The sequence below is a fragment of the Pedobacter psychrotolerans genome, assembly GCF_004340665.1.
In the GTDB taxonomy this organism is placed as follows: Bacteria; Bacteroidota; Bacteroidia; order Sphingobacteriales; family Sphingobacteriaceae; genus Pedobacter; species Pedobacter psychrotolerans.
Map to the genome: position 1 here is coordinate 831,939 of NZ_SLWO01000002.1, position 48,419 is coordinate 880,357.

Consider the following 48,419-nt stretch of genomic DNA (forward strand, 5'->3'; position numbering starts at 1 on the left):
TTAGACTACCTGAAAAACCACAAGTGGATTGTGGCTTTAGCGTTATTGCTGGCGGGTTTCAATATTGGCTTTTCACTTTTAGATCCATATATTACCGGAAGAATTTTAGACCGCTTCATCAATCAAAAAGATAAATTAACCTATAGCCAATATCTGTGGGGATCGTTAGGTTTAATTGGCCTGGCCATTGGAGCAGCTATGGTTTCGCGTATTGCCAAAAACTTTCAGGATTATTTCACCAGCGTAATTGTGCAAAAAGTTGGCGCAAAAATGTATGCTGATGGTTTGCAACACTCTTTAAAATTACCGTATCAGGTTTTTGAAGATCAGCGCAGTGGAGAAACACTGGGCATTTTACAGAAAGTCCGCTTAGATTCTGAAAAGTTTATCACCTCTTTTATCAGCATCTTATTTGTAAGCTTAATCGGGATGATCTTCGTAATCGTTTATTCCGTTTCTATAAGTTATAAGGTTACTTTGGTTTACTTTACAGCCATTCCAATTATTAGTTTTGTAAGCTGGTATTTAAGTCGGAAAATTAAAACCATTCAACGTTCTATTGTTGGTGAAACCACAGCGCTTGCAGGTTCTACTACAGAATCTTTAAGAAATATCGAGCTGGTAAAAAGTTTAGGTTTAGCCGATCAGGAAATTGAAAGATTAAACAAAACCACATACAAAATTTTAGGCCTGGAACTTAAAAAAGTAAAATATGTGCGGAGCATGAGTTTCGTACAAGGTACCACAGTAAACTTAGTAAGAAGCACCATGATATTGGTTTTGTTGTTGCTTATCTTCGATAATGCCATTACTGCCGGACAATATTTAACTTTCTTATTTTACTCTTTCTTCCTTTTCGGTCCGTTGCAGGAATTGGGAAATGTGATTTTAGCCTGGCGTGAAGCTGAAGTTTCTTTAGGGAATTTTAAAAAGATTTTGAGTACACCCATTGATAAAAAACCTGAAAATCCCATTTCTATCCATAAAATTAAAGATTTAACCTTCAGTAATGTTGGTTTCAAACATCAAACGGCTAACAGAAATGCTTTAGAAAATATTTCATTCAAAACTTTTAACGGACAAACCATTGCTTTTGTTGGGCCATCAGGTTCTGGCAAAACAACTTTAGTTAAATTGTTGGTAGGCCTCTATCAGCCAAAAGATGGAGAAATTTTATATAATGGCACACCAAGCAATAACATTGATTTGGATGCCCTGCGGGAAAAAATTGGTTTTGTAACGCAAGACACACAACTATTCTCAGGCACCATCAGAGAGAATTTGCTTTTTGTTAACCCAACGGCAACTGATGAAGAATGTTATACAGTGCTTAATCAGGCGGCTTGCCAAACTTTATTGGCTAGAGCAGATAAAGGTTTGGATTCATTAATTGGTGAAGGTGGCGTGAAGGTTTCCGGTGGCGAAAAACAGCGCCTATCAATAGCCAGAGCATTATTGCGTCAGCCTGATATTTTGGTTTTTGATGAAGCCACCTCTTCTTTAGATTCAATTACAGAAGAAGAAATTACCAAAACGATTCGTTCAGTTTCAAATTTAACAGATCACATTACCATTCTAATTGCCCATCGTTTATCAACCATTAAACATGCTGATGTGATTTACGTTTTAGAGAAAGGCCATATCATTGAACAAGGCAAACATGAAGAACTAATTGCACAAAATGGTTTATACCAAGCCATGTGGCGCCAACAAATTGGCGAAAGGATTGTTGAAGTTTAATAAATCTTCATTACATGTTATTAGCACAAATAGAAAGCAATCAGATTGCAATCATTATTATTATTGCCGCAATACTGTGGTTGGCATTTATAATCATAACCTTATATCACTTATCAAGAAATACCAATATGCTTTTTCCTGTTAAAGTACTTTGGTTTATTATTATCCTGTTCGCTCCTTTCATAGGATCAATCGCTTACTTAGTTTGGGGCAAGAACAGGAAGTTTTAATTTTTTTTGCGATTGATTTCAAGAGGCTGTATTATTAATTTGAAATGTTATACTGAGCCTGTTGAAGGACTTATGAAAAACGTCTTTAACAGTGTTTCGACAAGCTACCATTGCCGTAATTGCTGAAATAAATTATCCCTCAACATAGCGAGAAGTCATAGCAATTGCCTTAGTCTTCCTACAAGGCCAAACCACTGTTTCCTCGTTCTGCTCTTAGACCGGCATGGTCAATTTTTCGGGATGGCACTGATCAAGCCCACCTACTGACTTCCACAGAAAAATTGCGAGCCGGCACTTTTGTTTCTTTTGGTGCCAAAAGAAAATGAGCCCGTCCGGCCAGGACAAAATAAAATTGAAATTTTAGAAACCTCGGATATGATGTCATTCGATAATTGATCGTTCAAAATTTTATAGCTTGCAGATACTTCGTGCCTCAGCATGGTATCAGTTGTCTATAGCGATAGCATTAAGATTGCTTCGTACCTCGCAATGACGGAAATGGTTCAAAATACCCTAATATAATTATTGCATTTCATTAAATATGGCATGAATTAGTTAAGGTAACTACCATTGGCGTAATTACCTAAACAGCCAAAAATCAATTAATTATAAAAACATAACTTACATTGATTTTTATGAAATAAATTATCCCTCAACATTACAAGTCTTGATATAATACAGTCTTTCAAAAACTAAACCGCATTTGCGGTTTGTTCGTTAATATCCTGCAAACTCAACTTGGTTAATGATTTCGTTTTTAACCAGGTGATAAATGCAATTCCAATCGTCATACTGCCACCAAAAACTACCGCAGGAACCAGCGTTAATAATTTCGCTGATAAACCAGACTCAAATTCGCCGATTTCATTAGACGAACCAATAAACATACTGTTTACCGCAGAAACTCTTCCCCGCATCTCATCAGGCGTAAGCAATTGCATAATGGTTTGGCGGATGATTACGCTTACGCTATCAAATGAGCCTTCTAAAAACAAGAAAAAAAGCGTTAAGTAAAAATTTCTTGAAAGTCCGTAACAAATAATGCTGAGGCCAAATCCAGTAACGGCAATTAATAAATTGCGCCAGGGTTTTCCCATCGGCGAAAACCTAGTCATCACAAGCATTGTAATCACCGCCCCAGAAGATGCTGCACCGCGCATCATCCCCAAGCCAAATGATCCCAAATGAAATACATCTTTAGCAAATATGGGTAACAGCGCTACAGCACCGCCAAAAAACACAGAGAAAAGATCAAGGCTCATTGCCCAAACCATCATCTTGGTTTTAAATACAAATTGGATTCCTTCTTTTAAACTATGAAAAATATTTTCCTTTGGAACATAACTCGAAGGGTGCTTTTTAAATGTGAAAATGCAGATTAATGAGATAGAAACCAAAATAACAATCACACTGTATGCAGCAGTAATCCCCCATAGCCAGTTGACCAAACCTCCTGTTAAAGGACCGATAATGGTAGCTAACTGCCATGTGCTACTGCTCCATGTACTTGAATTGGGATATAATTTTTTAGGTACAATTTCTGCCATGAGCGAGAATGTTGCCGGGCCAAAAAAACCTCGTGCAATACCAATGCAGAATACAAGACCATACATAATCAGCACAATCAAATCCTCTTTAAGGTGAAGGTATTGGCTGGTAATGATCAACATTAAAACCGAAGCCAGCCAAACGCCAGAGAATATTTTAATTAGTAAGCCACGCTTTTCACTTTTATCAGCTATATAACCGCCATAAAGTGCGATTCCGATAGCAGGAATGGCTTCACAAAGTCCTACCAACCCCAACTTTAGCGGATCGTGAGTTAAATCATAAATGTGATAGCCAATAACTACTGCCTGCATTTGATAAGCAAGGGTAAAGAAAAACCTCATACCTAAAAAGGAACGAAATTCTTTATACCGCAACGCTGCGAATGGATCTTGTTTAACTATTACGGAGTTGGAATCTGAATCTGACACGGAAAAGAGTTTATCTGCAAAATTAAGCTTTGAAAATTAATAATAGGAATAGATAAATGCTTAAGATAGATTATTTGGTAAGGCGAAGAGTTGGTGAGTTGTTGGATAAATTTAGATGGGTAAGGTAAATATGCCGTGAGGCTGGCGCTAAAAATCTCTAATTGAGTATGTTCAAATAACGGTATTAATCACTAATTTGATACAGATCGCTACTTTCCCAACTCAATAACTCTCCCCCTAAACCTAAACGCATAATCCTCTAAACTCCTAACCATTTCACCTTCCCAAATCCCTACCTCACCAACTTACCACCATATTCAAACAAAAAACCCGATGAATAGCATTACACTATCCATCGGGTCGGTTTATATCGCTCTCCTAGTAACCTGGATTTTGCTCAAGTAAATTATTTTTATTTATTTCATCGCGACTAAATGGTCTGAAATAAAGTTTATTGTCCCAACTGCGGTTTTCCTGTGCATTTTCAATAACCGGTGTATAAGTATAATCGTATACTGAAGCATCATAATGATAAGGAGCAGACATGGTTTTACCAGCTTTAAATTTTCCCGTAACTTTAATATAGGTAACTTTTCTGCCTAAGGTTTCTTCAGCAATTAACCAACGGCGGGCATCATGATAACGTTGTTCTTCATAAGCCATTTCAATGCGGCGCTCATGGCGGTAAGCTGTTCTTAAATCTGCCTGACTCGTTGCAGTTACAGCAGGCATGCCAGCTCTGAAACGGATTCTATTTAACCACATAGTAGCATTTGTTAACTCACCAAGCTCAATACTGGCTTCAATATAATTGAATACAGCTTCCGTGTATCTGAAAAATGGCCATGGAATGGTTTGAGGTGCCGATGCATCTACAATATTAGGATCCGGATCGATGAATTTATGATAATAATAACCTGTCCAGCTTCCGTTCCAGTTTTCAATTGAACTTGCTCTGGTATCTAAACCTTTAAAATCAGTAACACTGCCATTACTCAATAAATCATATACGCCGGTTTGAATCTGATTTGCAGGGTCTACATTACCTGATGCTTTATCACGTGGCTTCCAGCTTGCTCCATCATACAAGATAGTGGCATAAAAGCGTGGATCTCTGTTTTGATATGGGTTTGCTTTTTGCGCAGCATTATTCCAGCTGAATTTGCTTCCATCGCTCATTTCATAATCATCAACCAACAAACCAATAGGGGTATTACCAGCCCAGTTGTGGTAACCATTTGGTCCATTTTGCTGTGCATGCCTGTTATTGCTTAGCGTAATAAAATACCGTCCAAAAATTAATTCAGAAGCTGCAGCTGCATCTATACCCGGTGCTTTACTACCACCGCCCATGGCAATACTTTTAAAATTTAACTGGCCATCAGTAGCCGGAGCAGAAAGTGTTAGTTTGTAGCCAGTACCCGCATCCAACACAGCTTTGGCAGCTGTTTGTGCCAGGCGGTAACGCTCCGTTTGATTACCTGACGCATAAGATAGAAAATCTAATTTCTGCGCAGCTATTCCCGAAATTTTAGCACTAATTTTTGTGCGGTCATGAAGGTCGCTTGCAGCATAAATTAATACCCTCGATTTTAAAGCCAGCGCTGCTAAAGCATTTGTACGGCCTTTATCTAATGTTTTTCCAGTTAGTAATTTACTGGCTTCATCACAATCTTTAACGATGAAGTTAACACACTCCTCATACGTATTACGTTTAACATTAAAGTCATCACTCAAACCATAGGTTTTTGTAATAATGGCTACTGAACCATAATAACGTAAAAGTTGCTGGTAAAAATAAGCCCTTAAAAAATAAGCTTCACCTAATAACTGATCTTTTAAACTTTGGCTGCTAAGGCCATTATCGCCGCCGCTAATTCTTTCAATGGTGGTATTGCAAGCCCTTATTCTATTATACATTTGTTTATAACCCCAGGTATCATCTACCCATCCTAATGTAGACGGGTTAATGGTTGCATTATTTACCAGATCGATGCCACGGGTAGGGTGTGTAAACAGCGCTTCATCTGATACCGATGCGAGCATTTGCTCAGAAAAGCCACCATTACTTAAACCATTGTAAATATCATTAACAAAAGCCTGCGCAAGAGCCGGATCTTTCCAAACCAGATCGGCAGATATTTTATCTGGCGGAGTTACATCCATAAAATCTTTTTTACAAGACATTGCAAAAAAGGTGATCAAAACTAATATATATAATGTTCTATGTTGAATTATTGCTTTCATATTTTTCATAATTATTGATAAACAGTATAGCTAAAAAGAGGCTTTAATACCCATATTAATTACCCTTGCCTGAGGATAATACTGTCCACTTGAGTTAGTTGATTCAGGATCCCAGACTTTAACCTTATCAAGGGTAAACAAGTTAAGTCCGTTTGCATACACCCTTACTGCATTTAGGCCTATTTTTTCTACCAACTTGTTTGGTAAAGTATAACCTAGTTCTACATTTTTAAGCCTGATGTAATTATTGCTTCTTAACCAATAGGTATTATTTAAGGCATTATTACTATCCGTATAATAGCTAGATCCTCTGTTTGATAAGCGTGGATCTACTGAACTTGGGTTATCAATACTCCAACGGTTCTGGTATGACCATTCCAGGAAATTACCAATATCACCCGATTCTGTTACACCTACAATTTGCATCCCACCAGTAGCTCCCTGAATAAGCATAGATAAGTCGAAACCCTTATACTGCAGGTTTAAATTAAAACCACCGGTAAACGTTGGCGTTCCGTTTTTATCTAAACGAATTTTGTCATCAGCATTAATTTTTCCATCGCCATTGATGTCTTTAAATTTCATATCGCCCGGACGCAGATTATTGGTTAATGCACTATAATTTAATGTATTGGCACTAATTTCAGCCTGATCCCTAAATACGCCATCATAATCATACACCAGCCATGCATTGGTTACCCTACCCGTAGTGCGTTGCCATTCCGGAGCACCTGGTGTTTCATCCCAAAAAATGATCTTGTTTTTGGCATAACCCCCGTTTACACTTACACCAAAATTTAAATCACCAACCTGATCATTATAACTTAATTTAAATTCGAAACCTTTATTATTTACCTTTCCTAAATTAACCGGAGGCAATTGATCGGTGATCCCAGAACTTTCTGGAACGGAGCTACCACGACTAATTAAAATGTTTGTTCTTTTGTTGTAGAAATAATCAAACTCCAGCGCCAATTTATTATCTAAGAAAGACGCATCTAAACCAATATTGCTGTTATTCGCAACCTCCCATCCAAAATTTAGATTTGGAACTTTGCCTTCATAAATGGATTTGGTAACGGCATCATTTAAAATATAACTACCAAAGTTCATTAAACTTAAATACTGGTACTCTTGAAGTGCATCACCGAAATAAGCCTCGGCCCCCATTTGCCCATACGAAGCCCTTATTTTTAAGTTGTTAATGAAGCCAACATTATTTTTGAAAAAATCTTCTTCTGATAAACGCCACCCCACTGATACACCCGGAAAGAAACCAAATCGTCTGTTGGTGGGAAAAATATAAGAACCATCAACACGCCATAGAAATTCAGCAAGGTATTTTTCTTTATAGTTGTAACCCGCTCTTCCAAAATAACTCAAACGTGCCCTGTTGTATAAATTATTCGGATCGCCGGGATTATTCCCCAATGACTGCTCCCTCTCATCACCACCCAATAACTGCTCAATAGCTGATGAAAGGAAATATCTCCTGAAGGCTGTAAAACCATCATTCGCAACTTGTTCTCTCGTTGTACCTGCCATTAAACCAATGGTATGCTCTCCTATTTTCTTATCATAGTTAATCATTCCGGTTAAGTTCGTAGCCAGCTGCCCACCTGCAGTTTCCCTAAGTCTCGGGTCAGTATACTGAGAACGAACCGATCCGGTTAAAACAGGTGTTACCCCATCAGCCTCAAATGTTTTCTTGTCCCAATCGTAAAGCGTCCATGGTAATTGCCAGTTTTTCTGCCGTCCTGAGTATTTATCAATGGCAGCAGTTCCGCTTACTTTTAAACCTTCTACTCCAGGTATTTTGATTTCTATCTTACCCGTAGTTTGAAAATAATCCCTAACATCTTTGTTGTAACCTGTTAAATCTGTAGTAGACACCACCGGATTATAACCATACTCAATATCTCTGCCAGGCAAGCCATTAGGCCATACAGCAATTTCAGTTGGCCTTCCACGCATTAAAAACCTAAAGATATCTCCAGCACCAACCGTTGGGTAGTTCCGGTTTTCCTCTCTTGCGGTTACACCTAACGTGGTGGTGATGTATTTACTTAATTTTGCTTCAAGATTAAAACGCATATCATATTGCTTATAACCTGTGGCAGAATTTTTATAGTAGCCATCCTGATTAAGATAGCCTAAGGAAACGAGGTATTTAACATTTTCACTTCCTCCGTTAATCTGAACATTATGCCGTTGCTGGGGAGACCACTTCTGAAAAGTGGTATCAAACCAATCCGTATTAGGGTAACGTAAAGGGTCTGAACCATCACCAAATTTTCGAATTTCATCAGGCTTGTAAGTTGCATTGATGGTCTTCCCTGAAGTAGATTGATAGGTACCGGTTGATTTAAAACTGTTCCAGGCAGCTGACCACTCATTGGGATTAAGATCCGAGCCAAAAATATTAAGCTCATTTAGTATTTCGGCATATTGTGTAGAATTGGCCATTTTTGGGATTCTAGTTGGCTGTTGCAAGCCATAGCTGAAATCATAAGAAAACTGTGGCTTCCCTGATTTCCCCAGCCGTGTAGTGATCAGAATTACCCCATTCGCAGCCTGTGAGCCATAAATAGCAGCAGATGCATCCTTCAAAACAGATACGCTTTCAATATCATTTGGGTTGATCCGCTCAATTCCACCGGCACGGTTAGGAATCCCATCAATGACGATAAGGGCATTGTTATTTCCTAAGGAATTAATACCCCGGATACGGATGGTAGAGCCGTCATAACCTGGTTCACCACTGCCTTGTAAAGCAGTTACGCCTGGTAAACGCCCGGCCAATGAATTGGATAAGTTTACAGATGAAGATTTGGCTAGCTCCGTACCTTTTACTGATGCCACCGCTCCAGAAACAACGGCTTTCTTTTGTGTTCCGTATCCTACCACAATCACCTCTGATAAGTTTTGATTGTTTTCTAATAAACGAACAGTAATACTGGTTTGATTTTTAACCTGTACCTCCTGATCCGTGTAACCTACATAACTAAAGATTAATGTGGCATCCTCAGGAACCTTGATACTAAATTTACCGGCACCGTCTGTTACCGTAGCTGCTGTTCCGCCTTTTAGTTTAACACTTACACCAGGAATAGGCCCTTTGGCATCATTAACCTGCCCTTTTACAACAATATCCTGAAGTAAAGGATTAAAAAGGTAGAGACGTTTCTTCTCGGGTAAAGTTTCAGAAGAAAAAGTCATAAATGGTAAAAAAACGAAAGAGCTACCATACGCAAGAAACATGCTTTTTCTGGCAAAATTCTTCCATAGATTTTTTTTCATGGGATTTGATTTATTTGGTTAGGGATTAGTTATAATGCAATCTATTATGAATGACTTGTTATTGAGCAATTGCTATTTATGACTAACTGATGTAATTACTTACATCACACTACCAAAAAAAGAAGGCTCCTATTGAATTACTTCAATAATCATTCAACCATATGATTTATTTGTAGACAACTTTACGCTGTATTTAGGTAGGAAAAATGATCAATACGGTAGTATTCACATCCAATTACCGACTAATAGTTCATATTTGGTTTAAGGCAAGATAAACATATTATATAGGAAACTGGAAAGGAAAACGTAACTATTTTATTAAAAAATAAGAAAGGAAAATTATTGATAAAAAACCATCAAACTAATCATACACAGACACTTATTTCTGTTTAAACCGCATTAAAGACCTAAATAGTTCGTGGTAATTTATTAACTAATCTTATCAAAGGAAATGCCCCGCTCTAACTTTTGAAGATGAGTTTTCAGCATAGCATTTTCCGGCTTTTCTAATTTTGGATCAGCTTCAAAAAGTTCGATGACGGTATTTCTGGCTTCAGCTAAAATAGCCTGATCTGTTGCCAAATCTGCTAGTTTTAAATCAAGTACCCCGCTCTGCTGCGTTCCCGTAATATCACCAGGTCCGCGAAGTTGTAAATCAATTTCTGAAATTTCGAAACCGTTATTGGTTCTTACCATGGTTTCTAACCGAACCTTACCTTCCTTGCTTAATTTGTTTCCACTCATTAAAATACAGAAAGATTGTTCTGCTCCACGACCTACACGACCACGTAACTGATGCAGTTGAGAAAGTCCGAAGCGCTCTGCATTTTCAATAACCATTACTGAAGCATTGGGAACATTCACCCCAACTTCAATAACTGTTGTAGCAACCATGATCTGGCTTTTACCATCGATAAATTGCTGCATCTCAAATTGCTTGTCGGCATTAGGCATTTGCCCATGCACAATGCTGATCTGATAATCTGGCCGAGGAAACTGATAACTGAGCTGTTCCACTCCAGCCTCAAGATGTAATAAATCAAGCTTCTCACTTTCTTTAATCAGCGGATAAACAATATAAACCTGGCGGCCTTTTGCAATTTCCTGCTTCATAAAGCCAAACATGCGTAGCCGTTGCCCTTCAAAAAGGTGACGTGTTTCAATGGGCTTTCTTCCTGCAGGAAGTTCATCAATCACAGAAACATCCAGATCTCCATATAATGTCATGGCCAACGTACGTGGTATGGGTGTAGCAGTCATCACTAAAATATGTGGTGGAATAATATTTTTTCGCCACAGCTTGGCCCGTTGCTCCACCCCAAAACGATGCTGCTCATCTATGACCACCAAGCCTAAATTATTAAATTTAACCTTATCCTCAATTAAAGCATGCGTACCAATTAAGATATCGATTTCGCCATTTTCTAATTGCTCATGTAAAATAATCCGCTCTTTCTTTTTTGTATTTCCGGTGAGGATAGCAACTCTAACTAAATCATCCGTAACCAATTCGGTTATAGATGCATAATGTTGGCGGGCCAAAATTTCTGTTGGTGCCATCATACACGCTTGATAACCATTATCATTTGCCAGGAGCATACTCATTAATGCAACTGCAGTTTTTCCACTGCCCACATCGCCTTGAACCAACCGGTTCATTTGAACAGCTCTTTGCGTATCTATTCGAATTTCTTTAATTACTCTTTTTTGAGCATTGGTAAGTTCGAATGGAAGAAACTCCTTGTAAAACCGGTTTACCTTTTCTCCCACTTTTTCGAAACTGGCACCTTTAAATTTCAACTGGCGAAGTTGCTTATTGTGCAATAACTGAAGCTGAATAAAAAACAATTCTTCAAATTTCAGCCTTCTTTCCGCATCATTTAATTCCTGCTGATTTTTAGGAAAATGAATATTCAGCAATGCCCTTCTTTTATCAGTTAGTTGATATTTATCGATAATATAGGCTGGTAAGTTTTCTTGAACCTGTGGAATCACCTGATCCAGTAATCCGGCAATAAGTCTTTGGATGCCTTTAGAATCAAGTGTAAATTTTTTAAGCTTCTCTGTAGAATGATAAACGGGTTGTAAAGTCAGATTACCCCTACCAACAGTTTTATGTTGATACAGTTCCATTTCAGGATGCGAAATGCTGAATGTTCCATTAAAGAGTGTTGGCTTGCCAAAGGCTACATAAGCTGTCCCTACAACGATGTTCTCATCTACCCATTTTAAACTCTGAAACCAAACCAGTTCCATGATTCCGGTTTCGTCTTTAAAAGCCGCCACAATCCGTTTGGTTCGTTTATCGCCAATTACCTTTTTATTAATCACCCGTCCAATAATTTGAATATAGGAGGAATCAGGATTAATCTGGTTGATTTTAAAGTACTTTGTACGGTCAATATAGCGAAAGGGATAGTGCGACAGCATATCCTGAAAAGTAAACAGACCAAGGTCTTTTTTCAAAACATCTGCCCGACTCGGCCCTACGCCTTTTATAAACTCAATAGGTGTATTTAAGATCGGATTCGACAAAACTTATACTTTTTTAGCCATCATGCCTTTTAACAAATGTGCATTAAAAATAACAATCGACAAAAGTAAAAGCAAATATGCGAAAAGCTGATGGACATCAATATTCTCCTTGAAATAGAAAAATGCCACAGCAAACGCAACGATGGGATTGAGATAAATTAAAATACCCAAGGCTGATGAGGGCATACCTACCAGTGCATAGGCATTTAAAAAAAGCGGAATAATGGTAAAAACTATCGAAATAAGGAAAATATGTAACCAAAAGGATGTTACTACCGGAAATGGCTGCGAACTGATTAGATATACTGGTAAAATGATCACACCAGATAAAATCAGCTGAATCCCTAATAAGTTAAATTTATCTACATCCTTAATGACCTTCAGTAAGATAATATATACCGCATAAAATGAAGCGATCAATATTGCCCACAAAACTTCATATAAAGAACCTGTTGCCAGCAAAATGATGCTGATTAATGCGATAGCAAGTGCTATGATTTTAATTTTTGTAAGCTGTTCTTTTAGCAGGACAAAACCGCAAAGCGCTGTAATAAGCGGACAAACCATATAAGCAAATGCCGCAGCTTTCAAACTCACGCTATTTACCGCATAGATATAAGTAAACCAATTTCCCGTAATTAAAAATGCAGATAGAATGGTTAAGAGTAAAAGTTTAGTTTTCTTTCCAGAAGGTAGCGCTTTGAAATGCACATAATCTTTTTGCAGGTTCTCTTTTCTAAACAGCAATATACTCGCCCATACCACAATGATGGAAGCAAATATTCTATAGTATAAGATTTCTTGCGGAGGGAACCCTTTAAGGTCTCGAAGAGGGATAGACATTGTTCCCCATATGATATAGGGAACAATACCAGCTATAAAAAATTTGCTTTTGCTTTTTTCCAATTATTCTATGATGGCAATGACTGAGATTTCTACGTTAACATTTTTAGGCAATACCGATACTTGTACCGTTTCACGAGCAGGGAAATCTACCGTAAAATATTGGCCATAAATTTCATTAACCTGTGCAAAAGTACCCATATCACTTAAGAATATGGTTGATTTAACCACATGATCAAAGGTTAAACCTGCTTCTAATAAAACTGCTTTAAGATTCCGCATCACCTGATGGGTTTCATCGTCAATATTACCAATATTCAATTCACCGTTTTCAGGATTAATGGCTACCTGGCCAGAAACAAAGAGAAAGTTTCCTGCTTTTACGGCTTGGCTATATGGCCCAATTGGGGCAGGCGCATTGGTTGTTGTAATAATTTGTTTCATAAGAATTGTTTTTTATTTAGCAAGCCACTGGATGAGCTTGTAGATGATACCTGCAAGAAAGATGATGATTGCCAATGCATTAATAAAATGCATAATCCTAATATTGATATTATCAGGTCGGTTTGGATCTTTTTTACGGAAGAAGTACATGGCACAAACTTAATTAAAAAGCCTAAGATCAAAAACTAATAGGCACAAAAAAAGTCCCGATTTGCATCGGGACTTTTTTTAAACTTTATATTGAAATACTAGTTTCTAGCAGTTTCAACACGACGGTTTTGGATACGACCTTCTTCAGTATCGTTAGAAGCAATTGGATTAGCTTCACCTAAACCTTTAGTAGCAACTTGACTAGCGTTAACACCAGAGTTTACTAAGTAAGTTTTAACAGAATTTGCTCTGTCTTTAGATAATTTCATGTTATATGCAGCAGTACCTTCGCTTGAAGCGTAACCGTTTACAGTTACTTTACCACCGTTTTCACGTAACACTGAAGATAATTTATCTAAAGTTGGATAAGATTCAGTTTTTAAAACAGATGAGTTAAAATCGAAACCGATTTTTTCGAAACCTGTTACGTTAGTGTTAGTTGAATCAGCAGTGAATTTAGGAAGTGGACATCCTGAACCATCAACAGCAGTACCTGCAGGAGTTCCTGGGCATTTGTCGAATTGATCAGCAACACCATCACCATCAGTATCTTTTTTCAAATCTTCAACAGATTTTTCTACGTTAGATACACGGTTTTTCAAAGCTTCAACTTCTTGACGTAAAGTTGGATCTTTTAATTCATCATACATTGTAGCTAATGGGTTAGACCACTCTAAGCTTGGTTTTGCAGAAGAACCTAAAGAGAACTCTAAACCAGCATAACCGTAAGAGAATTTATCTTTAGTAGTACCTTTTGCATAAACTCCATCAAAGTTATCAGCATCAACAAAGTTCATAGTGTAACCTAAGTTAAAGTTAACACGCTCAGAAACTTTGAATTTAACACCAGCACCTACTGGAATGTAGAAACCTTTTACGTAATCTTTAGCTTCGTGTCTGTCACCTACTGGTCCGATAGCACTACCTTTCCAGTCAATAGTTTGACCACCAGTAGTTACTTTTGGAGCGTAAGCTAAATAACCAGCACCAGCAGTTAAGAAGAAACCTACTGAGTTCTCACGACGTAAGAAATCGATAGAACCTAAGTTAACAACACCACGTAAATCTACAGCATATTGTAATTCAGTTTCGAAATCGCTAGCAGTTGAAGCTACTGGTCCAGCAGTTGCATCATTTGAACCTGAAACTTTACCACGTACACCAGCTAACTCTAATGAGAAAGAGTGACCTAATTGTTTACGGATATTTAAACCGTAACCTAAGTTAACGTCCCATTTGTTGAAGTCATTAGAACCGCCAATTGCAACTACTGGAGCTAATACACCAGCGTTAACACCAATTGACCAAGTTCTGTACTGTCCTCTTCCACCAAATACCTTGGTTGAAGAAGTAGTTGCAGGAGCATCCTGAGCGACAGCAAGAGAAGCTACTCCTGTTAATGCCACTAAAGAAAGCGCAACACTTTTCTTTAAAGTAGAATAATTCATAATCTTTTTTCTTTTTTAAGGGTTAAACAATTTAATTGATTAATTTTTTGTAACCGCAAAATTAAACAAATTTTTAAATTTTCAAACATTTACACAAACTCCGTTCCAAACTTTAGGAGAAAAAGGGATTTTATTACATTTGATCCCTATATAATTATAAAGGCACAAATTATGAAATATCCCCAAATTGATCAATCACTTTTTATTTTAAATAGAAAAAACTTTAACAAACAACTCAAAGACAACTCATTAGCTATCTTTAATGCCAATGATGAGTTCCCAAGAAGCGGTGATCAAAACTTCATCTTTAAGCAAAATCCAGACTTATTTTATTTATCAGGAATCGATCAGGAGCAAACAATCTTGCTAATTTATCCTGATTGTCCTAATCCAATGTATAGAGAAGTCCTGTTTTTAAGACAGACCAATGATTACATTAAGGTTTGGGAAGGATATAAATATACAAAAGATCAGGCAAAATCGGCATCCGGCATTACCAGCATTTATTGGCTCGAAGATTTTGATAATATCCTGCACAGCATTGTACATTATGCTGACCATATTTACCTTAATTCTAATGAAAATGATCGCTATGCCCATACTGTACCGCATCGTGACCTGAGGTTTATTGATCAGATGCGTTCTAAATATCCTTTACATCATTATGAACGATCTGCCCCAATTATGCGGAATCTAAGGGCTCATAAATCTGATGTTGAAATTGAGCTAACTAAAAAAGCTTGTGCAATTACTCGCGATGCTTTTATTAGGGTATTAAAATTCACAAAGCCTGGCGTAAAGGAATATGAAATAGAAGCAGAAATTATTCACGAGTTTATACGTCAAGGGGCTACCGGACATGCCTATACGCCAATTATCGCATCGGGGCACAATGCCAATATTCTGCACTACAATGATAATAACCAAACTTGTAACGCAGGCGATGTTATTCTTTTTGATTTTGGGGCGGAGTATGCCAACTACAATGCAGACATGAGTCGCTCGATTCCGGTGAGTGGCCATTTTACTGCCAGACAGAAAGATGTTTATAATAGTGTTTTACATGTGATGAAGGAGGCTATAAAATTATTAAGAGCTGGCACCGTATGGAACACTTACCATGAAGAGGTAGGCGAACTCATGACTGAACAATTGATTAATTTAAAATTAATATCTACAAGTGATGTTAAAAACCAAAGTGCCTCATATCCGGCATACAAAAAATACTTTATGCACGGCACTTCTCATCATTTAGGTATAGATGTTCATGATTTCGCTGGAAGATACACGCCATTTGCCGAAGGAAATATTCTAACCGTAGAACCCGGTATTTACATCCCTGAGGAAGGCTTAGGCATTCGTTTAGAAAACAATATCTTAATTACCGCTAATGGAAACATCGACTTAATGGCAGACATCCCATTAGAAGCTGAAGAAATAGAAGATATTATGAATTCGTAATTTATGTAGTCCATAGATAAATTGTTCTTTGCTAAAGAATTCAAATAATTAGCTCTTAAATGCGTTGATCATATTTTCTGATCAGTCAACACATTTAGACGAAATGTTTACCAAAATAAAAGCCGTTCTGAAATTGATTCAGAACGGCTTTTATATTTAATCAATCAGGTTGATTATTGCGCCGGGAAGCTAAAGTTAAATGTGCCTTGTCCTGTAACTCCTGACATATAAACCATGCCGTTTCGAGTTTGAGGCAAAGCTTTCTGAACATCAGTTACGCTGTTTACAGGTTGCCCATTCACTTTGGTAATAATTAAACCTTTCTCTACACCTATGTTATCAAACGCTTTTCCTGTAGTAACAGAAGTGACTACTACCCCACTGTTAATTCCCAGTTTAGATTTCTGAGCCAGAGTTGCAGGCACAAACGTTGCCCCAAGTTTCGATACCTCTACAGATTTTGTTGCAGCAGTATTGGCATTAGGGTTTATACTAGCCTCTCCTTTTAAAGTCACGGTATAATCCTTTAATGCGCCATCTCTGAGCACAGTTAATTTAACTTTATCGCCAGGATTTAAACGGCCAACCCTTTCCTGTAAATCAGGAGAATCATTGATTACTATGCCATCCACCTTTTTAATTACATCACCAGATTTTAAACCTGCAGCCTCTGCAGCTCCTTTTGCCACTACATCGTTCACATATAGGCCACTTACTTCGCTGGTTTTAATTCCTTCTGGTTTTTCATCACCACTAAGCGGTACAAAGTTTACACCTATATAACCACGTTTAACTGAACCATACTTCATAAAATCGTCTACAATTTTACGGGCCAGGTTAACTGGAATAGCAAAACCATAACCTTGATTGTAGCCACTTTGAGAAGCAATAGCAGAATTAATACCCACCAATTCTCCATTGGCATTTACCAATGCACCTCCACTGTTTCCTGGATTAATGGCCGCATCAGTTTGAATAAAAGATTCAATACTGGTATTTGCCGGACGTTCAGGTCTTTTACCTGTACGCTGATATTCTCTGTATTCTTCTTCAGTAATCTCGTTTCCTTGTTGTTCTCTACCTATAATACCAATGCTACGGTTTTTCGCACTCACAATCCCTGCGGTTACAGTAGTTTGTAAATCAAGCGGGAAACCAACAGCTAAAACCCATTCTCCAACCTGAACATTATCAGAATTACCCATTTTAACAACAGGTAAACCTGTAGCATTTACTTTAATCAATGCTAAATCTGTATTTGGATCACGTCCAATTACTTTTGCCTCAACTTTACGTCGATCAGTTAAAACCACTTCAACTTTCTCTGCATTTTCAACCACGTGGTTGTTAGTTACGATGTAACCGTCCTGGCTAATAATTACACCTGATCCTGATGCTGCTCTAGGTTGACGTTGCATCTGGCGACCACCACCTCCAAAGAAATCTTCCATCATATCAAATGGAGAAGAACTTCCCTGACTTTTGTCTGATGTTGAGTAGGTTGTTTTAATGTGCACTACACCCGGGGCAACAGCAGCTGCTGCCTGTGTAAAATCTGCTGCTCCAGCTGAAGTTACCTTAAGTGGATTATTTGCAAAATATAAATTTTGTTTTTCAGAAATGGTACTTCCAGTTTGGTTACGCTCAAATAGCTTATAACCTCCAATTGCTGCTGCTCCACCTATAAAGGCAGCTAACACGGTAATCCCTAATATTTTTTTCATGTGTTTGTATATTGTTTTTTTAATGGTCCTGAAGCTATTAAAAGCTATACCTAATACAGAGTTAAGGCTTTTAATGGCTTCATGTGTTTGTATATTGTTTTTTTATCTGCACAATTGATTATAAGTTCCATTGCCGGCAAAATGTTTGGTATACTTATAACCCTTTGTTTTTAATTTGACGGGAGCGCTGTATTTTCTTTGTTTAAGCAGAACGCTCCAGCAGTTATTTATCTGCTTAAATTTTCTTTTATAAGTTTATTCAAATTTAATACCATATCAACGATATTTGCATCACTAAAGCATCTACATTGGTGTTAAAAAATGTTAAAAACAATTTACGCCAAAAGACTTATAGGCATCTGCAATTCAAATATTGCATTAAAAAATGAAGATCCAATGAAAATTAATTTCTTTAAGTATCAGGGCGCAGGTAACGATTTTATTTTAATAGACCACACTGCAGCTCCAATAGAAAGCATTGATAATGAATTAATTGAACAACTTTGTCACCGTAGGTTTGGCATTGGAGCGGATGGATTAATGTTTGTAACCAAACACAAGGATTATGATTTTGAAATGCATTACTTTAATGCAGATGGCAAATTGGGCAGTATGTGTGGTAACGGTGGGCGGTGTATCGTTGCATTTGCTAAGCACCTGGGTATCATCAATAAAGAAACTAACTTTTTGGCAGTAGATGGTCCGCATTATGCCAGAATTTCAGAAAACGGCGAATGGATTGATCTTCAAATGATTGATGTAGAGTTGGTAACCCGTGATGGTGATGCATACGTATTGAATACAGGATCTCCGCATTATGTGAAATTACAAGAAGACCTAAAAGATTTTGATGTATTTAATGAGGGTAAGAATATCCGTTACAATGAAACTTATAGCGAAAAAGGTATCAACATAAATTTTGTCGAAGATTTTGGCGATCATCTGTTTGTTCGTACTTACGAGCGTGGTGTAGAGGATGAAACCTTTGCATGTGGCACTGGTGTAACAGCCGTGGCTATGGCTATGGCCAAACATAAAAGTCAAAGCGGTCACATCGAAACCAACATTAAAGTTTTAGGTGGAGATATTAAAATTGAATTTGACTATGATGGAAAAAAATTTACCAACGTATTTTTATGTGGCCCGGCAAAGTTAGTTTTTGAAGGCGAAATAGAGCAATGAGCAATGTTAAGTAGTGCATGGTTGTAGTGATATGAGAAAAATGTCGTTGTCTACCTTTTCCATAATGTTAGTTGGTGTTTTATCCGTGGGAATGCTCATATGGACAACTTTTTTTTCTAACGTTATGATGTTGGCCATGGAGCACGACAATTTCATTCCTGCAGAGTCTTCTATTTTTTCTTTTGATCCTTATGAAATAAATCAAGGCTCTTCATCTTATTGGATCTATGGTCAAGATCGCGAAAACTATTATTATTTCTCTTATGAGCCGACTGCTCCTTATATATTTATTCCAAAAGTAAACAAGTGCCAGGGTTTTGATCGATTGAACTTCAAAACTTGGTGCGATGCAAAACACGGTAGAGGGAAGTAAGTGTAATTACTAATGCGGGTCTAAATATGGTTTTACCTACCCATGTCGAGTCGCTTTAATCTGATAATTTCATATCAGCTCCTTATTCTCTTTCCAAATGATTATAAAATAAATGGTCTATTCAATCGAAGAAACAAATGTGTATATTATACACTAACATTAATTATCCAGTCGACCAATTTAGCTTACATTATTCGCTATAAAACCGTAGAAATATAGACTTTTTAACATGAATTAACATCTGTCTCAAGATATTTACACATCAATAATTTCGCTCTTAATTTGCTTTTAAACAATGTATTAACCCCTATTTCAACAAGCCTTATTCAAAAAATAAATCAATCGATTGATTAAATGACAGAAATTGGACAGATTTATATCCTTTTAGGCGCTATTTTTGGTCAATCGTTACAAATTCAAAATCTATATTTTGAGCATGTTTCAATCCGGAAATTAATATAAACACACTAAAAAAATCCATGAGAAAAGTAACAACTCTCTTATTTAGCATAAGCATGGGAATGCTTTTAGCATCCTGCGGAAATAATGATGAAGCAAAAAAAGCAGCAGCTGCAGCGGCGGCTGGTCCTCAAGCCTATCCAGTTTTCACAGTTAAAACACAAACTACAGAATTAAATTCAGATTACCCAGCCACTATAGAAGGTATCCAAAACATTGATATTCGTCCGAAGGTTGATGGCTATATTGAAAAGATACTGGTTGATGAAGGTGCAGTGGTAAAAAAGGGTCAGTTACTTTTTACCATTATGGCCCCTCAATATGAGCAAGAAGTTAGAACCGCCAGAGCAGCCATCAGCAGTGCAGAGGCTGATGTAAATTCCGCTCAACTTCAGGTAAACAAAACAAAGCCACTGGTAGAGAAAGATATCATTAGTAAGTATGATTTAGATGCAGCACAACTTACCTTACAAAGTAGAAAAGCTGCTTTAGCCCAAGCGAAAGCCACATTGGCAAATGCTCAGGTAAATTTAGGTTATACTTCAATTACCAGTCCGGTTAACGGTGTGGTGGGTAGTATTCCCTTCAGACATGGAAGTTTGGTAAGCAGCTCCAGCACAGAACCTCTTACTACAATTGCCAATACATCTAAAGTTTATGCGTACTTCTCTTTAAATGAAAAGCAACTTCTGGATTTTTCAAAAACATATAAGGGCAACACATTGGCACAACAAATGGCAAACATTCCAGCCGTAAGTTTAGTATTGGCTGATGGTACTGTTTATGCTCAAAATGGTAAAATTGAATCGATTAACAGCCAGATTAATACCAATACAGGTTCAGCCAGTTTGAGAGCAACATTCCCTAATCCTACTTCTTTGTTAAAATCGGGAGGAAGTGCATCAGTCAGGATTCCAGAGAAAGTTGAAAATGCTATTTTGGTTCCTCAAAAATCGACCATTGATTTACAGGGTAAGAAATTCGTGTATGTTTTAGGCGATTCTTCCAAAATTATTAGCACTGAAATTGAGGTGATGGATTTAGCGAAAGATAAGTTCTATGTGGTAACTAAAGGTCTGAAGGCTGGTGATAAAATCGTATTAGAAGGTTTCCAGTCATTAAAAGATGGTGTTAAAATAAAACCTGAAGAAAAGAGTGCTGATTCAGTTTACGCAGAGATTAAATAATAATAACGTGAGCAGTGTAATTACACCAATCATCAGGTAATCAATATTAATTATGTTTAAGAAATTCATAGAAAGGCCGGTTTTATCAACGGTAATATCCATTATCATCGTTATTCTCGGTATTTTAGGTTTAGTTACTTTACCGATTTCCCAATATCCTGAAATTGCGCCACCTACCGTGCAGGTTTCAACTTCATACCAGGGTGCAAATGCCGATGTGGTCATGAATAGCGTAGTTGTTCCGCTGGAAGAACAAATAAATGGTGTGGAGGACATGACATACATGACTTCCACTGCCAGTAATGATGGAAGTGCAACCATTACCGTTAACTTTAAATTAGGAACCAATCCTGATTTAGCTGCAGTAAACGTTCAAAACAGGGTAGCCAGAGCAACCAGTCTGTTACCTGCAGAGGTAACAAAATCGGGTGTAATTACCGCAAAGAGACAAGCCAGTAACGTTTTGATCTTCAGTTTGTACAGTGATGATCCGTCTTATGACCAAAAGTTTTTACAGAATTATGCCAACATCAACATTATTCCGCAAATTAAGCGGATTAACGGGGTGGGTGATGCAAGTGCTTTCGGAACTTTAGATTATACCATGCGCCTTTGGTTAAAGCCTGATGTAATGGCAACCTATGGCCTGGTACCAAGCGATGTGAACACTGCTCTTGCCGACCAAAATGTGGAAGCAGCTCCAGGCCAGTTTGGAGAACAGGGCGATCAGGCATTTCAATATACCTTAAAATATACAGGTCGATTAAAAGACGAGGCAGAATTTGGCAACATCATTATCAAAACTGATGCAAACGGACAAATTTTACGTCTGAAAGATATTGCAAGGATTGAGTTAGGTGCTCAAAGTTATGCCAGTTCGGTAAGTTTTAACGGCAAACCAGCTTTAGGTATTGCCATTAACCAAACTGCTGGATCAAATGCAAGTGAGGTTATCTCAAACTCCATTAAAACATTAGATGAGGCACAAAAGTTGTTTCCAAAAGGTGTTCATTATTCTACATTAGTGAACGTGAACGATTTTCTTGATGCCTCTATTGAAAAAGTAATTCATACACTAATAGAAGCTTTTATTCTAGTATTCTTAGTGGTTTTCATCTTCTTACAGGATTTCCGTTCCACTTTAATTCCGGCGATTAGTGTTCCCGTAGCCATTATCGGTACTTTCTTTTTCCTAAGCTTGTTTGGTTTCACCATAAATTTATTAACCCTGTTTGCCCTGGTGCTTGCCATTGGTATTGTGGTGGATGATGCAATTGTGGTAGTAGAAGCCGTCCATGCGAAACTGGACGAAGGTTATACGGATGCGAAAAAGGCAACTATAGATGCCATGGATGACATTAGTGGTGCAATTATTTCCATTACCCTGGTTATGGCTGCAGTATTTATTCCGGTGAGTTTTATTCAAGGTTCATCAGGCGTATTCTACAAGCAATTCGGGTTAACACTTGCCATTTCCATTATTTTATCTGCTGTTAATGCCTTAACATTAAGTCCGGCATTATGTGCGTTATTTCTTAAACCGCATACTGATGATCATGGGAAAAAGAAAAACTTCTTAGACCGTTTTTATATCGCATTTAATACCTCATTTGATACCGTAACCAACAAATATAAAAAGTCAGTTAGTTTCTTATCTCATAAAAAATGGATAGTTGGACTGGGTGTTTTATTTTTCACAATTGTTTTGGTTTGGATGATGAATACCACGCCAAAAGGTTTCGTTCCGAATGAAGATTTAGGAACGGTTTTCTCAGACATTTCATTGCCTGCAGGAACATCACAGGAAGAAACTAATATTGTGATTTCACAAATTGACAGCATTGCACACACCATCCCAGAAATTAAAAATTCTTTGAGGGTTGTAGGTCGAAGTTTAATTAGTGGTTCTGGCAGTTCTTACGGAATGGTGATTGGAAGATTAATTCCTTGGGATGAACGAAAACGTGATGTTAAAGCCATTATTGGCGAGCTATTTGCCAAAACAGCTAATATTAAAGGTGCTAAAATTATTTTCTTTGCTCCTCCAACCATTCAGGGTTTTGGAACAAGTGGTGGTTTCGAATTTCAGTTACAGGATAAAACTGGTGGAGATATTAAAAGATTCAATGAGATTGGAAATGGATTCTTGGCTGCGCTAAGTAAAAGACCAGAAATTCAATATGCCTCAACCTCCTTTAACCCAAATTTCCCACAGTATCAAATTGATGTGAATGTGGCGAAGGTAAAACAGGCTGGCTTAACTGTTGCTGATGTTTTAGGCGTAATGCAAGGTTATTATGGTGGCGTATATGCTTCCAACTTCAATAAGTTTGGTAAGCAATTCAGGGTAATGTATCAGGCAGATGCACAATACCGTTCAAATGAGCAAACACTGACCAGAATTTTCGTTAGAAATGGTAGCGGACAAATGGCACCTGTATCTGAATTTATTACCTTAACGAAGGTATACGGTCCACAAGCCATCTCTCGTTTCAACTTGTTTACTTCGATTTCAGTAACCGGTAATCCGAATCCTGGCTTTAGTTCTGGTGATGCCTTAAAAGCTGTACAAGAAGTTGCCGCACAAACATTACCAGCCGGTTATGGTTACGAATTCTCAGGTTTATCAAGGGAAGAAATCAGTGGAGGAAGTCAAACTGTGTTTATCTTCTTACTTTGTATCATCTTTGTTTATTTCTTATTGGCAGCACAATACGAAAGTTATATTTTGCCTTTGGCTGTATTAATTTCATTGCCAATTGGTTTAGCTGGTGTATTTGTTTTTGATAAGATATTTGGTGTAGATAATAACATTTATACACAAATCACGCTGATTATGCTCGTCGGTTTACTGGCGAAAAATGCCATCCTGATTGTAGAGTATGCCGTTGAACGACGAAAAAGAGGCATGAGTATTATTAATGCTGCCATTGATGGCGCTACAGCTCGTTTACGCCCAATTTTAATGACATCTTTTGCTTTCATCCTCGGTTTATTGCCATTAATGTTGTCATCAGGTGTTGGTGCTTCCGGTAATAAATCTATTGGTACTGGTGCCGTAGGCGGAATGTTAATTGGAACAATATTCGGTTTATTTGTAATCCCAGCACTATTTATCGTTTTTCAAAGTTTGCAGGAAAGGATAAGTAATAAATCACCTTTTAATGAAGGAATTGAGAAAGAACAGACGCCAGAAGAATATCAGTTGGCTACCAGTAAAAGCAAACACTAATTGTTAAGAATATATGAAACTCAGATATAAGTATTCCATTTTAATCGGCTTTACCATATTGACCTTAAGCGCTTGTGTAACTAAAAAATACGAACGTCCTCAGGTTAAAAATGATGGATTGTACCGAGATATTAATACCACCGATACCACAAACATGGCAGATTTGCCATGGAAAGCATTATTTTCAGATACCACCCTTCAATCTTTAATTCAAAAGGGAATTAATGAAAATTTAGATTTGAAACAGGCCATTGAGCGGATCAAAATTTCAGAGGCTACATTGAGACAAAGCCGGGCAGCATTTTTGCCGAGTTTACAGGCAGATGTTTCTGTTACTGATGCCAAACAGGCACAAGCAGCTTTAAATTTTCCTTCTGGCATCAATATTAATTTAGAAACGCAAACCTATAAGGCACAATTAAGTACGTCTTGGGAAGCCGATATCTGGGGCAAATTGAGTAGCGCAAAAAAAGCAGCATACGCCACTTTATTGCAAAGTGATGCGACAAGACGAGCAGTTCAAACTCAATTAATCGCAACCATTGCCAATAGCTATTATACTTTACTTGCCCTAGATAAACAATTGGCCATTACTGAACAAACTATTAAAATCAGAATGCAGGACGTTGAAACCATGAAAGCACTAAAAGAAGGTGCTGTTGTGAATGGTGCTGCAGTGGTACAAAGTGAAGCTAATTTATATGCAGCACAAGTAACCTTACCAGATTTAAAAAGAAGTATTAAGGAAGCTGAAAATGCATTGAATATTGCGTTAGCACAGGCTCCTGGAACAGTTAACAGAACAACATTAGATCAACAAGTTGCCTATACAGACTTAAAGACAGGGGTTTCTGCTCAGTTATTGCAAAACCGCCCGGATGTTATTGCAGCTGAATTTGGTTTCCGCTCTGCTTTTGAGAACACCAATGTTGCTAAAACATACTTCTATCCTGCCCTAACCTTAACAGCTGCAGGTGGCTTAACCAGTTTACAGTTGAGCAACTTTTTCGACAATTCAATTTTCTACAATTTAGTTGGTGGATTAACTCAACCTATCTTCGCTAAAGGTGCAAATAAAGCACGTTTAACCACAGCTCAGGCCAATCAACAAATTGCATTTTACACTTTCCAGCAAGCACTTTTAACTGGCGGACAAGAGGTTTCAAATGCATTGTATGCTTATCAAACTGCTGAAGAAAAGGAAACAACCAGAGCAAAGCAAATTGCATCATTAACCAAAGCGGTAGACTTCACCAAAGAATTACTCCGCTACAGTTCGGCAACCAATTATACGGATGTATTAACCTCTGAACAGAGTTTATTAACGGCTCAACTGAATGGTATTAATGACAGGTTGCAAAAATTACAATCCGTTGTAGATTTATATCGTGCCCTGGGTGGCGGATGGAAATAATATAATTTTTGTTATCATAGAAAAGCATCTTGAAAAAAATCAAGATGCTTTTTTTATTTACAATAAACTTCTATTTGTACATTCCCTTGCTGTCAATAAACGCAATCACCTTCTCTGGAAGAAAAAATTGAATGTTTTGATTCTTTTTAATTGATTTACGGATAAACGTTGAGGAGATTTCCATTAAAGGTGTGTTGGTAAATGTAATCGCCGGATGATTAACCCACTCACTCACATCAGCCCCCGGACGAGGATAAACATAAATCTGATAATTTTTCAACAATACTTCGTAATTCTTCCACTTCTTAAAGGAAACAAGATTATCGGCCCCCATAATTAATACAAATTCCTTTGCAGGAAATCGCTCCTGTAAATAAGTCAAGGTATCAATAGTGTATGATGGTTTTGGCAATGAGAATTCAATATCACTCACGCGAATATTTTCAGTGTTTTCTGTAGCCAGGTTTGCCATCTCTAACCGATCATACATATTTGCAAGGCCACTTTTATCTTTTAATGGATTATGAGGTGAAACCACTAACCAAACTTCATCCAGTTCAGTATAGTTTGCCATATAATTGGCGATAATGAGATGCCCAGTGTGGATGGGATTATATGAACCGAAGAAGAGGCCTGTTTTCAGTTTACGGTTTTCAGTATTATTAATCGTCATTGCGAGGCTGGATTGGGGGAGCCGAAGCAATCTATTTTCCTAGATTGCTTCACCCTATGCTCTTTTCCCGTCGCTACGTGTCGCAATGACGGATTTATTTAATTAAATCAAATTAGGATAGTTATTTCTTCAAGAAATCTCTCACCAACTGCTCTGCTTCTGCACAGGCTGTAGCCAAATCATAATTTTTTAAGATCACATCAAACTTATCTGCGTAAAGCAATTCCTTTTCAGCCTTGATAAAACGTTCCTGAAGTTTTTCCTGGCTATCCGTTCCCCGACCACTTAAACGCTCTTTCAAAACCTCTAAAGATGGTGGCTGAACAAAAATAGCTAAAGCATCTTCTTCATATTTTCTTTTTAAACGAATTCCACCCTCTACATCAATATCAAAAATAACGTGCTGGTTGTTTTCCCAGATGCGTTCAATTTCCGAACGCAAGGTGCCGTAAAAAGTTCCATTATAAACTTCTTCAAACTCTACAAATTCCTGATGGGCTACTTTATGTAAAAACTCTTCCTTTGTAATGAAATAATAATCATTTTCATGGGTTTCATCACCTCTTAGTTCTCTTGTTGTAGCTGAAATTGAAAAGCTCAATTCCGGAAACTTTTTTAAGAGATGATGTACAATTGTAGTTTTACCAGCTCCTGATGGTGCCGAAAATATGATTAATTTCCCTTGTTTCATTTTTTTAAGATTAAAGACCAAAGCCGAAAGCTCAAAGCTTTAATCTTTGAGCTTTAAGCTTTAAACTTTCTATAATACGTTCAGTAATTGTTCTTTAATTTTTTCTAATTCTTCTTTCATTCCCACCACAAATTGTTGCATTTGAGCATCATTTGCTTTTGCACCCATGGTATTGATTTCTCGTCCAATCTCCTGAGAGATAAAACCTAATTTTTTACCATTAGCCTCTTTACTCGTTAAGGTTTGAAGAAAATAATCACAATGACTTTTTAATCTGGTTTTTTCTTCAGTGATATCAATTTTATCGATATAATAAATCAACTCCTGCTCAAACCGGTTTTGATCGATATTTACCTTCCCGACAGCATCATCGAGAAACTGTGCAAATTTATCGCGAATGGCGGTAATTCTTTTAGGCTCTAATTCTTCAACAGATTTGAAGTAACCTAAAATATTTTTAATTCTGAGTTCAAGATCTGCCTTTAAAACAGAACCTTCATCTTCTCTAAATTTATTGAAATTGGTTAAGGCAGTGGTAAATATTTGATATAAATGATTCCATTCATCTTCACTTACGCTTTCCTCTTTATAGCTAATCACTTCAGGAAAAGTTAAAGCAGTCTGTAATAAATTACTACTTCCGGCATTTAATTCCTCATTAAGGGCTAGGAGTTGATTGTAGTAATGGCTAAGTAAAGCAGTATTAATAGTTGCGCCAGTTACTTCTCCACCTGCACGTTCTACATTAATGCTCAAACTTACTTTTCCACGCTCAATATCTTTACTGCATACATTGCGTAAAATCAATTCCTTATCTGAAAAAGCTTTTGGATATTTTAAATTGAGTTCAAGAAACTTACTGTTGAGCGATTTAATTTCGACACTATACTTTGCATTTGCATAATCGGCTGTGGCTAAGCCGTATCCTGTCATGGATTTTATCATGCGCAAAGGTAGGTATTAATAAGATATAACACAAAATATCTATGAATGATAAGTTAGCATTAGATTTTGATCCTTATCAATTATTCTGTCATATTTATAAACTATGCTATAAAATAAACCACATCAAATTATAGTATTTCAAATATATTCTTGTGTTTTAAAAATACTACATATATTGCGGTATAAATATCTAAATATGAAAAAAAATCTAATTATTTGCGTAATTGTAATAACTTTAATTACCTCATTTACAGACTCTAAAGCAGGATCTTTTATTGAAAACGCATATAGGGAATTCAAGAAAAAGGAAAATGCATCTTGGAATTTTACTAAGTTGAACTTTCCTGGAAGAGTAATGAATTTAACAGAAGGTAATTTCTACGAACGAATATATTTCACGGGGGCAATTTATTGGTTTGTTGGAGGGAAATTTCACCATGTTGTATCAACAGATACCTATTGGGGACTATTTAGCCATCCAGAACAATATTATTCTAGAATTTATACACAAAATGAGTTTGATGTTATGGATAATCTAACTGGAGGAAAACTTGGCCCAGATAATGGAATTATCTCATACAACGGTGCGTTATATTTTAGAATGGGGAATAAGATATTTTACATTCATAGCCAAGCTGAATTCGATGGATATCATTTAAGCTATGCTGTAATTCAAGAAGTTTCAAGCATTTCGAACTATATAAACGTTCAAAATGGTTTTGGGGTAAATATGATTTGGCCTGTAAATTAGAAATGCAAATTTTATAAAATGCCCTTATAAAAGTTAATCACTTTATAAGGGCATTATGTTATTCAAAAAGTCGATTATTCCTAATAATTCTATAGGAGTTATATCATCTACCAATCCCAAAACCTTAATAACTATCCAAATTTATTTTAATTGACCATTATAAAAATGGATTCAAAGGAGAGTACTTATTTATTTTTCTATCGAGAAAAATCAAAACTGGATGAACATCAGCTAGATCTTTTTCAGCTTGGCTACAAATGGTCACAGCTTTCTCTTCTGTCTGCACCTATAAATCTACCCAATACAGAGATTTATTCATTCTTTTTCTTTCTTAATGAATTAAACCTAAGAATGTAGATTAACAATAGTATCGAATTTAGAAACAAATTGTGATGATCTATTTAAATATAAGCGAACGAAGTATCATTTTTTGCGTTTGTAGAAAAGTAAAAAGACTAAAGCTTCGTGTCTAGAATTTTCAAAATAGCTGTATTTATCAGAGTAAAGGAGGAATGATACGCATGAGTACAAAAAATACAATTACCAAATATATTAAGTAAAATCTACCAAGTAGTTTTCTTATTATTATTAACATTCATTAACAATTAAGAAGGTTAACAAATATTAATTTTATAGAAAAAATAATGCCTGTTGAGTATAGCATAATGTGCACTATAGGCGTTACTTAATATGAAACGATATTATCAATTAGCATTGGAAACGATATGCATGATTAGCTATCTTTTCCACGTAAATTTATAACTAAATACAAACAACAAAATTTATCTGCTGTTAGACTAGAATACTGAAAGAAAACATACTTTTACGGCAAAACATATCGGATTCAGGTATTTTATGATCCTATTGAAGCCTCAACAAACTTTCTGAATTGGAAAAATGCTTACGATAAATTTGAACTGTAAATAAACATACCTAATGAAGATTTTTAAACTGTCATTGCTACTTCTTTTGCTTATGCTCACTGGTAATATGCTAAAGGCGCAAGACCTGATTATCAAAGGTGTTGTTTTTGAGAAGGGAACAAATATCAGGGTTGCATTGGCGGAGATCACCAATCAAAGAACCCAACTTGGCGTGGGCAGTAATGATTTAGGCTTTTTTCAAATTCAGGCTCGTGTAGGTGATACGCTTCTAATTACCAAGAGAAGTTTAAATGATCAGCAAATTGTTGTTCGTGGTACACAAGATATTTTGATTTATCTGGTAAGGGGCAGTACCACGCTGGATGAAGTAACCATTGTTGGAAGCACTAAAAAGCAAGACCTCGAAGATTTAAAAAGAGATTTCAGAAATAAAGGTGTTTATAATGGGGGTAAATCTTCAGTTCTGTCTTCAGTTTTTCATCCTTTAAATGGCCTGTATAATCTAATTGGTAAGGACCCAAAGAACGCACGCAGATTTAATCGTTATGCTGATAATGAATTAAAACAAACGCAAATCGATCAGTATTTTAATGGCACTATTATTCAGAACAATACTGATTTAAGGGGAAAAGATCTGGAAACGTTTATGCTTAATTATCGCCCTGATTTTGAAAAAGCGCAACACTGGAACGTTTATGACTATATCAAATACATTAAGGAATCTGCAAAGAAATTTGAAGAAAATCCGGTAAAAACGAATGATTTAAAGCCTTAATTAGATAGATAAAGCTTCGCAGGCTTTCTCTGCCGCTAGCTTTTCAGCATTTTTCTTATTGTAATCCCTACCCGTACCAAATTTTTCACCCTCCACTAAAGCGCTGATGGTAAAAAGCTTTGCACTTTCACCTTCACCATTTTGAACCAATTCAAACATCACATCTTTACCATGGCGTTGGCACCACTCAATCAATTTACTTTTAAAATTGGTTTCGGTAAGTTCTAAGGTATGAATGTCGATGTGCGGCTTAACAATCCTGCGCAATAAGAATTCTTTGGTGAAATTATAGCCTTTATCCATATAGATTGCACCAATAATAGCTTCAAAAGCATCGCCCAACATAGAATTATGTTTGGTTTGAATGCTTACAGATCTTTGATCAAATTCAATCATCTTATCAAAGCCTATCTTTTTTGCAAGTTGGTTCAGGTTTGCCCTATTTACAATCTTCGATCGCATCTCGGTTAAAAAACCTTCTTCTTTATAAGGATAATGTTTAAAAAGTAATTCGGCAATTACTGATCCAAGTACGGCATCGCCAAGAAATTCAAGACGTTCATTGCTGCTTCTACTGCCATTTTTTAAAACTTTTGCTACAGAACGATGCCTGAACGCCATTTTATAAAGGGTGACATTTCCTGGTACAAAGCCTAAGATATTTCGTAGCTTTTTAACAAACTCCTTTTCAGGAGAGAGATAAAGTTTATATAATTTTAATATCGGCATTAAATAAATAACACAATTAACGGCTAATGAGCATATTTAACTAAGTTATCTATTTTTACTTAGCATACAAAATTATATAACAAGGCTATTTTAATTAATCTTCGTATTTTTTGAAGATAACTGAAGCATTGTGACCACCGAAACCAAAAGTATTACTTAGCGCTGCCCTAACTTCACGTTTCTGAGCTTTGTTGAAAGTAAAATTTAATTTCGGATCAAAAGCAGGATCATCTGTAAAGTGATTAATTGTTGGAGGAACAATATCATTTTTAACAGCTAGAATTGCGGCAATAGCTTCAACAGCACCAGCGGCCCCTAAAAGGTGACCTGTCATTGATTTGGTAGAACTGATGTTTAATCGGTAAGCATCTTCACCAAATAATGTACCTATGGCTTTGGTTTCACTAATATCACCGAGTGGTGTAGAAGTACCATGCACATTGATATAGTCTATATCAGCAGTTGTCATTCCTGCATCTTTAAGGGCGTTAGTCATCACCATTCTGGCACCTAAACCTTCAGGATGTGGTGCGGTGATGTGATTAGCATCAGCACTCATTCCTCCACCTACCAGTTCTGCATAAATTTTTGCACCTCTGGCTTTGGCGTGTTCAAGTTCTTCCAGGATAATGGTTCCTGCACCTTCTCCTGCTACAAAACCATCACGATCTTTATCAAAAGGACGGGAAGCCGTAGCTGGATCATCATTACGTGTAGATAATGCATGCATGGCATTAAAACCACCCATTCCTGCTTCATTAATAATGGCTTCAGAACCACCACTGATAATGACATCAGCCATACCCAAGCGGATATAGTTAAATGCATCAATCATAGCATTGGTTGACGAAGCACAGGCAGAAACAGTTGCAAAATTTGGCCCACGTAAGCCATATTTGATTGAGATATGCCCTGGAGCAATATCTATAATCATTTTAGGAATAAAAAATGGATTATATCTTGGTGTACCATCTCCTTTTGCAAAATTAGAGATTTCATCCAGGAATGTTTTTAACCCACCTATGCCAGCACCCCAGATTACGCCGATTCGGTTGGTATCTAATTTTTCAAAATCAAAACCACCGTCCTTCACAGCCTCATCTGTAGCTACTAAAGCATATTGTACAAATGGATCAAGCTTACGAGCTTCCTTTTTCTCCAAAAAATCTTCCGGATTAAAGTTTTTTACCTCGCATGCAAATTTAGTTTTAAACTTTTCAGTATCAAAACCTTTAATAGGAGCAGCGCCACTCACCCCATTAGTCAATCCTTCCCAAAACTCGGGAACATTATTGCCTATAGGAGTGAGCGCACCCAACCCTGTTACTACTACTCTTTTTAATTCCATTTATACTGAAAAAGCGTAATTCTATTTAACGTTTTTTTCCAAATAAGCGATTGCTTGACCAACTGTACCGATGGTTTCAGCCTGATCATCAGGAATAGCTACATTAAATTCTTTTTCAAATTCCATAATCAATTCTACGGTATCTAAAGAATCTGCACCCAAATCGTTGGTGAATGAAGCCTCTGGCGTAACTTCGCTTTCGTCAACACCTAGTTTTTCTACGATAATAGCCTTAACTCTTGAAGCAATATCAGACATAATTTTATAATTTAATGGTTAAATAATTCTGTGCAAAGAAAAATAAATTCTTACAATTTTCAAATGTTTTTATTTCACTACCTTAATTTGGCTCTGAAATAACAAGCGAATATAGAATTAGTTTTTTAATTTCGTTCTGTAAATAATTTATTTCGATTTGAACAGAACTTACCTGAAATTAACCTTAGACCTTGATTTTATACTCATTGCGATCACAGCACCACTGAAAGACTACGTGTTATGCCACAAAATTAATACGCGATTGAACACGCAATTCGAAAAAATAGAAGACCATGAAATATTTTTTAACATCGATCAACCTGCCTGGGCCTTCTCTAAATATTATTTTTTTGTAGAACAAGGCGAAATAGAATACTATTTGATTAGCAATAGAAGTAGCGACGGACTACTTGTTCCAGAGATGGGAAATGTGGATTTTTTCATCATTATAAAAGAATTTATTGACCAGGAAGATTTGAATTATTTAATTAACGGACTTAACAAACTACCTGATATACAGGTAGCTGCAAAAATTGACCCGACTAAATTGAAGAGTAAGGAGAATTTGGTAATATAAAAATTATATACTTGGTGTATTAAATACACTATATTTGAGGGTTATAAACGACGAAACAAAGAACAAAATATATAAAACTTAATGCAGTTTAATTATTTTTATACAATAATTAGCGCTACAATTAACTGCATTGTTAAAATCAATTAATTAAATGAAACCTTTTCATTCGAGAACCAAAATTGTTGCCACGCTTGGGCCCGCATCAGCAAAACCAGAAGTATTATATAGTATGTTTAACGCTGGCTTAGATGTTTGCCGCTTAAACTTTTCACATGGATCTCAGGCAGATCACCAAGCCGTTTTAGATACAATTAAAGATCTGAACAAAAAATACGATTATAATGTGGGTATCCTTGCCGATTTACAAGGCCCAAAAATCCGTATTGGTTTAGTAAAAGAAGGCGGTATCAACCTGATTAATGGCAAAACTACTGTAATTACCACTAACGAATGTATTGGTAATGAGGAACGCATTTACATTACTTATCAAAGTTTTCCTCAGGATGTACAGGCTGGCGAGATTATCCTTTTGGATGATGGCAAGCTGCAAATGAAAGTAATTTCTACCAATTTAAAAGATGAAGTTGTTTGCGAAATTGTTCATGGAGGTATCTTAACATCAAGAAAAGGCGTAAACCTTCCTAATACAAAAGTTTCTATCCCATCCTTAACTCCAGAAGATCGGGAGAATTTAGAATTCGTTCTTGAAAATGATGTGGAATGGATTGGTTTATCATTTGTTCGTAAAGCAGATGATATTATCGAGCTTAAAAAAATCATTGCAGAACGTGGTAAAACGGCTCGTGTAATTGCTAAAATTGAGAAACCAGAAGCAATTGCCAATATCGATGAGATTATTGCAGTTTCTGATGGTATTATGGTTGCACGTGGTGATTTGGGTGTTGAATGTCCGATGGAAGAAGTTCCATTGTTACAGAAAATGATTGTGGCTAAATGTAGAGCAGCTTCTAAACCTGTAATTGTGGCAACTCAAATGTTGGAAAGCATGATTACAACTCCCCGCCCTACTCGTGCGGAAGTGAATGATGTGGCTAACTCGGTTTTAGATGGTGCAGATGCGGTAATGTTAAGTGGTGAAACTTCTGTTGGAGAATTTCCTTTAATCGTAATCGAAACGATGCAGAAAATCATTCAAAACATCGAGCAAAACAATTATCCTTTTAATCCGGATAAATTCCTAAAACCAAAGTCACCATCATTCTTAAGTGATGCAATTTGTGATTCGGCTTGTTTCTTAGCTAAACAAACCAATGCTGTTGGTATTGTTTCAATGACTTTAAGCGGTTATACAGCCTTTGAAATTTCAAGCCATAGACCAGAAGCTTTAACCTTTATCTTTACCAGCAACAGATCTTTATTAAACGCAGTTAGTTTACTTTGGGGCGTTAGAGGTTTCTACTATGATAAATGGGAGAGCACAGATAATACCATCATTGAGGTTAACGAGTTCTTAAAAAGCAAGAAACTGGTTAAACAAGGTGATATTATTATTAATACTGCCGCAATTCCAATCGATGCGAAAGGCAAAACAAACATGTTAAAAATCACAGTGATTGATTAATCATAAAATATTTAATACTAAACGCCTTGTACTGCAAGGCGTTTTTTTTCTTTATTTTTTATTCTTTAAGGAAACCTGTCAGCGATATTCTTTAATTTTTAGAAGACTGAAATATTAGTTATTTGATTCTTTAAATTATTAATGTAAATCTCAATAAAAACTATATTTTTGCACTCCACTAAAAAAACGGAGAGGTGTCAGAGTGGTCGATCGAGCACGCTTGGAAAGCGTGTGTACTGCAAGGTACCGCGGGTTCGAATCCCGCCCTCTCCGCACCAATAAGCTGATTATTTAACTTGAATTTTATGTTCTGTTAAATTATTTACAATAACACTCAATGAGTTATAAAATATCAGCTAAAAAAATGATTGGTTATGCAAATAAACGAGATATAGTTTCTATGTTTGCATCCTCGAAAGAGAAGAGGTTCAACTTTAAACTGAACAAAAGGAGTGGTAGTTCAGCTGGTTAGAATGCCTGCCTGTCACGCAGGAGGTCGCGGGTTCGAGTCCCGTCCATTCCGCTTTAATAAAATTATAAAGGCTTAAACAAATGTTTAAGCCTTTATAATTTTAAAATAATTCTGATCCTTTCTAAACAAACTCTAAATTTTACTGAAATTAAATTAAGCACGGATGCTAATTTAGTTTTATCCATAAAATTAAAATAAGGTGCTTTCTTATTTTAATTTTATGATAAAAATTAAAATAAGCACTAACTTTGTTATTAAATTTTAAAATAATGAAAGTTTTTAATCCAGGTGTTTATATCAATCAAGGGTATTACAAAAGTTTTCAACCCAATACAATCAATAGAGAATGGCATATTGATAATATTGAAATAATTTATCTATTAAGTAAAGCAGACAGACAACTAGGGAGGTTGGATATGTATTCAGAATACATCCCTAACATTGATATGTTCATCAGTATGCATATTGCAAAAGAAGCTACTCAATCTAGTAAGATAGAGGGTACTCAAACTAATGTTGAGGAAGTATTCTTAGAGAGAGATGAGGTATCACAAGAAAAAAGAAGCGATTGGGAAGAAGTTCAAAATTATATTGAAGCTATGAACAAAGCCATCGAACTTTTACATCGCCTGCCGTTTTCATCTAGGTTAATTAGAGACACACATAAAATTTTGCTTCAAGGTGTTCGTGGGGAGCATAAACAACCAGGAGATTTCAGGGTTAGTCAAAACTGGATTGGAGGTGCAAGCATAAATGATGCTACGTTTATTCCGCCCGTTCACAGTTCAATTTCAGACTTAATGTCTGACATTGAAAAGTTTGCTAATGATGAATTAAATCATCTCCCAGACTTATTGAAAATAGCATTAATACATTATCAGTTTGAAACCATTCACCCATTTTTGGACGGCAACGGTAGAGTGGGAAGATTAATGATAACTCTTTACCTAGTGTCCAAAGGAATTTTAAAAAAACCAATATTATATCTTTCTGATTTTTTGGAAAGAAATAGAGGTTTGTATTATGATAATTTAATGGATGTAAGACTTAAGGGAAATCTCACAAAATGGTTTAAATTCTTTCTGGTAGGTATAATAGAAACAGCAACAAATGGAATTAAGACTTTTGATGGAATTTTACAATTACAAAAACAAATAGATGCTAAAATTCAAACACTGGGAAGTAAAGCTGGCAATGCACAGAAAATAATGTTATATCTATATCAAAGACCAATAATTCAAGCTCAAATGGTTTCATCCGTAACAGGAATGTCTGCAGCTACTGGCTATAAATTGCTTGCAGATTTAGAAAAACTAAACATTTTAAAAGAAGTTACTGGCGCTCAACGTGGGAAATTGTATGTATTCAAGGATTATTTAGCATATTTTAGTTAAATAAAATTTCATTTAAATTAGTCAAAACATCATTTAAGTTAAATACAAAAAGGATAGAAATTAATTAGAACGAAGCTTTAATGCCACTATCATCTTAATCAAATAAGATTCATTTCCGCAACAAAAGCCTTAACTTGAAAAAGTTGAGGCTTTTGTTTTTACAAAAACTTCATAGATTTATTGAGATTAGCCTTGTAACTATCTGATACAGGAATCAGGTTTTTGTCGAGAATTAATGTCTTACCCTCAATACCATCTATTTTACTCAGGTTAATTATAAAGGAGCGGTGCACCCGCAAAAAGACTTGCTGAGGCAACTTGGTTTCAATATTCTTTAATGAGGAGTGAATGGAATAATCGATATTTCCAATCAATTGAATCTTAACATAATCGCCGATGGCTTCAAAATATAAAATATCTGTAACTTTTACCCTTCGTACAGTATTAGAATCTCTGATAAATATAAATTCAGGAAAATGCGTATCACTACTCGTTTGTTGTTTATGATTAGCTGTTTTAGCTTTTTCAATAGATTTTAAAAATCTTGCCGGTGAAATTGGCTTCAGCAAAAAATCAACTACATTTAGGCTAAAAGCCTCTACGGCATGCTCTGCCACGGATGTAGTGAAAATGATTAGTGGGGGCTTATCTTCCAGAATTTTTGCCAGTTCAAGTCCACTCATACCCGGCATCATAATGTCAAGAAAAATGATGTCAACCTGATTGTTCATAATATGATGATGCGCTTCCATTGCATTTTCACATTCTGCAACAAGCACAAGTGAACTATCCATGGCTATTAATTTTTTAAGCAGCAGTCTAAAAATCTGGTTATCATCAACAATTAAGCAATTCATTAAATACATATTATACTAACATACATAATACGGTTACAACGAAAGAATATCTTCATCATAAATCTATCTAGCAGCCATAATACCTTCAACACTATAGCTAGCTTTTTATATTAGCCTTTAATGATGATCTAAAAATAAGCTTGGTTTACCAGAACTGTAATCATCCATTTATAGCTAATCAACTAACTTCTAAAGCAAGCAATTTATCCCGAACTTATAGTCTTGTACCTCACCTTATGCATTGGTTTAATGCATAGGGTTTTATAAATACCTTAATATTTTACGATCTTAAATTCGGTCCTTCTATTCGCCTGATGTTCAGCCACAGAGCATGCAACCCCATTCTTACATCTGTTTAACAATTGAGTTTCACCATAACCTTTAGCCTTCATCCTACTCCTGTCAATACCTCTGCTTACTAAATAGTTCACAGCAGATTGTGCCCTTCTTTGTGAAAGATCTATATTGTAAATGTCTACGCCTCTGCTATCTGTATGCGATCCCATTTCAATTTCCAGTGTGGGATTATCTCTCATAATCCGAACTGTTTCATCTAAGATTTTTGCAGCATCGGGCCTGATATTGTCTTTATCAAAATCATAATGAATATTTTTAATTTCGATCTTCGTTCCTACCACAAAAAGTGGCTGTAAATAGAGGTTCACTTCTAATGTATCAGATTTGGTTAAACCAACAGTAGTTACAAGTGTAGAGTCACTGTAATATCTTGTTTTTTGCCCAAGCAAGGTATAATTTGTATTTTGATCCAGTTCAAAAAAGTACTTGCTAGAATCTGCAGTTAATTGTTTGCCGACAACCCGTCGTGCATCGGCCATAAGTGTTACATCAGTAAGCGGAAGTATGGCTCTCGTGGTTTTATCAAATGTAACTCCCTTTAAAGCGAGAATAATTTTTGGTTTTTGAATACCAAAACTATAAATATCATCATTACCTTTTCCCCCCTTCCGGTTAGAAGACAGGTAACCTGTTCCTAAATCTGCTGAAGGTAAAGACATTCTTATAAAGGCAAAATCATCACCAGGTGAATTAATAGGGTAATGCAGGTTGATTGGGGTAGTCCAGCTATGTTGTTCGCCTTTGGCAACGAATATATCCAAGCCACCCATGCCCGGTAAACCATTGCTGGAATAATATAACTGGCCATCTACACCTATCTCTGAAAACATCTCGCTGCCACTGGTATTTATATCTTTACCCGCATTTTCTGGCTTACTCCAGCCGCCATCGCTTTGTAAAGTACTGTACCAGATATCGGTACTTCCCATTGTGCCTGGCATATCAGAAGAAAAATATAAAGTTTTTTCATCCAGGCTCAGGCAAGCCTGCCCAAGTGAGTATTTGGATACATTATTATATGGAAAAGGTTTCATTTCCCATTGGTCACCTTTTTTTGTGTAAATAAAAAGCTCTATATTATTTGTTCTAAACTTTCTATTTCCAACCTTCTCAATTTCGCTGTCCTTTTTACCTACATATGTACGAGACACAAAAAGCATATCTCCTGCCCTATTACTGGCAACAGGACCAATATGATAAGTTCCTATATTATAAGAAGCAGCATCAAGAGTTGGCATACTTAGTGTACTGTTCTCAGCCATTTCAGCTTTAAAAATACGCAGATACGGATTGCCGGTTCTTCCTGATATTTTAATAGATTCACTGGTTTCTGCCTCTCCAGTGTAGTAAGCATTTCCAACCATTGGAAATACACTGAACTCAGCATTTGCCGTATTTACAGAAGCTTCATTGTTAAGCACATGAGCCGTGGGTTTAGATAACCAGACTTGAGCTGAATCACATCCCATTATATCGTTAAGCACCTTTTTATGATCACCAGTTTTTTGCGCATAACTTTCAAATACCTTTTTTGCTTCCTTGTAACGAAGGTTAGATTTAAGTACGGCACCGTAAGCCAGTAGGTTTTCATCTTTACTTTCTGGAAAGGTAATTAATCGGGAAAACCAATTTTCAGCAGCTTCATAATCGTTGATCTGATCATAACAATAAGCGAGTTTTTCAATATCAGTCATTCTCGGATTTTTTACATCCACCAGTTTAAGATAGGTTGGAATGGCTTGAGCATAATCGTAACTGTCATACTTAAGTTTTGCCTTATCCCTTAAAGAAAGTTGTTCCTGTGTTTTGCCTTCATTACAAAAAAACATTGCAGCAAAAAGAGGAAGTAAGATGTATTTTAAATTTATATTCATGACTTATACTGGTTATGATACTGAATTAAAAGAAGCGTGGGCTAAGCAAACGGTTTAACTTTGATGGAAAGGTTAAGCCAAGGGTGATTTCATGTGAACCATTTTGTACACTACTCAACCCACTGGTGATATAGTCATATGAATAGCCTATTCTAAATCGATTAGATGCATAGAATTGTACAATACCTGACAAGGAATTGGAATTGCTCAACGTTTGTCCCTGTCTGAATTCTTTATCCCAAAGGTTAACACCTGTACGTATTCCACCACCAATCCAAAATTTATCAGCAAATACGAACATGGCATTAAGATCCAAACTGCTGGGGCCCTTAAAGTCCTCTTTCCATAACAAACTTGGTCTGAGTTTCAATCCTTCTGATAGTTCAAACAAAGCACCTGTCATGATGTAATAATGGCGTTTGCGCTTAATGTTTTGTTGTGTCGCGGTATCCCAGTTAAATATATCATTTGATACATCACCAGAGAACAAATCCATTACAGATGCCCCAACATAATACCGGGGGCTACTGTAATAGACTCCAAACCGCGCATCTGGTATAAAGCTACTCAGACTGCCATTGGTAACGGTGGGGTCATCCTGTTCAACAGGACGTAATGATGTACCATCAATAGCATAGTTGGTTACACCCGCACCTAAGCCAAAGCTAAGCCGTTTGGTATCGTCACTGTTTAACCTTATGCGGTAGGCATAATTTAAGTAAATGGAGTTTGCTGTCTGGGATCCAAGCTTATCTGCTGTAATCTGAACACCTAAGCCTACATTTTTCTTCGTACTCTCCGTCACACCATCCAAAGAAAGTTGCCCAGTTTGTGGCGCTCCCTTTAATCCAGCCCATTGTGTACGGAGTGCAAGTTGAGCAAAGAGTTCTTCTTTATAACCTGCATAAGCCGGATTTACACTTAATGAATTGAATATGTATTGTGAAAACTGGATATTTTGCTGTGCCATTACCGGCAGTTTTAGCAACAAAACTATTGTTGCTGCAAGTAAGGCTTTTTTTATAACAGGCTTCTTCATCGTTGATTCTGTTTAGTATTATCTTTTTAATAAAACTGGTCCGGCAACGGTTTGTGAAGTGCCGCCTTTTTTAAGTGTGATCTTATAGAAGTAAGTACCTTCATTTAATCCGTAACCTGTCCAGTCATTTTTATATCCCTTCATTCTGTAAACCTGATTACCCCAACGATTATAGATTTCGATATCTACTGAATCATAAGCCTCCAACCCAACAATGAAGAATGTATCATTCTTACCGTCGCCATTTGGCGTGAAAACATTCGGAATAAAGAACCCTTCTATGGTGATGGTTCCTGTAGCTTCATTTGTAAAGTTTCCATTGGCATCTTTAACCCGATAGATAAAAGTATCCACTCCTGTGAAGCCCGGATTAGGCGTATATACTACCGTACCATCCGTATTTACTTTTACGCTACCATTTTTTGGCTGGGTAATAATCTGAATACTGCTTCGATCTATCGTAGAACCGTCTCCCCTGTCATTACCCAATATGTCCATTTGTACAGATGTATTAAATCCTGTTTTAGTCGCATCGTTCACCGCAACTGGTATTGTACTCGTTATGGTGATATTGGCTGTCGCAGGATTGGATGTTACACCAGACTGGTCTTTCACCGAATAAACAAAGCTATCAGGGCCGCTATAATTAGGATCTGGGACATAAGTAACTGTTCCATCTTTGTTGATGGTTAAAGTACCATGTGCCGGAGGCGTAATGATGACTATTGTAAGCGGATCCAGCGGAGTACTTCCAGGGATATCATTTGTTAATATTGGAATGGTAACCGGAACACCTTGTATGGTGGTGGCATTGTCATTCGTGGCAACCGGTGGAAGCTCCAGTTTGGTAACTGTTGGATTATCATTATTCACACCTGATCCAGAAACATCGGTAACTGTTTTACCTGATCCATCTTTTGAGGTTACAGTTGCTGTGTTTGTTACGTTTCCGCGATTGATATCTGTTGATGTAACCAAATAGGTCCGTTTAACAGTTACAGCAGCACCTGGAGATAGAACTCCAGGTATATTAATTGCTGTATTTGTTATGATTGGGTCATTCAAAACGATATTGTTTAATACAGTAGTTCCGGTATTGGTGATCGTAAATGAATATTCAATACTATTTCCGAGCACAAAACTTCCATTTAAGCCTGTACCTGTATTGGTAACTGTTTTAACCAGCGCAAGGCTACTGATTTGTGGAAGTGGCGTAATGGTACAGGTTGGACAAGTCGGGCTAGCCGGGTTATTTGGATCGGCAGGGTTACCACTTTCTGAATCATCAGTAACTGTATTCCCTTTTGGATCCTTACCAGTACCTGTGGCTATGTTGTCTACACGACCTGCATCAACATCAGCTTGCGTAATTGTATAAACAGCGGTAAAGCTGGTTGCATCTACCTGACCAGGAGCCAGCGTTACTGGTCCGCCAACTACCGTTACCTTCGCATCTGTAATGCGGATACCATTTATCGTTACGTTACCAGTGTTTTCTACTTTGAACGTATAATTGATTTTCTCACCTACCTGCGCTCTTCCATCTCCGTTAGCATCAGCAAAGACAGCTGTTTTAATCAGGCGTATAGCAGGACTTGATGGTAATGGCGTTACTGTACAGGTCGGACAAGCAGGGGTATTAGGATTGTTCGGATCAGCAGGGTTACCGCTTTCTGAATCATCAGTCACGTTGTTACCTTTCGGATCTTTACCCGTACCTGTGGCCAGGTTATCTACACGGCCTGCATCAACATCAGCTTGCGTAATCGTATAAACAGCGGTGAAGCTGGTTGCGTCTACCGCACCAGGTGCCAAAGTGATCGGGCCACCTGTTACCGTGACTTTAGTGTCCGTGATTTTAATATCATTTACCGTTACATTACCTGTGTTCTCTACCTTAAATGTATAATTAATCATCTCACCTACTTCAGCCTTGCCGTTATTGTTCGCATCAGCGAATGATCCGGTTTTGGTTAAACGAATAGCCGGGCTTGAAGGTAATGGAGTAGTGGTACAAGTTGGACAAGCCGGGTTACTAGGGTTATTCGGATCAGCAGAGTTACCGCTTTCTGAATCATCAGTAACCGGGTTGCCTTTTGGATCTTTACCTGTGGCTGTGGCCAGGTTGTCTACTCGGCCAGCATCAACATCAGCTTGTGTAATCGTGTAAGTTGCCGTGAAAGTACTGTTATCAGTTGCACCAGGTGCAAGCGTGATCGTACCACCTGTTACCGTAACTTTAGTATCCGTGATTTTAATGTCACTCACCGTTACGTTACCTGTGTTCTCTACTTTAAAAGTATAGTTGATTGTCTCGCCTACTTCAGCCTTGCCGTTATTGTTCGCATCAGCGAATGATCCGGTTTTTGTTAAACGGATGGCCGGACTTGATGGCAATGGCGTAATGGTACAAGTTGGACAAGCCGGGGTAGCCGGGTTATTTGGATCAGCTGGGTTTCCACTTTCTGAATCATCAGTAACCAGATTGCCTTTTGGATCTTTACCTGTGGCTGTGGCCAGGTTGTCTACTCGGCCAGCATCAACATCAGCTTGTGTAATCGTGTAAGTTGCCGTGAAAGTACTGTTATCAGTTGCACCAGGTGCAAGCGTGATCGTACCACCTGTTACCGTAACTTTAGTATCCGTGATTTTAATGTCACTCACCGTTACGTTACCTGTGTTCTCTACTTTAAAAGTATAGTTGATTGTCTCGCCGACCTCTGCCTTACCATTGCCATTTGCATCATTAAATGATCCGGTCTTGGTCAGGCGGATAACTGGACTTGAAAGTAATGGCGTAACCGTACAGGTTGGACAAGCCGGGGTAACCGGGTTGTTTGGATCGGCAGGGTTACCACTTTCTGAATCATCAGTAATCGTATTCCCTTTCGGATCTTTACCCGTACCTGTTGCCAGGTTATCTACACGGCCTGCATCAACATCAGCTTGCGTGATGGTATAAGCTGTAGTGAAAGTACTGTTATCCGTTGCACCAGGTACAAGCGTGATCGGACCACCTGTTACCGTAACTTTAGTATCCGTGATTTTAATGTCACTCACCAATACGTTACCCGTGTTCTCTACCTTGAAGGTGTAGTTGATCGTCTCTCCTACTTCGGCTTTGCCGTTGGCATTTGCATCAGCAAATGTTCCGGTTTTAGTTAAACGGATGGCTGGACTTGATGGTAATGGGGTAATGGTACAGGTTGGACAAGCAGGCGTAGCCGGGTTATTTGGATCAGCTGGGTTTCCACTTTCTGAATCATCAGTCACGTTGTTGCCTTTTGGATCTTTACCCATACCTGTGGCAAGATTATCTACTCTTCCCGCATCCACATCGGCTTGCGTAATGGTATAAGCTGCAGTGAAAGTGGTATTATCCATTGAACCAGGTGCCAAAGTAATTGGACCACCTATTATGGTCACTTTCGTATCCTGGATTTTAATATCACTTACCGTTACGTTACCTGTATTTTCTACTTTAAAGGTATAGTTGATCGTCTCACCTACTTCTGCCTTACCGTTATTATTCGCATCAGCAAATGATCCGGTCTTGGTCAGGCGGATAGCAGGACTTGATGGCAATGGTGTAACCGTACAAGTTGGACAAGCCGGGTTATTAGGGTTACTCGGATCAGCTGGGTTTCCGCTTTCTGAATCATCAGTAACGTTGTTTCCTTTCGGATCTTTACCCTTAGCCGTAGCCAAATTGTCCACTCTTTCAGCATCCACATCAGCTTGCGTAATCGTGTAAGCCGCAGTGAAAGTACTGTTATCTGTTGCGCCAGGGGCCAAAGTGATCGGGCCGCCTGTTACCGTAACTTTAGTGTCCGTGATTTTGATGTCACTTACCGTTACGTTACCTGGGTTCTCTACTTTGAATGTGTAGTTGATCGTCTCGCCTACTTCAGCCTTGCCGTTATTGTTCGCATCAGCAAATGATCCAGTTTTGGTTAAACGGATGGCTGGACTTGATGGTAATGGGGTAATGGTACAAGTCGGACAAGCCGGGGTAACCGGGTTGTTTGGATCGGCAGGGTTACCGCTTTCTGAATCATCAGTAACGTTGTTGCCTTTCGGATCTTTACCCGTACCTGTTGCCAGGTTATCTACTCTTCCAGCATCAACATCAGCTTGTGTGATTGTGTAAGCCGCAGTGAAAGTGCTGTTATCCGTTGCGCCAGGGGCCAATGTGATTGGACCACCTGTTACTGTAACTTTCGTATCGGTGATTTTAATATCGCTTACCGTTACGTTACCTGTGTTCTCTACCTTAAAGGTGTAGTTGATCGTCTCGCCTACTTCAGCCTTGCCGTTATTGTTCGCATCAGCAAATGTTCCGGTTTTAGTTAAACGGATGGCTGGGCTTGATGGTAATGAGGTAATGGTACAAGTCGGACAGGCCGGGGTAGCCGGGTTGTTCGGATCAGCTGGGTTACCGCTTTCTGAATCATCAGTAACGTTGTTGCCTTTTGGATCTTTACCAGTAGCCGTAGCCAGGTTATCTACTCTTCCCGCATCCACATCAGCCTGCGTAATGGTGTAGACCGCAGTGAAACTATTTGCGTCAACTGCACCAGGTGCAAGCGTGATTGGCCCACCTGTTACCGTAACTTTAGTATCCGTGATTTTAATATCACTTACCGTAACATTACCTGTGTTTTCTACCTTGAACGTATAATTGATCGTCTCGCCTACTTCAGCCTTGCCGTTATTGTTCGTATCAGCGAATGTTCCGGTTTTAGTTAAACGGATGGCTGGACTTGATGGCAATGGCGTTACGGTACAGGTCGAACAAGCCGGGGTAGCCGAGTTGTTCGGATCAGTAGGGTTACCGCTTTCTGAATCATCAGTAACGTTGTTTCCTTTCGGATCTTTACCCGTAGCCGTAGCCAAATTGTCCACTCTTTCAGCATCCACATCAGCTTGCGTAATCGTGTAAGCCGCAGTGAAAGTACTGTTATCTGTTGCGCCAGGGGCCAAAGTGATCGGGCCGCCTGTTACCGTAACTTTAGTGTCCGTGATTTTGATGTCACTTACCGTTACGTTACCTGGGTTCTCTACTTTGAATGTGTAGTTGATCGTCTCGCCTACTTCAGCCTTGCCGTTATTGTTCGCATCAGCAAATGATCCAGTTTTGGTTAAACGGATGGCTGGACTTGATGGTAATGGGGTAATGGTACAAGTCGGACAAGCCGGGGTAACCGGGTTGTTTGGATCGGCAGGGTTACCGCTTTCTGAATCATCAGTAACGTTGTTGCCTTTCGGATCTTTACCCGTACCTGTTGCCAGGTTATCTACTCTTCCAGCATCAACATCAGCTTGTGTGATTGTGTAAGCCGCAGTGAAAGTGCTGTTATCAGTTGCACCAGGGGCCAAAGTGATCGGGCCGCCTGTTACCGTAACTTTAGTGTCCGTGATTTTGATGTCACTTACTGTTACGTTTCCTGGGTTCTCTACTTTGAATGTGTAGTTGATCGTCTCGCCTACTTCAGCCTTGCCGTTATTGTTCGCATCAGCAAATGATCCGGTTTTGGTCAGGCGGATGGCTGGACTTGATGGCAATGGCGTAATGGTACAGGTTGGACAAGCCGGGGTAGCCGGGTTATTCGGATCAGCTGGGTTACCGCTTTCTGAATCATCAGTAACTGGGTTGCCTTTTGGATCTTTACCTGTAGCCGTAGCCAGATTGTCTACTCTTCCAGCATCCACATCAGCTTGTGTGATGGTGTAAGCGGCTGTGAAAGTACTGTTATCTGTTGCACCAGGTGCCAAAGTGATCGGGCCACCTGTTACCGTAACTTTTGTATCGGTGATGTTTAGGTCACTTACTGTTACGTTTCCTGTGTTCTCTAACTTAAAGGTGTAGTTGATCGTCTCGCCTACTTCGGCTTTGCCGTTGGCATTTGCATCAGCAAATGTTCCGGTTTTAGTTAAACGGATGGCTGGGCAATTAGCCATATCTATCATAATAGTTGTAGGTAAAGAAACACACCCATTATTTGTATCTCTAGATAAAATAGTATGGCTACCGACTTCAACATTATTAAATACTGTTGAAGCTTGGTATGTACCACCATCAATATTATATTCTAAACCTGAACCTGTTGGCGCACTTATCGTAATGGTTCCGGTCGCTGAAGTACAGGTAGGTTGTACCGCAGTAGCCATTGGTGCAGCTGGTGTGGCAGGTTGTGCATTAATAGTGATACTGGTCGAAGCAGAAGTACAGCCATCGCTGTTTCTTACCGTTACTGAATAAGTACCTGAAGCTACAATATTAAAAGTGGTAGATGCCTGATAGTTGGTTCCGTCAATGCTATAAGTTAAGCCTGAACCTGTTGGCGCAGAAACTGTAATAGTGCCTGTTGCTGTGGTGCAGGTAGGTTGTACCGCAGTAGCTGTTGGTGCAGCTGGTGTGGCGGGTTGTGCATTAATCGTGATGCTGGTCGAAGCAGAAGTACAGCTATCGCTGTTTCTTACCGTTACTGAATAGGTACCCGAAGCTACATTATTAAAAGTGGTCGAAGCCTGATAGTTGCTGCCGTCAATGCTATACGTTAAGCCTGATCCTGTTGGCGCAGTTACCGTGATGCTGCCTGTGGCCGTGGTACAAGTAGGTTGTACCGCAGTAGCCGTTGGTGCAGCTGGCGTGGCCGGTTGTGCATTAATCGTGATGCTGGTCGAAGCAGAAGTACAACCATCGCTGTTTCTTACTGTTACCGAATAAGTGCCCGAAGAAACATTATTAAAAGTTGCCGAAGCCTGATAGTTTGTTCCGTCAATGCTATAGGTTAAGCCTGAACCCGTTGGCGCAGTTACCGTGATGGTTCCGGTCGCTGAAGTACAGGTAGGTTGTACCGCGGTAGCCGTTGGTGCAGCTGGTGTGGCGGGTTGTGCATCAATCGTGACGCTGGTCGAAGCAGAAGTACAGCCATCGCTATTTCTTACCGTTACTGAATAGGTACCCGAAGCTACATTATTAAAAGTGGTCGAAGCCTGATAGTTCGTGCCGTCAATGCTATACGTTAAGCCTGATCCTGTTGGCGCAGAAACTGTAATAGTGCCTGTTGCTGTGGTGCAGGTAGGTTGTATAACAGTAGCTGTTGGTGCAGCTGGTGTGGCGGGTTGTGCATTAATCGTAATACTCGTCGCAGCAGAAGTACAGCCATCGCTGTTTCTTACCGTTACTGAATAGGTACCCGAAGCTACATTATTAAAAGTGGTCGAAGCCTGATAGTTGCTGCCGTCAATGCTATACGTTA

32 protein-coding genes and 2 tRNA genes (1 of these 34 only partly in view) are annotated in these 48,419 nt (G+C 37.9%); 15 read left to right on the forward strand and 19 right to left on the reverse strand.

From position 1 onward, the window contains the following. A protein-coding gene (locus EV200_RS07180; protein ID WP_132530558.1) for an ABC transporter ATP-binding protein crosses the window boundary here: on the forward strand, window positions 1–1,740 show its 3' portion. It extends 12 nt beyond the left edge of the window; 1,740 of the gene's 1,752 nt are visible here — the last part of the coding sequence; its start codon lies beyond the left edge, outside the window; its stop codon occupies window positions 1,738–1,740. A gap of 14 nt (window positions 1,741–1,754) precedes the next feature. Then, a complete protein-coding gene (locus EV200_RS22075) occupies window positions 1,755–1,970 on the forward strand; it encodes a PLDc N-terminal domain-containing protein (RefSeq protein WP_029287137.1) in 216 nt (71 codons plus the stop codon). A gap of 692 nt (window positions 1,971–2,662) precedes the next feature. On the opposite strand, the gene EV200_RS07190 is transcribed toward EV200_RS22075, so the two are convergent. The 8 genes from EV200_RS07190 to EV200_RS07220 form a co-directional block, all read right to left on the reverse strand. After that, on the reverse strand, window positions 2,663–3,949 hold the full coding sequence (locus tag EV200_RS07190) for an MFS transporter (protein WP_132530560.1): 1,287 nt from the start codon (window positions 3,947–3,949) through the stop codon (window positions 2,663–2,665). A 378-nt stretch (window positions 3,950–4,327) separates the two neighbouring features. Beyond that, window positions 4,328–6,196, reverse strand: coding sequence for a RagB/SusD family nutrient uptake outer membrane protein (locus EV200_RS07195; protein WP_132530562.1), 1,869 nt, complete (start codon window positions 6,194–6,196; stop codon window positions 4,328–4,330). 30 nt (window positions 6,197–6,226) lie between these two features. Beyond that, complete coding sequence (locus EV200_RS07200) at window positions 6,227–9,496, reverse strand: SusC/RagA family TonB-linked outer membrane protein (protein WP_132530564.1); 3,270 nt, start codon at window positions 9,494–9,496, stop codon at window positions 6,227–6,229. A 429-nt stretch (window positions 9,497–9,925) separates the two neighbouring features. Continuing rightward, window positions 9,926–12,031 carry an ATP-dependent DNA helicase RecG gene (gene recG / locus EV200_RS07205; RefSeq protein ID WP_132530566.1) on the reverse strand — a complete coding sequence of 702 codons (2,106 nt, stop codon included), beginning with the start codon at window positions 12,029–12,031 and terminating at the stop codon, window positions 9,926–9,928. Window positions 12,032–12,034: 3 nt separating this feature from the next. Next, a complete protein-coding gene (locus EV200_RS07210; RefSeq protein ID WP_132530568.1) occupies window positions 12,035–12,937 on the reverse strand; it encodes an EamA family transporter in 903 nt (300 codons plus the stop codon). Then, the gene (locus tag EV200_RS07215; RefSeq protein WP_132530570.1) at window positions 12,938–13,318 is read right to left on the reverse strand and encodes a RidA family protein; all 381 of its coding nucleotides are present in this window, start codon (window positions 13,316–13,318) and stop codon (window positions 12,938–12,940) included. 12 nt (window positions 13,319–13,330) lie between these two features. Then, window positions 13,331–13,468, reverse strand: coding sequence for a DUF6728 family protein (locus tag EV200_RS22150; protein ID WP_308424134.1), 138 nt, complete (start codon window positions 13,466–13,468; stop codon window positions 13,331–13,333). A 98-nt stretch (window positions 13,469–13,566) separates the two neighbouring features. Beyond that, window positions 13,567–14,916 carry an OmpA family protein gene (locus EV200_RS07220; protein WP_132530572.1) on the reverse strand — a complete coding sequence of 450 codons (1,350 nt, stop codon included), beginning with the start codon at window positions 14,914–14,916 and terminating at the stop codon, window positions 13,567–13,569. Between the two features lie 171 nt (window positions 14,917–15,087). On the opposite strand from EV200_RS07220, the gene EV200_RS07225 reads away from it, so the two are divergent. Further along, window positions 15,088–16,377, forward strand: a complete 1,290-nt coding sequence (locus EV200_RS07225) for an aminopeptidase P family protein (RefSeq protein ID WP_132530574.1) — start codon at window positions 15,088–15,090, stop codon at window positions 16,375–16,377. A gap of 173 nt (window positions 16,378–16,550) precedes the next feature. Here EV200_RS07225 and EV200_RS07230 read toward each other — a convergent pair whose 3' ends face one another. After that, on the reverse strand, window positions 16,551–18,101 hold the full coding sequence (locus EV200_RS07230) for a trypsin-like peptidase domain-containing protein (protein WP_188754107.1): 1,551 nt from the start codon (window positions 18,099–18,101) through the stop codon (window positions 16,551–16,553). 396 nt (window positions 18,102–18,497) lie between these two features. On the opposite strand from EV200_RS07230, the gene dapF reads away from it, so the two are divergent. The 5 genes from dapF (at window position 18,498) to EV200_RS07255 (ending at window position 25,948) form a co-directional block, all read left to right on the forward strand. After that, window positions 18,498–19,283, forward strand: a complete 786-nt coding sequence (dapF, locus tag EV200_RS07235; RefSeq protein ID WP_132530702.1) for a diaminopimelate epimerase — start codon at window positions 18,498–18,500, stop codon at window positions 19,281–19,283. Window positions 19,284–19,347: 64 nt separating this feature from the next. Beyond that, on the forward strand, window positions 19,348–19,656 hold the full coding sequence (locus EV200_RS07240) for a hypothetical protein (protein WP_208864516.1): 309 nt from the start codon (window positions 19,348–19,350) through the stop codon (window positions 19,654–19,656). Window positions 19,657–20,135: 479 nt separating this feature from the next. After that, on the forward strand, window positions 20,136–21,302 hold the full coding sequence (locus EV200_RS07245; protein WP_132530580.1) for an efflux RND transporter periplasmic adaptor subunit: 1,167 nt from the start codon (window positions 20,136–20,138) through the stop codon (window positions 21,300–21,302). 52 nt (window positions 21,303–21,354) lie between these two features. Continuing rightward, the gene (locus EV200_RS07250) at window positions 21,355–24,534 is read left to right on the forward strand and encodes an efflux RND transporter permease subunit (RefSeq protein WP_132530582.1); all 3,180 of its coding nucleotides are present in this window, start codon (window positions 21,355–21,357) and stop codon (window positions 24,532–24,534) included. Between the two features lie 13 nt (window positions 24,535–24,547). Further along, on the forward strand, window positions 24,548–25,948 hold the full coding sequence (locus tag EV200_RS07255; RefSeq protein WP_132530584.1) for an efflux transporter outer membrane subunit: 1,401 nt from the start codon (window positions 24,548–24,550) through the stop codon (window positions 25,946–25,948). A gap of 70 nt (window positions 25,949–26,018) precedes the next feature. Here the strand turns inward: EV200_RS07255 and nadD are convergent, their stop codons facing one another. From nadD to EV200_RS07270, 3 genes are all read right to left on the reverse strand, one after another. Then, complete coding sequence (nadD, locus tag EV200_RS07260) at window positions 26,019–26,621, reverse strand: nicotinate (nicotinamide) nucleotide adenylyltransferase (RefSeq protein WP_132530586.1); 603 nt, start codon at window positions 26,619–26,621, stop codon at window positions 26,019–26,021. Window positions 26,622–26,742: 121 nt separating this feature from the next. Further along, window positions 26,743–27,312 carry a guanylate kinase gene (gene gmk, locus EV200_RS07265; protein WP_132530588.1) on the reverse strand — a complete coding sequence of 190 codons (570 nt, stop codon included), beginning with the start codon at window positions 27,310–27,312 and terminating at the stop codon, window positions 26,743–26,745. A gap of 69 nt (window positions 27,313–27,381) precedes the next feature. Next, entirely contained in the window at window positions 27,382–28,245 is an 864-nt protein-coding gene (locus EV200_RS07270; protein ID WP_132530590.1) for a YicC/YloC family endoribonuclease, read from the reverse strand. A 208-nt stretch (window positions 28,246–28,453) separates the two neighbouring features. Here EV200_RS07270 and EV200_RS07275 point away from each other — a divergent pair, with 208 nt between their 5' ends. After that, window positions 28,454–29,008 carry a hypothetical protein gene (locus tag EV200_RS07275; RefSeq protein WP_132530592.1) on the forward strand — a complete coding sequence of 185 codons (555 nt, stop codon included), beginning with the start codon at window positions 28,454–28,456 and terminating at the stop codon, window positions 29,006–29,008. A gap of 936 nt (window positions 29,009–29,944) precedes the next feature. Continuing rightward, the gene (locus tag EV200_RS07280) at window positions 29,945–30,667 is read left to right on the forward strand and encodes a hypothetical protein (protein WP_132530594.1); all 723 of its coding nucleotides are present in this window, start codon (window positions 29,945–29,947) and stop codon (window positions 30,665–30,667) included. Here the strand turns inward: EV200_RS07280 and rnc are convergent, their stop codons facing one another. The 3 genes from rnc to EV200_RS07295 all read right to left on the reverse strand — a co-directional run bounded on the left by rnc (window position 30,668) and on the right by EV200_RS07295 (window position 33,002). Continuing rightward, the gene (rnc, locus tag EV200_RS07285) at window positions 30,668–31,396 is read right to left on the reverse strand and encodes a ribonuclease III (RefSeq protein ID WP_132530596.1); all 729 of its coding nucleotides are present in this window, start codon (window positions 31,394–31,396) and stop codon (window positions 30,668–30,670) included. A gap of 94 nt (window positions 31,397–31,490) precedes the next feature. After that, window positions 31,491–32,744 carry a beta-ketoacyl-ACP synthase II gene (gene fabF / locus EV200_RS07290; RefSeq protein WP_029287176.1) on the reverse strand — a complete coding sequence of 418 codons (1,254 nt, stop codon included), beginning with the start codon at window positions 32,742–32,744 and terminating at the stop codon, window positions 31,491–31,493. 21 nt (window positions 32,745–32,765) lie between these two features. After that, window positions 32,766–33,002 carry an acyl carrier protein gene (locus tag EV200_RS07295; RefSeq protein WP_008508386.1) on the reverse strand — a complete coding sequence of 79 codons (237 nt, stop codon included), beginning with the start codon at window positions 33,000–33,002 and terminating at the stop codon, window positions 32,766–32,768. Window positions 33,003–33,159: 157 nt separating this feature from the next. Here EV200_RS07295 and EV200_RS07300 point away from each other — a divergent pair, with 157 nt between their 5' ends. From EV200_RS07300 to EV200_RS07320, 5 genes are all read left to right on the forward strand, one after another. Further along, on the forward strand, window positions 33,160–33,579 hold the full coding sequence (locus EV200_RS07300) for an IPExxxVDY family protein (protein WP_132530598.1): 420 nt from the start codon (window positions 33,160–33,162) through the stop codon (window positions 33,577–33,579). Between the two features lie 151 nt (window positions 33,580–33,730). Further along, window positions 33,731–35,161: a pyruvate kinase gene (gene pyk / locus EV200_RS07305; protein WP_132530600.1), complete on the forward strand. Its 1,431-nt coding sequence runs from the start codon at window positions 33,731–33,733 to the stop codon at window positions 35,159–35,161. Window positions 35,162–35,349: 188 nt separating this feature from the next. Then, window positions 35,350–35,434: transfer RNA gene (locus EV200_RS07310), tRNA-Ser, on the forward strand. Between the two features lie 176 nt (window positions 35,435–35,610). Further along, window positions 35,611–35,684: transfer RNA gene (locus EV200_RS07315), tRNA-Asp, on the forward strand. A 218-nt stretch (window positions 35,685–35,902) separates the two neighbouring features. Next, complete coding sequence (locus tag EV200_RS07320) at window positions 35,903–37,027, forward strand: Fic family protein (protein WP_132530602.1); 1,125 nt, start codon at window positions 35,903–35,905, stop codon at window positions 37,025–37,027. 158 nt (window positions 37,028–37,185) lie between these two features. On the opposite strand, the gene EV200_RS07325 is transcribed toward EV200_RS07320, so the two are convergent. From EV200_RS07325 to EV200_RS07340, 4 genes are all read right to left on the reverse strand, one after another. After that, on the reverse strand, window positions 37,186–37,884 hold the full coding sequence (locus EV200_RS07325) for a LytR/AlgR family response regulator transcription factor (protein WP_132530604.1): 699 nt from the start codon (window positions 37,882–37,884) through the stop codon (window positions 37,186–37,188). A gap of 272 nt (window positions 37,885–38,156) precedes the next feature. After that, a complete protein-coding gene (locus EV200_RS07330) occupies window positions 38,157–40,115 on the reverse strand; it encodes an OmpA family protein (RefSeq protein WP_132530606.1) in 1,959 nt (652 codons plus the stop codon). Between the two features lie 25 nt (window positions 40,116–40,140). After that, window positions 40,141–41,154, reverse strand: coding sequence for a PorP/SprF family type IX secretion system membrane protein (locus EV200_RS07335; RefSeq protein ID WP_132530608.1), 1,014 nt, complete (start codon window positions 41,152–41,154; stop codon window positions 40,141–40,143). An 18-nt stretch (window positions 41,155–41,172) separates the two neighbouring features. Further along, window positions 41,173–48,419 (reverse strand): DUF7507 domain-containing protein (locus tag EV200_RS07340; protein ID WP_132530610.1); only part of this gene is annotated, 7,247 nt, incomplete at its 5' end.

Excerpts from the sequence above, each read along its gene's own strand:
- EV200_RS07225 (WP_132530574.1), top strand. The coding sequence starts at position 15,088 with ATGAAATATCCCCAAATTGATCAATCACTTTTTATTTTAAATAGAAAA.
- EV200_RS07195 (WP_132530562.1), bottom strand. The coding sequence starts at position 6,196 with ATGAAAGCAATAATTCAACATAGAACATTATATATATTAGTTTTGATC.
- nadD (WP_132530586.1), bottom strand. The coding sequence starts at position 26,621 with ATGACGATTAATAATACTGAAAACCGTAAACTGAAAACAGGCCTCTTC.
- EV200_RS07325 (WP_132530604.1), bottom strand. The coding sequence starts at position 37,884 with ATGAATTGCTTAATTGTTGATGATAACCAGATTTTTAGACTGCTGCTT.
- EV200_RS22075 (WP_029287137.1), top strand. The coding sequence starts at position 1,755 with ATGTTATTAGCACAAATAGAAAGCAATCAGATTGCAATCATTATTATT.
- EV200_RS07280 (WP_132530594.1), top strand. The coding sequence starts at position 29,945 with ATGAAGATTTTTAAACTGTCATTGCTACTTCTTTTGCTTATGCTCACT.
- gmk (WP_132530588.1), bottom strand. The coding sequence starts at position 27,312 with ATGAAACAAGGGAAATTAATCATATTTTCGGCACCATCAGGAGCTGGT.
- EV200_RS07335 (WP_132530608.1), bottom strand. The coding sequence starts at position 41,154 with ATGAAGAAGCCTGTTATAAAAAAAGCCTTACTTGCAGCAACAATAGTT.
- EV200_RS07230 (WP_188754107.1), bottom strand. The coding sequence starts at position 18,101 with ATGAAAAAAATATTAGGGATTACCGTGTTAGCTGCCTTTATAGGTGGA.
- EV200_RS22150 (WP_308424134.1), bottom strand. The coding sequence starts at position 13,468 with ATGTACTTCTTCCGTAAAAAAGATCCAAACCGACCTGATAATATCAAT.
- EV200_RS07330 (WP_132530606.1), bottom strand. The coding sequence starts at position 40,115 with ATGAATATAAATTTAAAATACATCTTACTTCCTCTTTTTGCTGCAATG.
- EV200_RS07215 (WP_132530570.1), bottom strand. The coding sequence starts at position 13,318 with ATGAAACAAATTATTACAACAACCAATGCGCCTGCCCCAATTGGGCCA.
- pyk (WP_132530600.1), top strand. The coding sequence starts at position 33,731 with ATGAAACCTTTTCATTCGAGAACCAAAATTGTTGCCACGCTTGGGCCC.
- EV200_RS07220 (WP_132530572.1), bottom strand. The coding sequence starts at position 14,916 with ATGAATTATTCTACTTTAAAGAAAAGTGTTGCGCTTTCTTTAGTGGCA.
- EV200_RS07240 (WP_208864516.1), top strand. The coding sequence starts at position 19,348 with ATGTTAGTTGGTGTTTTATCCGTGGGAATGCTCATATGGACAACTTTT.
- fabF (WP_029287176.1), bottom strand. The coding sequence starts at position 32,744 with ATGGAATTAAAAAGAGTAGTAGTAACAGGGTTGGGTGCGCTCACTCCT.
- dapF (WP_132530702.1), top strand. The coding sequence starts at position 18,498 with ATGAAAATTAATTTCTTTAAGTATCAGGGCGCAGGTAACGATTTTATT.
- EV200_RS07270 (WP_132530590.1), bottom strand. The coding sequence starts at position 28,245 with ATGACAGGATACGGCTTAGCCACAGCCGATTATGCAAATGCAAAGTAT.
- rnc (WP_132530596.1), bottom strand. The coding sequence starts at position 31,396 with ATGCCGATATTAAAATTATATAAACTTTATCTCTCTCCTGAAAAGGAG.
- EV200_RS07245 (WP_132530580.1), top strand. The coding sequence starts at position 20,136 with ATGAGAAAAGTAACAACTCTCTTATTTAGCATAAGCATGGGAATGCTT.
- EV200_RS07250 (WP_132530582.1), top strand. The coding sequence starts at position 21,355 with ATGTTTAAGAAATTCATAGAAAGGCCGGTTTTATCAACGGTAATATCC.
- EV200_RS07200 (WP_132530564.1), bottom strand. The coding sequence starts at position 9,496 with ATGAAAAAAAATCTATGGAAGAATTTTGCCAGAAAAAGCATGTTTCTT.
- EV200_RS07320 (WP_132530602.1), top strand. The coding sequence starts at position 35,903 with ATGAAAGTTTTTAATCCAGGTGTTTATATCAATCAAGGGTATTACAAA.
- EV200_RS07275 (WP_132530592.1), top strand. The coding sequence starts at position 28,454 with ATGAAAAAAAATCTAATTATTTGCGTAATTGTAATAACTTTAATTACC.
- EV200_RS07295 (WP_008508386.1), bottom strand. The coding sequence starts at position 33,002 with ATGTCTGATATTGCTTCAAGAGTTAAGGCTATTATCGTAGAAAAACTA.
- EV200_RS07255 (WP_132530584.1), top strand. The coding sequence starts at position 24,548 with ATGAAACTCAGATATAAGTATTCCATTTTAATCGGCTTTACCATATTG.